Here is a 57671-nt window from a genome sequence, read left to right on the forward strand (position 1 = left end):
GCTCGGCCCTGATGGTGCCGCTACGCTTGATCGAAAAGATGCGCTACGGGCGCGCTGTGGCTCGGACGAAGATCGCGCATCCACCGATCTTTATCATTGGACATGCCCGCACGGGCACGACGCACTTGCACTATCTCCTGACACGCGATCCGCAGTTCGCAATCGTCTCGTTGTTCCAATCCATCGCCCCGACATTCTTTCTGATCAGCCGTGGTTGGATCAAGCGTTTCATGGCCAAACAGCTCAATCCAAAACGTCCGCAGGATAATGTCAAACTGGAGATGGACCTGCCCAATGAGGAGGAATTCGCGATTGCCAATTCCTCTGAGCTATCCAACGTTCACTTCCTTACATTCCCATCCAGGGCGACGGAATACTTTGAAAAATATATCTTCCTGAGGGGGCTGACTGAGCGGCAACAGGCGCGCTGGGATGCCGTCATCACGGACATCATTAAAAAAGCCACCCTTGCGGGCGGTGGAAAACAGTTGGTACTCAAAAGCCCCTCCAACACCGGCCGAATTCCCCACCTCCTGCGCCTTTTCCCCAATGCCAGGTTCATTCATATCGCAAGAAATCCCTGCGATGTCTATTACTCGACAAACCATACATTAAGAAAGATGTTTGAGTTGTTCCTGCTGGAGGAGCATCCGGGCGATTTTTCGGACTTCGTCATCACCGAGTACAAGGCTCTAATGGAACAATACCTGAAAGACAGAGCTTTGATCCCTGAAGGCAATCTGGCAGAAGTGAAGTATGAGGACCTCGTAGCTGATCCACTGCGCGAACTGGAACGCATCTACGCGACACTCGGATTGTCCGATTGGGAAAGCGGAGGAAAGCAGGCAGTGATCGAGTACCTGAGCACACTCTCGGACTACCAAAAAAATACATTCGAGCCGGACCCTGACGCTATGGCGCGCATTTCACGGACCTGGCGGTTTGCCTTTGAAGAATGGAATTATGAACTACCAGTAAAGCTATAGACCAGCCTCAATCTATGTGCCAGTTTTAGATGAATTACTCTAAAAATCCCTCGCATTAGCCTCCACCATCACCTCAATAGCTACCAAATGCGCTGCAACGCGCACATTCATCGGCTGTGCTGTCGGGCTTTCTGACGTCACCAGATGCCCTGTATGGCCTCTCTGATACAAAGCGATCGGTATGCCCTCCCCATATTTTCGCCTCGACACCTCCATATTGGGATGAATCACCCCATTGACCGCAATCTCGTCCTCAATCTCGGACTGTTTGTTAATCGGACACACCTGTGCCACCCGCGCCACCATCGCCCGCCCCAGGGATTCTCGGACCCCAAACATCTCGTACAAATAAAACCCCGGACTCTCCCAATCCTCGTGCAAATCGATCACACCTGCAAAAACCCGTCCTTCTACAAACCCCTTCAAAATCTCAATCTCGGGCACATCATCGCGCAAAAACGCCCAATTCACATCCACCTCCTGTGCATTGAGCCGCGCATTGTGAACATAGCTCCACGGGCACAAACACGGAATAACCTCAAAACGCACCCGATCAGCCCAGCGATCCCACTCCCCCTCTAAAAAAGCGAGCGCAGCCTCCACGCCAGCCGGTTCATCGCCGTGCGTCCCCCCATTGATATACACAACAGGCGCGTCTCCCTTGCCAGCAGACACGCGCAAAACCGGCAAACCATCAACCTCCCCCAATATCTGCACATCAACACCAGACACCGCTTCCACGCGCCTGACAACAGCATCGTAATCCCGTTGAACCATCACATATCCCGAAGCGCACCAATCACCCGCGCGTGAATCTCACGGGCACTCACCACCACCCCGCGATTGTCCTCCATCTGAGCAGCAGATACAAAATCCAGCGGCCTGCCAAACATATCGCTCACCTTCCCACCGGCTTCCTCAACAATAAGAGCACCCGCAGCGTGATCCCATATATTCTCGCGATAATCGGGATATTCTGGCGACGGCAGCCTCAAATACAACGCCGCATCGCCGCGTGCCACCGCACCGTATTTCACCTGACTATCCATCCTGAGCGAAGGAGAAACAATCCCAACCGCCCGAGCCACAGCTCCCTGTGCATCGAAATCGCCGTGTGACGACTCCACGCTCTCGGCAAACCGCCACGCAGGATCATCAATCCGAACATCAGCAACATCGCCACCCTCAAGAGACATCGCTCGTGTACCCTCTCCCCTAACAGCCACAAATAACACCCCGCAATCGCCCTCCATCTCCTCCATATCCACAGGCAGAGCCGGACACGCCAGCGCGGCAACCTTCACCTCACCGCAATCGACGAGCGCCAGCGCCACCGCGTATTGATCCCCGCGCAAAAAACCCTTTGTACCATCAATGGGATCGAGTGTCCAGAAACGCTCTGCAACATCCCCATTACCCGCATCAATCCAATCGCAAATTGTACCCTCATCCGCCTGTGCATACGCCCGAACAAACTCGCACACAGTCTTCCGCATCGCCGTTTGCTCTCCACCCCGAAGCACCGACGCATCTTCCTCCGCCACAATCGGATCATTGGGAAAAACCGACTTTAATCGTCTGCACACAAGTGCCTGCGAGCCAAAATCCGCAACCGTCACCGGACTGCGATCCTCCTTCTCCATCGCTCCAACAAGTGATTTTCGCACATCCACACAAAGCCGCGCAGCCTCGCGCACAGCCTCAACAGCGACCTCGCGCTCCCGATCATATCCCATAAACACCCCTATTTCTTTTGCACACCAAAATGATCCATCTCGCCGCGATCAATCCAACCCGGCAATCTAATCTTCTCCGACATCTTCCACGCCGTCAAATAAAGCGAAACCGTAAAGCGCGCAGCCCGCTTTGCTTGCTTCTCTGCAAAAGCGCGCACCGCAGGCTCATTCTTCCAATCCACATCTTTTGGAACGAGATACTGCTCCATAGACAACGCAGACTCAACCTCTCCGTAACTCTCGTGCATCTGTGCCACAATACCCGTCATCAAACTATCCACGGACGCGGCAGTCAAACCCTCGGCAATCTCTTCGGGTCTCAAATCCAAATTCTGAAGCAACCCATCAATCTTCTCGTGAATACGCGTCCTCGACGACTTGCCATCTACCACGCGACCATTCCAGTGAATCGTCAGATTCAGAGGTTGACAAACTTCCTGAGCAAAATGCGCCACATACCCGGCGTATATCAAACACTTATTCTGAATATGTGGATTATCGGGCCACTTGCGAAACTCTGCAAAAGATAGAGCGAGTTGCTCGGTATATTCCGCTGTTACGTAAGGCAACAAACCCACCTGCTCTGGCCTCTTCCCCAACTCTGCACATAGCCTTGCAAACGCGTACCGCGACGCGGGCAAATCCGCCACCTCAAACAACTCCATATTAAAATAATGAACCGGATGACCAGCCTTCTCCAGATGAAGCGTACCGCGATTCTTTGCAACATCCGGATCAACCGCCGCATGAGCCACCATACCTGCGCCAGCCCTGAGAAAAGCAGGCGCATCTGCCGGAAGCGCCTGAACAGCCGCCCGCGTCAAAATACCATGCCCTCGCGGCCACCAGCCCCAGGCGGACGACCCGAATACAAACAGTACCAATAAAACCATACCCAATCGACGCATCGATAATCTCCTTTCTTTTCTACTCCCCATCCCAAACCTCTCGCTTCACATAATCTGCAATCTCCAAACGCTCGGACAATCGCCAGGCAGTCAAATAAAGCCGCGCGGTAAACCGCGTTGCAGCGCGGGCGCGATCTTTTGCAAAGGCGACCACCTCGGCATTCGGTACCCAATTCTCCTCATCATATCTGGGAATATTCGGTCCCATTTCATAAACCCGATCAACCAGTGCAAACCCCTCTTCAAACTCCCGCATAATCTCAGACATCGTGTTTTCAAAAGGCGTCACATCCTGATCGCGCGACAAATCCCCTGGCTCCATCTTCAAAAACTGCACCAGGCCATCCACCTTCAGGTGAATACCCCTCTGCAACTTTTCGCCCCCCTCCTGCACGCGTCCATCATAGTGAATCGTCAAATGCAAAGGCTGGCACATATCCTCGGCATAGTGCGCGAGAAAACCCGCATAAATCAGGCACTTACTCTGAATATGCGGATTATCGGGCCACTTGCGAAACTCTGCAAAAGCCACCGCCAGCCGCTCTGTCCACTCATTCACCGCATAAGGCACAAAACCCATCTTCTCGGGCGACACCCCATGCTCATAACACAACTTCACAAACGCATAGCGACTCTCGGGCAACGCCTCCACATCGAGCATCTCGCGATCCAAAAAATGCTCGGGATACTCTGCGCCTCGCACCTGCGGCGTACCCCGGTTCTTACCCATATCGGGATCAATACTCAAATGCGCCACCGTCTTTGCCCCCTGCCTGAAAAACGCGGGAACCTCATCGGGCAAAGCCGCCACAGCGGACAAAGTCAGAATATGATGCCCCTCCAGCAACCAGCCTCGAGCAGGAGAACACACCCCTGCGAGGAGTAAAACGGCAATAGCAAATCGTTTGATCATCAATACCTCCTGGAGTCACACATAAAGAAAGACAGCGGAGAAACTCAGAAAGTTTCTCCGCTATCTAAAATGGCGGGAATGTGTGGGAATCGAACCCACCAAGCGTGGGGTTAGCACGCAACAACGGGTTTGAAGCCCGCGGGGGACACCAGTTCCCCATCCACTCCCAATCACGCTCGTACCTCAATCTCACCGGGATGTTCTGAAACCACCTCGCCAATATCTCGAGCCATCACACCACGCTCAATTAATGCCCCAAGAAAAGCATCAGCCACATCGGGCGCAAGTGCAATTAACAGGCCACCAGAAGTCTGCGGATCAAAAAACAAACGCCTCAAAGCCTCGTCAACATCATCGGCAAATCTCACCGCATGCCCTCGCGCCGCCCGATTGCGCCGCAAACCACCGCCCTCGCGCCCCTCTGCAATCTGCAAAGCCAGATCAAAACGCGGCACATCAGAAGCCCGAATGCAAAACCCGACGCCACTCGCCTGCGCCATCTCCAACCCGTGACCGAGCAACCCAAACCCCGTAATATCCGTACACCCATGCGCTTTATATGCAACCATCTCCTCGGCTGCAATGCGATTCAACTGCACCATAGAATCTACGGCAATCTGCAAAGCATCTTCATCGATCTCGCCATTTTGATAGGCATCCGACATCAAACCCGTACCCAGCGGCTTGGTCAAAATGAGACGATCGCCCTCCCGGGCACCTGCATTGGTCTTCACATCATCTGGATGCACAACCCCCGTCACAGACAACCCGAACTTGGGCTCCACATCCTCCACAGAATGTCCACCCACCAAAACCGCGCCAGACTCCGCCACCTTCTCCTGTGCCCCTCTTAAAACCTCGGCAATCACCTCTGGGGCGACATCATCACTCGGAAACCCGCAAATATTCAGCGCAGTAATCGGGCGCCCCCCCATCGCATACACATCGCTCAGCGAATTGGCTGCCGCAATCTGTCCATACGCATTCGGATCATCGACAATAGGCGTAAAAAAATCCACCGTCTGAATAAGCGCCACATCCTCAGAAATCCGAAACACCCCGGCATCATCAGCCGTATTCATCCCCACCATCAAATCGGGATGCGCCACAGGCGGCAACTTTTTTAAAATCACATCCAGCACCGCTGGATCGAGTTTCGATGCTCAACCACCGCAACTGACGAGCTGCGTCAATCTTCTACCGCGATACTTCATTTTTTCAACTCCTCATCTTCTCTCGCCATCTGTTCCTTTTGCCAGCGATAATCGACCTTGCCATCGTAAAACATCCCGGGATTCTCTATCGCCCACAACTGCTTTCGAATCAACCAATTCTTGGGATCCAGAACATACGCGCGCTTTAACTCTGCAATCGCGTCTTCCCGCTTCCCCTGTTTTAGCAACGCGATAGCGCGCTGAAATTTCGCATCGGCCTCCTGCTCATCCGCAGTCAGCGCGCGGGGTTTCGCACCCTTATCCCCATCGCGCCATGCGCCAGGAATAGCCCCTGTTGTTATCCACTCGACCAATTCTCCGCGCAGAGTTCCCTTGTCAATATTAACACTACCAACACTGCGGACAAGCCGTCCTTCTTCATCCACAAAAATCCCAACCGGCACGAATTTGACATTATACGCTTTGCCAATCGCATTGTGCTGATCCAGCAATGCGCGATATGTGCCACCGGCCTTTTCAACCCAGGGTTTGGCAACCTCGGCACCCTGGGCATCCTGAGCAATAACCACCACCTCAACCTGCTCACCGTACTCCTGATAAAACGCTTGCCATCCAGGCAACTGAGCGCGGCACCCTCACCAGGACGCCCACATAAAAAACGCCGTCTTCTTCCCGCGAAAATCACTCGAAGAAATCAGTTCCCCAGTGTACAAATCCGGCAGTGTAAACACAGGCGGCGCGTGCCCAATACCCAGACCCACAGCAGTGTCATTCGGCACTTCTTCACCAAACAGGGTATGAGCCGCCCCACTCATCACCAGGACCAATACAAATACTATTTTTTTCATCTCGTATCCAATCTAACAGAATTTGAACAATGTGCAACACGCAAGCCCGTATTCATCTCGTATCCGAACCCGTGAACATCAAACCGCTCGGCAATCATCTCACCGAGCGGCTTGAAATGCAACACGTATTGTATTCCACTAACCGTACAGATGCGCCACATAATCCCCATACCCATTGTACATTCGGGTCGGCACGCGATCCATCGTCCCGATCAACCGCTCCGTTGCCTGAGACCAGCGCGGGTGTGGCACATTGGGATTTACATTAGACCAAAAATCGTACTCAGCAGGCGCCACCTTGTTCCAGAACGTCGGAGGTTGCCGTTTGGTGAACTCGATCTTCACAATGGACTTAATACTCTTATATCCGTATTTCCACGGCGTAACCAACCGAATGGGTGCCCCGTGCTGTTTGGGCAACGCATGACCGTAAATACCCGTCGTGAGCAACGTCAGTTCATTCGTCGCCTCTTCCATTGTCAAGCCCTCAAAATAAGGCCACGGATACCAGGACTGCGTCTTGATGCCCGGTGCCTGATCCGGACGATTGAACGTCACCATCCGCACGTATTTTGCCGACGACGTGGGCTGTACATAATCGATCAACGCCTTCATTGGAAACCCCGTCCACGGCACCGTCATCGCCCATGCTTCCACGCACCGAAACCGATACACGCGCTCTTCCAGCGCGAACCGCTTGAGCAAATCATCCAGGTCATACGTCCCGGCCTTCTCCACATAACCCGAAATCTCAATCTCCCAGGGGCGCACCTCAAACTTATCCGTCAACTCGTGGACCTTGCCCTTATTCGTGGTAAACTCGTAAAAATTATTGTACCGCGCGGCAACCTTCTCCTCCGTCAATTCCCGCTCCACCGTGTACTTTTCATTGCGCTTTGCCGGATACAAACCCGGCAGCGACGGGGGAACTTCCACCTCAAACTCATCTTCTGCCATCGCGCAACCCGCACCAATCACCGCACTCGCGCCCGCAACACCTATAGCCTGCATAAAGCGCCGACGATTCAGGTAAATGTCTTCAGGCGTAACCTCACCTTCGGACAACTGCCAGCCTTTGGGAATATGGATAAAAGCCATCGCATGCCTCCATTTTTTTTTACGGAGAATTACCGCTGATCCATCGCCACATAATCGCGTTTATCTGATCCGGTATAAATCTGGCGCGGACGGGCGATCTTCTGTTCGCTATCCCCCAGCATCTCTTTCCACTGCGCCAGCCAGCCGCACGACCGTCCCACTGCAAATAACACCGTCATCATCCGCGTGGGCAATCCAATCGCCTGATAAATAATACCCGAATAAAAATCCACATTGGGATACAACTGACGCGAAATAAAATACTCCTCCTGCAGGGCAATCCGCTCCAACTCCAGCGCAATATCAATCAGGGGATTTTTACCCGTCACCTCAAACACACTATACGCGGTCTCTTTGACAATCGCCGCCCTGGGATCGTAATTCTTGTAAACCCGATGCCCAAACCCCTGCAACACCACCTCTTTGTTCTCCACCCGTTCGATATAAGCCGGCACCTTATCCACAGAGCCGATCTCATTGAGCATATTGAGCACGGCTTCATTCGCGCCCCCGTGTGCCGGACCGTAAAGCGCCGCTGCTGCACCGGCCATAGATGAATACGGATCTGCCCCTCCACTGGCAATACCCCGCATGATACTGGTAGATAAATTCTGACCGTGATCGGCGTGCAAAATGAGCAACACTTCCAGCGCGCGCTCGAGCACCGGATCAGCCCGGTACGCCTCCCCCTCTGCCCCAAACAACATATTCAAAAAATTGCCGTAAAACCCCAACCCGGGATCTGACGACACATAAGGCGAGCCAGCACTGCGGCGATGCACCGCAGCACCTATGGTCGCAACATTGCCGATCAACCGACAAATATGACGAATCTGTGCCTCTTCGGTTCCAAAATCTCCCTCATCGTCGTAAAAAACCGACAGTGCCCCCAGCGCACCCACCAGCATACCCATCGTATGAGACCCTTTGGGAAAACCATCGATAAAAGACAAAATATCGTCTGAAATCACCGTTTGAGAATTTACCTGCTCGGAAAATCCATCCAATTGATCGCGGCTGGGCAACTCGCCATAAACCAGCAAATAAGCCACTTCGAGATAAGAAGACGCCGCCACCAACTGCTCAATGGGATACCCGCGATAGCGCAAAATCCCCTTCGCCCCATCGATATACGTAACCGCACTGCTGCAAGACGCCGTATTGACATACGACGGGTCGTATCCCAACAGGCCAAAATCATTATCCGAACCCTTGATTTGGTTCAAATCTGCCGAACGCACATGGGCACCGTCCTCAGAATACGTGCCATAAGTAATAGGTAAATCATACTTTTTATCTGTCCGATTATCAATAACTTTAAGTGAATCCTTGCTCATCACAAGCCCCTTTCTCATAATCCACCCATTTGGAGGAGAATTGTTCTGCTATTGCGCTATAACCTGATAAACTCTACGCGAAATGCTCTCATCTGCAGGATCGGACGCCACAGAAACCGCATCAAAAACGCGCTGCAATGCCCGTTCATAAGATGCCCCACCCCCACAAATCGCAAGTGCCCCGCCCACCCGAAGTCGCATTTGCAACACGCGCAACATCGACAAACTGTAAGCCTGACGATTCCCTGCTCGCGCCACCTGATCTGGCCCAACATCAATATGCATCGCAATACCGTGATAATTGCGCGGAGAACCCTGCACATAAGAACAAAAATCGCCCACAATAAGCTCGACTCGTGCGTCATTCAGCAAATCGGCATTGGTCAAAAAGGTGCGATTCCATTCTACAATTTGCGGTTCAATTTCCACCACACAAACGGACTGCACAGCCCTGTGCTTCAGCACCTGCCGCAACGTCACGCCCAATCCAAGCCCACCGATCAACACATCGGCATATCTCTGACCTGGAGAAATGCCAGATAGCGCGAGATCGGCAAGTGCGATCTCCAAATTGGAACTGCTACTCGCAATCACACACCCATTTATAGAAAGCACATGATGCACCTGCTCGTCAACCGTCACCGCGTCAAGCCGAAAATTTCCATTTTGCGTCTGGACCGATGCCACATGACCTGACGTACTATCGCTCTGCATTCATCGCGCCTTTTTTTCTAAAAAACCAATTTGAGCCAGTGTTACAATATAACGGAGATTCCAAAATTTTCAAACACATTTGGTCGGAAAACGGGATCATTACCCACTTGATTTTTCAAACGCGAATCCCTTTATTGACGCACCGCCCAACAGGAATACATTTATGAGTCAACACATCGGCAACATTGAAATCATTGCAACACACATCCCCCGGGGGCATTATCGCTCAGTGCTCTTTGATTTTGACGGCACATTGTCGCTCATTCGCCAGGGCTGGCGCGAAATCATGATCCCCATGATGGTCGAAGTACTCTCCGAACTCAACACCGGCGAAACCGAAGCGGAACACCGCGTTCTGGTCACCGAATTTATCGACCGCCTCACCGGCAAACAAACCATCTACCAGATGATTCAGCTCTGTGAAGAAATCCAAAAACGCGGTGGCACACCAGACGATCCGCTCGCCTACAAACAGCGTTTTCACGACCTGCTCAACGCCCACATAGACCATCGCATTCGCGGCCTCGAAACCGGCGAAATTGATCCCAATGACCTCATGCTACCCCATACCCGCGCACTGCTCGACAATCTATCCAACCGCGGCCTGGTACTTTATTTAGCCAGCGGCACCGACCTCGTCTTTGTCCGCCGCGAAGTCGAATTACTGGGCCTTACGACCTACTTTGAAGACCGCGTCTTTGGCGCATTGGACCAGCACGAAAATTTTTCCAAAGCCATGGTCATTCAGAACATGCTCAAAACCCACGCCATAGACGGCTCCGAACTCCTCGGTTTTGGCGATGGATACGTCGAAATCGAAAACGTAAAAGCTGTGGGCGGCACCGCAGTCGGCGTTGCATCAGACGAAGTCAAACGCAAAGGCATCAACGCCTGGAAACGAAACCGCCTCATCGAAGTCGGTGCAGATATCATCATCCCGGAATACCGCGAGCAAAAAACCCTCATCGCGTATCTGTGTGATTAACCACCCTAAAGGAGTTAACATGAAAATCACCAAACTCGAAACCTTTCTCGTCAAACCGCGCTGGCTCTTTCTCAAAATGCACACAGACGAGGGCCTCATTGGCCTTGGCGAACCCATCCTCGAAGGACGCGCCCGTACCTGCGCTCAAGCCGTAGCAGAACTCGAACCCTATCTCATCGGCAAAGACCCCCGTCGCGTGGTGCATCACTGGCAGGCCATGTATCGCCATGCATTTTATCGCGGCGGACCCATTCTCACCAGCGCTCTATCGGGGGTCGAACAAGCACTTTGGGACCTCGCCGGAAAAGCCGCAGACATGCCCGTCTATGAAATGCTCGGCGGGCCCCTGCGCGACCGCATAAAAATGTACAAAGGCACGGGAGGAGGAGGCACACCCGAACAGGCTGCTGCCGCAGTAAAAGAACGCAAAAAGCAGGGATTTATCGCCATAAAGACCGGACCGGCCAAAATTCGCCCGGCGCGCATTGTCGAATCCCCGGCCTTTATCGATCACGCCGTCGAAACATTTGCCGCCATGCGCGAAGCGGGCGGGCCGGACTTTGACATCGCCATCGACTTTCACGGCGCCATATCACCGCAAACCGCCGCCATACTCATCAAAGCACTGGAACCCTATCAGCCGATGTTTGTCGAAGAACCCATCCAGTGTCAAGACATAGAAGGCATGGCAGAACTCGCACGCAAAACCCACTTGCCCATCGCAACAGGCGAACGCATCTTCACCAAATGGGGCTTCCGCGACCTCCTCGAAAAACGCGCCTGTTCCATCATACAGCCCGACCTGTCACACGCTGGCGGCATCTTCGAGACCCGTCTGATCGCAGGCATGGCAGAATCCTATTACGCAGCCGTTGCCCCGCACTGTCCGCTCGGCCCCATTTCATTAGCCGCCTGCATCCAGCTCGACGCCAGCATACCCAACTTTCTCGCGCAAGAACACACCATGTTTGGCGAAGACTATCTCAAAGAACCGTTCCAATTCAAAGACGGCTACGTCGAATTGCCCAAAGGTCCCGGCCTTGGCATTGAACTGGACGACGACAAAATGGAAGACAAAATTGGCCACGACTGGACCAATCAAAGATCCCTTCATCCCGATGACGGATCGGTCGTTGATTGGTAAAATAGTTTCTTAAGGAGACCGCATGTCACAACTCACCGGAAAAGTCGCGCTCGTCACCGGCAGTGGGCGGGGTATTGGTCGCGCTATTGCCATCGCCTTTGCCACAGAGGGAGCCGACCTCATACTCGCCGCACGCACCGCAGAACAACTCGACGCCGTTGCCGAAGAAATTCGCGCCCTCGGTCGCAAAGTTCTGTCCGTACCCACCGATGTCACCAACCGCCAGAGCGTAGATGCATTGGCAGAAAAAGTCCGCGGAAAATTTGACCGCCTGGACATCCTCGTCAACAACGCGGGCGGCGGCATAGAGCGCAACAGTATCCTCGACAGCAATCCCGATGTCTGGATCGAAGACGTCACGGTAAACTGCATCAGCGCCTACCTCGTCTCGCACGCCCTGCTACCCCTCATGATTGACTCCGGCGGTGGCAGAGTCATCAACGTGGGATCGGGCATGGGCCACCGCCCCACAGCGAGCAATTCTGCGTATCACGTTGGCAAAGCCGGCATGTGGATGTTCACCCAATGTCTATCAGAAGAAGTCTGGGAACACAATATCACAGTCAACGAACTCATCCCCGGGCCGGTAGCCACACATCTTACCGGCGGTCGCATGAGAGTGGGCGGTCCACCACCCTTCGCCCCCAGCGAAGTCGTCAAAGCACCCGAAGACGTCGTCCCACTCGCGCTCTTCTTAGCCACCCAACCCGACGGGGGACCGACCGCTCAAACCTTCAGCCTGACCCGTCGCCCGATTTAACCTCATCCCAAAAGGAACAACTATGTCAAAAAAAATCATCGCCTATGGCATGGACGGATTCATCACCCCCATGATGAAATACTTTGCCGACGAAGGCGTTATCCCAACTTTTAAACGCCTGCTCGACGAGGGCGCAGTCAACGAAACCTTCCCCTCCTTCCCGGTCTGGACACCCACCAACTGGGCAACCCTCTCCACTGGCGCGCACACCGGCACCCACAGCGTCACGCGCTGGCGCGTCGAAGTAGGTCCCGGCGAACGCATCAACTCTTTTCACGGCCGCGCCAACAATGCCCAGCGCCTGTGGAACGCCCTCGAACGCGAAGGCCTCAAAGGCGTTGCCCTGCACTATCCGGCAGCGCATCCATCAGGCGTGGAAAAAGGGTATGTAATCGACGGATTTGGTCACCCCGGACACGCCAGCACCGACTATGAAATCGCCGCCGCACAGGCTTATACCACCGCCGAGCACGTCGAAGAAATCGTACAAATGGACCACGACGGCACAGCCGTGCGCCGGAGACAGCGAAGCATAGAACCCATCCCCGCACTATCGCCTGCGGATGGCTGGACCAATCTTCCACAAAGCGCTGCCCCGCCCCTCGCTTCCACCATTGAAATCCACGCGCGCCTCGGTGGCGACATCAACCGCTTTCACCTGCTCGTCTTCGCCAGTGCCAACAGCGGATACGACACCCTGCGCGTCTGCCGATCCCAAAATGGCAGCGACCACATCGCCGAAACCAGCACGGGATCGTGGAGCAACTGGGCCATCGAACCCTTCTCCATAGAAGGCCGCGACCAACGCGCCTCTGTGCGCTTCAAACTTCTCGAACTCGAACCCGATGGCTCTCATCTCAAGCTCTACCGCTCTCAGATCACATATAGCGACGGCTTCACATATCCGGATGACCTCGCCGACGAACTCATCCAGCGATTTGGCCCCTATCAAGAACACGCCTCAATGACCCCTTACACATCTGGCATGACCGACTATGACACCGCCCTTGAAGAATGCGAATATCAGGGCCTCTGGTTTGCCGATGTCGCCAATTACATGCTCCACGAAAAAGATGCCAGTTTCTTTATCTGTCACTGGCACCTCTACGACTACATCAACCACATTCACCTCGACGGCGTCGATCCGGTTTGCCCGGCTTACGATCCCGACAAAGCCGACGACGTCATGCACCTCTTCCGCAAAGCCTATATCGTTGGCGACAAAATTTTAAAACGCATGTGGGATGCCGCCGATGACACCACATACGTCGGCGTGCTTTCCGATCACGGCGCATCGCCAGATGTGCGCATCGCCAATATCCGAAAATTCCTGCACGACACAGGATTCACCGTCCTGAAAGAAGACGCCAGCGACGGCGTCGAGCGCGATGAAGTCCTCGAAAGAGAAATCGACTTTGAAAAAACCCGCGCCTACCTCAAAGACGACAAGGGATTCGACATCTGGATCAACGCCGAACCCGGTCCCAAATTCGACGAAATCGAACGCGATGTCCTCCTCGCCCTTCGCACCTGGGTCGATGAAGAAATCGGCCGCAATGTCGTTGCCATCGCCCTGCCCAGACGCGACGCGTACATACTCGGGCAATGGGGCGACCAGTGCGGCGATGTCATTTTCGCATGGGATCACGGATTCGTCAGCGGCTACTACGGCCAGTGGAAAGGCATTGTGGGCGGCGGCTGCGTGGGCGCACCCGAAGTCTTCGGCGCACACCACGGCGGCTTCATCCCCACATGCAGCGACATCTCATCGAGCTTTGGTTCTTTTTTCCTATCGGGTCCCGGCATCAAAAAAGGCTACGAACGCCCCACCGACAAACTCGGCTACATCCACGCCGCAGACGTCGTCCCCACGCTTTGCCACATCTTCGGCATCGCCCCACCGGACCAGAGCCAGGGTGCGGTTGCCTACGATATTTTGGAAGGTCATGAGATGGTGCGGGAACGACCTGAATAAAGAGAACATGACACAACAATTTGCTCTTATTCTTTTCGCCTATCTGACGATTACATCCTGTACCTCCACGAAGGGTGCAACCGAGGCTGAGTTCAGCTTTACTTTTCAAAGTGATGCCGAAGGCTGGACAGCCGGATTTGCCGACCTTCCCGCCAACTTCGAGCCATCGATCTACGAACTCGACTCCGGTTATCGCCCTCTGCCACCAGGTCTCGAAGGCAATGGTCTCTACATACAGGGACACAATCGCAGCGACGACCTTTTCATGTTTTTCAAGAGGCGGATTGACAGGCTCAAGGCAGATGCGACCTACGCGGTATTCGCGTCCCTCGACCTGGCGACCAATGTTCCGCCCAACTTAGTTGGTATCGGTGGCTCTCCCGGCGAGAGCGTGTACGTAAAAGCGGGCGCATCTACCGTTGAACCCGTAGCAGAGGGGGCAAACCTCAGACTGAACATCGACAAGGGAAACCAGTCCAACGGCGGCGCGTCCATGGTCGTTCTGGGAAACGTCGCCCATCCCGAGGTTGTCGGCAGAGAGTTTCGGCTCAAGTCTCTTGACAATGCCGACAATCCAGTGCATGTCACCACTGATAGCAAGGGCGGGCTCTGGCTGATCGTCGGTACCGACTCTGGCTTTGAGGGACTGAGCACATTCTACTACGCCCGCATTGCTTACACACTCAAAATAATGGAATCCTCTAACTCGGGAGCTTCACTTCTCGGGCCGGGTAACGGGGGTATGGATTAGGTTTGCGCGGGCACTCAATACCGAATTATACATAATACCAACATCCTGGCAATAGGCGAAAAACTCGCCTCCTTCGACGAGAGAATGAAAACTATTTGACATTTTATCTTAAAGTGCACACATTATGTGTACACTTTAAGGAGGAATTATGAAAGCATCTATTCTCGACTTAAGACGACGCATGAAAGATGTCTTGCTCGCACTTGACCGCAACGAAACGGTCACCATTTTTTATCGAGGCAAGGAAAAAGCCATCCTGTCTCCCACCCGAAAGCAAACAAACAAATCTGTAAAAGACCATGAAGCTTTTGGGATGTGGCGAGACAGAAAAGATATGGCAGATGTCGATGCTTACGTCCGCAATATGAGAAAAGGCCGCTTGAATGATTTTTGATACCGATGTTGTGATATGGGTGTTCAGAGGCCATGAAGGGGCTGCAAAACTCGTTGAAAGTATCGATGATCGTCAGATATCAATTGTTACGTATATGGAATTTATCCAGGGTGCGAGAAATCGGCAGGAATTAAAAAAGATCAAGGATTTTCTCACTGATCACGCCTTTCAGACCCTACCTCTCACTGAAAATATCGGACATAGAGCATCTGTATATATGGAAGAATATACCCTTAAGACAGCACTGTATATGGCAGATGCGTTGATTGCAGCAACAGCTATTGAACACCATTTAACCCTTTGTACAGCCAATAGAAAACACTACCGCCAAATCAACGAACTCAATCTAAAAATATTTCGTCCTTGACCTCTGACGACCATCTTTAAACTGCTACCGACAACATCGGAACCCGATCCCCTTCCCCTGCCACCTGGGATTGAGACGTCCGCGCTCCTGCACCCGCACGGCTGGTGCGCCATTTACCCAACTGCCGCCGCGCATCACGCGCAAGCCCCCGCTCTCTGGTCCCTGGGGATTTTCCCGCGGACTATTGCGATAATAATCCACGCGGTGCCAATCCGCCACCCACTCCCACACATTACCCGACAAATCCGCCACCTCAAAAGGACTCACACCATTGGGAAAACTACCCACAGTCGAGGGCTTGCCCACATGCCCATTAAAATTCAACCGCGTCGGATCGGGATCCTCATTGCCCCAGGGATAAATACGTCCATCGCCACCCGCGGCCTTTTCCCACTCCGCCTCGGAACACAACCGCTTACCTGCCCACGCGCAAAAATCCTGTGCATCAAACCAGGTCACACCAACCACTGGTTGCCGCGCGGCATTAAACCCCACAGAATCGGCACACGCCGAAGGATCGCGTCCTGTCGTCGCAACGAATAATCTGTAATCCGCGTTCACCACCTCAAAGCGATCAATCCAGAAAGCATTCAGAAATACCACATGCTCGGGACCTTCATCCCGCCCAAACTCATTGGTACCCATCACAAATTCGCCCGCTGGAATTTCGACCATCTCCTCAACCAACTCGTCCTCAGATTCTGGCTGAACGGGATAATCATCGCCACAATTAGCTATCAGCCCCATCCCAATGAGCACGCACAAAAATTTCAAAACATCGCTCATCTCAGCCTCCTGATGAGACCGCTAAAACAGCGGCATCCGAAAGAGGTTGTTTGTTCTCAAAATCGCGTGTATTTTTGCGTCTGAAATCTGGATAAACAGTAGTCCATTGGAGAAAGCATGAACAAAGTCACCACATATTATCTCGAAATGAAATCGCCTTCATCGCTCAACGAAAAAACAGAATCGAACGGACTGCAAGTACATGAATGCGAAATCAAACAATATCAATTTAACAAATTTCTATATCAATTCATAGGCGGACCCTGGGATTGGACGAACAAACTCTCCTGGTCAGATGAACAATGGAAAGCGCACGTAGAAAACGACAACCTGAGAACATGGCTTGCCCAGTACAAAGGCGCGCCCGCAGGATACTATGAACTCCACAAGCAAGACGATGGCAACGTCGAAATCCTCTATTTTGGTCTGGCCACCAAATTCATCGGACAGGGCTTTGGAGGTTATCTCTTATCTCATGCAATAAAATCCGCCTGGAAATGGGGAAAAACAAAAAGAGTATGGGTGCATACCTGCACCCTTGACCATCCACATGCACTGCAAAATTACAAAACACGGGGCATGGAAGTCTATCACATAGAGACTGCTGACCATGAGTAGTGACACCAAAACCTTCTGGATCGCGGCTCAAAACCCTGCCGCGATGACAAACGGGAGCCTGTCCCGTAGTGCCTTTATACGGGAACCGTCCCCTACAACACGCGAACAAACCAAGGAGAACCCATGAGACTACAAAACAAAAACATCGTCGTAACGGGTGGTGCATCGGGCATAGGGCAGGCGGCAGCGCGATGCTGTGCCCGGGAAGGCGCGCGCGTAGCCGTCGTAGATCTGGACGGAGCGGGGGTGGACCGCACAGTTAGAGAAATCGAAAACGCGGGCGGGAATGCAGCGGGATATCACGCAGACATAAAAGAAGAAACTCAGGTACGCGCACTCTTTGAAAACATCGGCAATGCCCTTGGACACATCGACGGCTTAATCAACGCCGCTGGCATCCTCGAAGGCGCGCTCGTCCCGGTCGATGAATTTGATGAATTTACCTGGGACAGAGTCATAGACATCAATCTGAAAGGCAGCTTTCTCGCCTCAAAATACACCGTACCCTTAATGGAAAAAGCCAACAAAGGCGTCATCGTACTCATCGCCTCTGGCGCGGGCGTCAGAGGTGGCAGCTCATCCGTCGCCTATGGCTCCAGCAAAGGCGGTGTCCACGGCCTCTCCCTCGTATTGGCAACCCAACTTTCCAACCGCAACATCCGCGTCCACGGCGTATGCCCGGGCGGTATCGAAACACCACTCAAAATGCGCGTCGTACAAAAACAAGCCGACGCCGCGGGGCGCGACATCTCAAAAATGGCAGCCGGACTCGGCGACCCCGAAGGCGTGGGAAAAATATTGTCCTTCCTCGTATCTGACGAAGCCGATTATCTTCGCGGCAGCATCTTCACGCGATAGGAGACCAGACCATGCGCTTAGGTGTTGTTGGCCTCTTGCCCAGGGATTTTCGCACCCTGCAATCGCCACATCTTCAAACCATCCAAAACCTCGGATTCACCGGCGGAGCCTTTCACTTTCCCGCAGAACTCTGCGAAGAAATCACAACCGCCGACACAGACCGGTGCCGCGCACTTTTTGCCGAACACAACCTCGACCTCGCACAATTCTCCATCACATACCCCGAATGCCTCTTTGATCCCGATCCAGAAATCCGAAACGCAATCATCCACAAAATGAAAAAAGGCACAGAAATCGCCGCAGGCCTATCCGCACAAACCTATCTCCTGCGCCCGGGCAGCCGCAACCCCGCCGGAAGCTGGACGCCCCATCGCCAAAACCACACACCAGAAGCATGGGATCGCCTCATTGAAACCCTGCGAGAAATCGCCCCCACCCTCGAACAAAACGGCGTCACAGTCGTCATGGAAACCCACCTCGTCTCCATCCTCAAAAACCCGGAAACCTGCCGTAAAATGGTCAAAAACGTCGGATCGCCCAACCTGCGCCTGGTCATGGACTACGTCAACCACTTTGAAACCTTAAGCCAGGTCTATGCCAGCACTGACCGCCTGGACCACATCTTTTCCCAAATGGGCGCTTATTCCCCGGTCATGCACATCAAAGACATCGCCATCGGCAAGGGACTTGTGGTCCACCTCGACGAAACCGTACCTGGCAATGGCGAACTCGACCTCGCCCACTGCTTCCGGCATTTTCAGAACCACCACCCCAACAACTACGGCCTCATCGAACACCTCAAACCCGACCTCATACCCGAAGCCGCAGCCAACACCCGCGCCATCGCCACCCGTGCCGGTGTTCCGATAACATAAAAAACGGCGTCCAATCAAAAGATCGGACGCCGCAAAAACCATTCAATTCGGAGAAATCCAGCGTTTTTTCCACTCTCGCATCATGTGAAAATACTGTTGCACCTTATGATAACGGCGCAAAATCTCTATCACCTTCAACCGCAAAACATCTTTCTGTTCCATAACGCCTCCTCTCAAGTACTCCTATCTCCTTCCCGATACCGATCTAAAATCCCCAGCAATTCCTCTGCCACCTCCGACTCTTCACAGAATAAATTATACTGCTCCTCCGGATCGGATACCATATCGTAAAGCTGCATCGGCGGCGCATCTTCTGGCACATCTGCCTCCCGCAAACTCCAGCCCCCCGACCCGCGACAAGTCACCAGCTTCCATTGATCTTTGCGAATCGCAAACTCCCCGCTAATCGAATGATGCACCGTCGCCTCCCGAATCGTATCCTCCTGATCGCCTCGCATATACGGCAAAATATCATAACTATCCTCACCCGCATCCCCTGGCAACTCCACATCGCAAATGCCGGCAACAGTCGCCAGCAAATCCGTCAAACACACCGTCTTATCACAACGCGACCCCGGCTCAATCACCCCCGGCCACGAAGCGATAAACGGAATGCGATGCCCGCCATCCCACGCATCGGACTTCTGCCCCCGATAAATATAATTCCCCAAATGATCGTACTTCTCCTTCAACCCTATCGGCTCTTCGTGACAGCCATTGTCACTCGTCACAATAATCAGCGTATCATCTCCCAACCCACTGCGCTTCACCGCCGACAAAATGCGTCCAACACTCCAATCGTGCTCCGTCACATAATCCCCGTATTCCCCCGCCTGACTTCGCCCTGCAAATCGCCCCCGCGCAAAATGCGGCGTATGCGGCGAAGGCGCGGGAAAATACAAAAAGAACGGCTTATCCCCATTCTCCTTCGCGTGCTGATTGATAAACCCCTCGGCGCGAATCGTCAACTCCAGCAAACACGTATCATGCATAAACCCCGGCGCACACGCACCCCCGCGCCAAAATTCTGGCCTCGGCGAATCCGCAGTCTCCTCAACCGGCTGCTCCACCACCACCCCATCTTCAATATAACAATACGGAGCCATATCCAGCGACGCCGGAATAATAAACGAATAATCAAAACCCACCGTATGGGGTCCGTCCGTCAACGGCGCGGAAAAATCCACCGTCTCTCCATTCATCCTCTCCGCCCCATCTCGTACCTGCCAGCCCAACCCCAAATGCCACTTGCCCACACACGCCGTCGTATAACCCTCATCGCGCAACAGCGATGGCACAGTCATCCGCCCATCTTCAATCAACGGCTCGGAATACCCATTCAAAACCCCGCGCTTCAACCGCGACCGCCAGCAATAACGCCCCGTCATCACCCCGTAGCGCGTGGGCGTACACACCGCAGAATTGCTATGTGCATCCGCAAAAATCATCCCCTCAGACGCGAGTTGATCCGTATGCGGCGTTGGAATCTTCGAATCGGGATTCAAACAACTCACATCTCCATATCCCCAGTCATCTGCCAAAAGGTAGATAATATTTGGCTTGCGCATCATACAAACTCCCTTCATCATGTCTATTCAAAAGCCACAAAAATCATGATCACCATAATACACCCATCCACACCATGACACAACCTCATTTTCTCCAAACACTCCAGCGCCACACATCCAATCCACTGTTGACCATCGAAGACATCACCTGGGACTACAAAAAAAAGCGATCCATCATGTTTCCCAGCGTCATCGACATGAGCGACAAACTGGACAACTCCATTGATCGCTACTACATGTATCTCGCCTCACACGGCGGCAGAGAAATCGGCTTTGCAACCGCGCCAACGCTCGAAGGCCCCTGGACAATGCAAAAAGAAGCCGTCCTCCACATCGACAATTGCCCCGCCGTCAAGGGTCACCTCAGCTCGCCCGAAATCATTTATTACAACAACCGCTTCATCCTCTACTACCACGGCGGCTGTCCGCCAGAAGTCCTCGAAGAACAAAACCGCCGAATGCCCACCCACTATTATCGCCGCATTCAAAACTCAGGCGCCGCCACCTCAACCGACGGCATCCACTTCGACATACACCCCGACCCCCTCCTCCTCCCCATCACCACACCCGATCACTGGCGTGCGGCCACCAACATGTATCTGCGCGTCGTGCCCACAGAAAACGGATGCCACGGCTTCTTCATGACCATGAGCCGAGAAGAAGCGGATTACAATAATGAAACCAAAAAACTTCCCAAAGAACAACGGAGAGGTCGCCCCCATCCCACAAGCATCGGCCATGCCTATTCGCCCGACGGATTAGATTGGACCCTCGACGAAACCGGTGCCATCCTCACCGCCGAAGAAATATATGGGGAACACCAGCGCATTCGCCATATTGGATGCACGCTCATCGACGACACACACATCCTGGCGACCTATTCTTGCTTTGCCAACATCAATGCAACCTTTGAAAGCATCTTCGCTGCCACATTACAAATCAACGGCCAGGCAGTACGCCCTGTTCACAAACACGGCACAATCCTAACACCCCAGGGAGAATGGGAAAAGCAAAATGTGCGCGATCCTTTTCCCATATTTCACGATAAAAAACTCTATCTCTATTACGCCGGTGGCGGAGAAAAAGGCATTGGACTGGCAATCAGCGCGTGATTGTTTTCTGAACGCAAAAACATCATTTCTTTTATTGTGTATAATACGAGGTCTTCATGCCCAACAAACCAAACATCCTCTGGATCTGCACCGACCAGCAGCGCTTTGACACCCTCGGCTGTTATGGCAACCCCTATGTACATACCCCCAACCTGGACCGCCTCGCCGAACAAAGTGTCCTCTTCGAAACCGCCTTCTCGCAAAGTCCCGTCTGCACGCCCAGCCGATCCAGCTTTCTCACCGGACGCTACCCGCGCACCACGCGCTGCCGACAAAACGGCCAATCCATACCCGGCGACGAAATCCCCGTCACCAAACTACTCCACGACGCCGGATACGTATGTGGCCTATCCGGCAAACTCCACATCTCGGTCTGCAACCCCAGCGCGTGCCACGGCACAGAACGCCGCATAGACGACGGCTATGACCAGTTCTTCTGGTCGCACGACCCCGCCCCCAGATGGCCCACCAATGACTATCACCAGTGGTTGCACGACAAAGGTCTAAAACGCGATGTCCAACCCTTCCCCGACTCCCGATACGTACAGACACTCCCCTCTGAAGAACACAGCCAGACCACCTACTGCATCCAGCGCGCCATCACCTTCATCCGCCGATGCGCTGAAGAAGGCATGCCCTGGACCTTCTCCCTCAACCCCTTTGACCCGCATCACGCCTTTGATCCCCCGCGCGAAGACCTCGAACGCTACCGCGATATAATCGACGACATACCCCTGCCCAACTACACCGAAGGCGAACTCCACGACAAACCCATCTGGCAACGCATTGATCACGGCGGCTCTTACGGCGGCAAAGGCATGTATGCGTACGACCAAATGAACGACACCGATCACCGTTGGGTCACCGCGGCGTATTGGGCTATGGTCGATGTCATCGACCGGCAGATCGGACACCTGCTCGACTGCCTTGAAGAAACCGGTCAACGCGACAACACATACATCATCTTCACCTCTGACCACGGCGAAATGCTAGGCGACCACGGCATCTACCTCAAAGGTCCCTTCTTCTACGAACCCGCTGTGCGCGTCCCCCTCCTCATCTCAGGACCGGGCCTTCGCAACGACGGCTCGCGATCATCTGCACTCGTCGAACTCGTTGACCTCGCGCCCACCATCCTCGAATGGGTCGGCCTCGACCGCCATCCCGCCATGCAGGGCCGCACGCTCCAACCCATCCTGAAAGGTGACGCGCCCCTCAACCAGCACCGCGACGACATCTACTGCGAATATTACAACGCCATGCAGGGCCACAAAAATCCGCCAGCCCATGCCACCATGGTCCGCACCGACCGCTACAAACTCGTCGCCGCACACGGCACTGGCGGAGGCGAACTCTACGACCTCGAAACCGACCCCACTGAAACGCACAACCAGTGGAACAACCCCAACTACACCACCGTGCGCCTCGACCTCATGACCCGCCTTGCCGACCGCATGGCCTGGACCGTTGATCCCCTGCCCCCGAGAGAAGCGGGATTTTAATAAGGAGCATTGCATGTCCGAAACACAACCGCGCCCCGAACACCCCCGTCCGCAATTTCAGCGCAACACATGGTTGAACCTCAACGGCACCTGGAACTTCGCCATAGACTCTGGAAAATCCGGCGAAGCCAAAGGCTGGCCCCAAAATCCCGCTGAATTAGACCGCGCCATCACCGTCCCCTTCTGTCCTGAATCCAGCCTCTCGGGCATACAAAATACGGACTTCATGCCCTCGGTCTGGTATCACAGAACCCTCGACATCCCCGACGAATGGACGGACAAGCGCGTACTCCTGCACTTCGGCGCGGTCGATTACCACTGCAAAGCCTGGGTCAACGGTCGGCTCATCGGACAGCATTACGGCGGCAGTTCATCCTTCACATTTGACATCACAGACGCGCTCACGTCTGGCGCGAACAACCTCGTCGTCTGCGCCAATGACGACACGCGCTCTGGCGACCAGCCATCGGGCAAACAATGCCCCGACCTCTATTCCCGCGGCTGCCACTACACGCGCATCACGGGAATATGGCAAACCGTCTGGCTCGAAGCCGTACCCGAATCGCGCATCGAAACGGTACGCATCGTACCCGACCTCGACAGCAGCCGCTTTGTACTCACCCCCACATTCAAAAACGCGCATCGCGGACACAGCTTTCGCGCCGTCCTCCTCAACGGCAAAGAAGAAGTCGCGGTCTCCACCATGCCCGCCACGAGCGGCACTGCCATGTCCTTGCGCATCAAAAACCCGCAACCCTGGTCGCCAGACAACCCCCATCTCTACGACCTCCGCTTTGAACTCCGCGACGGCGACACCACCATCGACACAGCCAACAGCTATGCCGGCCTGCGAAAATTTCACATCGAAGGGCACAAATTCTACCTCAACAACACCCCCATCTTCCTGCGCCTTGTACTGGACCAGGGATTCTATCCCGACGGAATATGGACTGCCCCATCCGACGAAATGCTCAAAGGCGACATCGAAAAATCGCTCGCAGTAGGCTTCAACGGCGCGCGCCTGCACCAGAAAGTATTCGAAGAACGCTTTCACTACTGGGCCGACAAACTCGGATATCTCACCTGGGGCGAATACTGCGACTGGGGCATGAACTTCGGCTCACCCCAATCTATTCACAACCAGCAGCGCGAATGGCGAGAAATTGTCCAGCGAGACCTCAACCACCCCTCCATCCTCGCGTGGACCCCATACAACGAAACCCGGAGAGGCGCGACCAACCACTTTGAAGCGCATCGCCGGGCCGTACAGGAAACCTACGACCTCACCAGAGCACTCGATCCCTCACGCCCCTGCCACGACACCAGCGGCTACGTACACGTCTGCACAGACATCTACACCGTACACGACTACGAACAGGACCCCGTCAAATTCCAGGCAACTTATGCCGCTGTATCCCCTAACGACTGGAAAAACACACCCATCCGCTTCCCCGAATTGAATGTGCCCTATCAGGGACAACCCTATGTCGTCGATGAATACGGCGGCACATGGTGGGACCCCAATGCCGTCGAAACAGAACAGGACGCAGACCGCAAAAGCAGCTGGGGCTATGGCAAGCGCCCCACCGACATCGAAGAAGTGTATCACCGCATCGAAAAACTCACAGCCATACTCCTCAACCACCCCAACATCGCGGGGTATTGCTACACACAACTCACCGACATCGAACAAGAACAAAACGGCATCTACACCTATGACCGCCGGGAAAAATTCGACGCAAAACGCCTGAAAAAATACTTCGGCGCCCCCGCGGCGATAGAAGAGGAGTAATCCCCCATGGACCCCCGATGGCAAAACCTCCCGCACACCAACACCGAATTTACGCCCGCAACATATCCCGACCGCGAAACCTGGGAACGAGAAAAGGCGAGACTCAAAAAGCAAATCCTCTTTGCCGCTGGACTCTGGCCAATGCCCGAAAAACCCCCGCTCGACATCCACATCTACGACCGCATTGAAAGAGACGGGTACACCATCGAAAAAGCCTACTTTCAGAGCTTGCCCCACTTCTACGTAGGCGGCAGCCTCTTTCGCCCCCTCAACCCACAACCCAAAAGCCACCCCGGCGTCTTAAGTCCACATGGGCATGCACAACTGGGCCGCATACAACACGGCGACACATCCTATCCGGGCCGGGGCATCACCTTTGCCCGAATGGGCTGCACAACCTTCATGTGGGACATGGTCGATTACAACGACAGTGCCCGACACCTCTCCGGCGCATACCAGGAAGAAACCTACAGTGTTGTACACCGCGCACCCTGGCCCCACAAACAAGATGACCGCATGCTCTGGAACATCGGCATCCTGGGCTTTCAACTCTGGAACAGCATCCGCGCACTCGACTTCCTCTGCGAACTCCCCGAAGTCGATACCAACCGCCTGGGCTGCACGGGCGAATCGGGCGGAGGCACCCAAACCTATAACCTCTATGCCGTTGACGACCGCCTGCACGTCGCCGCACCCGTCTGCATGGTCTCCGCCTACATGCAAGGCGGCTGTGTCTGTGAAAACGCCCCCCTGTTGCGCATCGACACCAACAACGTCGATATCGGCGCCACCTTCGCGCCTAAACCCCTCATCCTCGTCAGTTCCTCACAGGACTGGACGCAACACACCCCCGACGTCGAATACCCCGCTATCAAACGCATATACGACCTCTACGACGCCGACGACCGCATCTCTCAAATCCAGATTGACGCGCCCCACGGCTACAACCTCGAAATGCGCGAAGCCGTGTACCGCTGGTTTGCCCGCTGGCTCGACCTGCCCTTTGGCGACGACTTTAGCGAACCCCCCTTTGAAGTTGAAGAACACAAAGACATGCTCGCCTTTTTCAATGGCCTGCCCGACGGCGCAATCACCCAACACGCAGACCTCATCCGCCAGTGCATCGCCGCATCCAAAACCGCACTGGAAACCTATCGCCCAAACACCCCCGACGCCCTCGCTGCAAATCGACGCACCCTGGGCGAAGCACTGCGCATAACCGTCGGCTACGACAACAGCACCGTCACATATCAACACAACACTCAAAAAGACGGCACACTCATCGGCAACCGCCGCAATGTGCGCGTCCCCATCCGCACCTTCACGCCCGAAACCCCGTCCGACACATCTACCCTCTTAATTCACCCGCACGGCATGGACGCCCTGTACGCACCCATCATCGAGGCTCTCCTCGACAAAAGTCACACCGTCTATGCCATAGACCCCTTCGGCACGGGCCAAAACATCGGAGAAGAAAACCCCGAAGAACCGCGCGGGGGCGGGAGATTCTTCAACACCTTTAACCGCACCGACGACGCCGAGCGCATATACGACATCGCACTCGCATTGCGCCACATCCCCGATGGCCCGGTAAACATCGTCGGCTTTGGCAATGCCGGACTCTGGGCCCTCATCGCAGGTGCAATCACAGAACGCACCGATCTACAAATCGCATCCGACATCAACGCATTCAACACCGCAACCGAAAACGACTACCTCAAACACCTGCCCATCCCCGGCATACTCAAAGCGGGAGGCTTGCCCAACGCCGCCTCGCTCATCGCCCCAAATAACTTGCTCTTACACAACACCGGCGATACCTTCGACGCCTCATGGGCAGAAGCGGCCTACGCCCTTCATCCCGAAGCAACGCTGACAATAAAAGATGACCTTGCAAAAAACGAGGACCTGATCAATTTTTTGTAAAAAACCTTCTGGATCGCGGCTCAAGCATGCCCCTGCATGATTTAAGCAGGGGACCATACCGCGATGACGGCTCTATAACGCCTGATTTGCTTACCACTTAACATAAAACAGGAAAACAACCATGAACGACCAAATGCAACACGCTCGCGACGTCGCACTCAACATCCTCAAACCGTCACAGCGCGACCTGGATCACGGCCTGGAACTCCACGAACACGCCCTCGTCATCGAATCCTACGGCCTGGGCCTGCGCTCACCCGTCGATCCCGACCCCGTCAACGCTGCCATAGCAGCAGGCGCGTCTGACCGCGAACTGCAAGACCTCACCGAAGACATGGGCATGACCCGCTGGGCACTCACACCCGAACTCCGTCGAGAATACCGGGAAATCTGGCAGGCCTCTGGCGTCACCTGCACCTTTCAAAACGCAGGCGAAGAATGCAACGACCCCCTGCGCATCATCAAACGCCTTGCCAGGCACACATACAACACCGACGCCATGCCCGACTTCCTCCAGCGCGTCACCACACCCGACGACATCGCGGCAGCCCACAAAGCGGGCAAACGCTGCACCTATCTCACCTGCAACGGCATCCCACTCGCCGGCGACCAAGCCAATCCGGACGAAGAACTGCGCTATATCCGCGTCTTTGCACAACTCGGCGCGCGCATGATGCACCTCACGTACAACCGCCGCAACCCCATTGGAGATGGCTGCGGCGAATCCAACGACGCGGGCTTAAGTGACTTTGGACACGCCACAGTCGCCGAAATGAACCGTCTCGGCATCATCATAGACCTCTCCCACACCGGCTGGCAAACCTGCCTCGACACAGCAAAAGCATCCACACAACCCGTCGTCGTCAGCCACTCCGTCGCCTGCACAGTCAATGAACACATCCGAAGCAAACCCGACAACATCATCCGCGCAGTACTCGACACCGGGGGCACCATGGGCATCACCAATGTACCCGCATTCCTCGGCGGCAGCGGCGACATCAGTGCCTTCCTCGACCACATCGACTACGTCGCCAAAACCTTTGGCACTGACGCCGTCACCATCGGCACGGATCGAGGCTACCCCTCAAAATACAGCGCCGAAGCCAACCGCAAACTCAACCCCCGTCCCAGACAGCGCAACCGCTGGGAGGCACTCTGGCCGCCCGGAGACCCGCTCCGTTCCCCCGAATGGCGACAACCCCACCAGGAACAAAGCCTCACCTGGACCAACTGGCCCCTCTTCACCGTCGGCCTTGTACAACGGGGCTACAGCGACGACGACATCGCAAAAATCATCGGCGGTAATATCCTTCGCGTAGCAAAAGACGTCTGGAAAGATTCGGCTTATGCCGTCTCAGCTGAAAATATCCAAAAGAGGCCGAAGTGATGCGTGGAGTTTCTGTTGACTGTAGGATTAAAAATTGATAAAATAGCGCGACAAAAATAAAAAGGTAGAAGATGCCAGAACGAATCGAATTAAATCCGCCATGGCCGTGGGCAAGCAAATTCCGGATTGCTCAGGGCGTGCAGGTTGGAAACAGAGTATATGTCTCGGGACAGGTCGCTTTTGACCCACGGGGCAACGTGGTTGGCCGGGACAATATGGGCGCACAGGCAAGTCAAGTGTTCGAGAATATCCGAGCGGTTCTCGCCGAAGCGGGTGCGACAATGGACGACGTGGTAAAAATTACGGCGTTCATCACCGACATGAGCCGGTACGCGGACTATACTGCGGCGCGTGCAGAGGCGTTTCCGAATAATATCCCTGCCAGTGCCACAGTCGCAACACCAACACTGGTAAGCCCCGATCTGCTCGTCGAGGTTGATGCGGTTGCGGAGATTGGTAGCGGAAAAAGAGCGTGATTGCAAACCGCTTTTCATTCCGCGGGCATCTTCATTGTGAAAGCATACTTTTAGGAGAAATCATGGGCATCGACAAAGCGCGTCAAATCTACGAAGACCTGGGCGTTGTTCCTGTAATCAACGCATCGGGATATCAAACAGTCATCGGCGGGTCGCGTGTGGGCACTGAAGTGCAAGCTGCAATGGACACAGCGAATCGCTACTTTGCGGACATGGACGAACTACTCAAAAAAACCGGTACACTCATCGCCGACACCCTCGGCGCAGAAGCGGCAATGGTCACACCCGGATGCGCGGCGGCATTAGCCCTCAGCTCAGCCGCCTGCATGTCGGGTAGCGACCCCGAAAAAATGGAACAACTACCCGATACCACGGGCATGAAACACCACATTTTGATACAAAAAAAACAGCGCTATCACTACGACCCGGTACTCACTGTTTTCGGCGCCAAACTCATAGAAGTCGGCGATGAAAACGGAACAACCGAAGCCCAACTCGAAGCCGCCATATCAGACCAGACCGCAGCCATCCACTATTTCGCCCCCGGAGGCCAGGAAGGCGTCCTATCCCCTGAAGACGTCGTCCGCATCGCCCACGCCAACGGGATACCCGTCATCGTCGATGCAGCGAGCCAGGTTTATCCCCTCGAAACCATGCTAAAATATCCCGACATGGGCGCAGACTTGATCGGCTACGGCGCCAAATACATTGGCTCGTGTCACTCCACAGGCATCTTGTGTGGACGCAAAGACCTGATCGACGCCGCCTTTCTCCACTCCTTCATCGGTTATGAAACCTCCCCCTACGACACCATAGGCCGCCCGCTAAAAGTGGATCGGCAAGAAGTCATCGCCGTCGTCGTTGCCCTGCGCGAATGGTTCAGCCTGGACCACGAAGCGCGCCTATCCGAATACAAACGCAAAGCCGAAGCACTACTCTCAAACCTGAAAGACATCCCCCACATCGCAGCCAAATTCTCGGCCGACTCACGAGGCCTGAGCGATGGCGTACACATCACCGTTGATGAAACCGCACTGGGCAAAACCGCAACGCAAATAATCGAAGAACTTCGACAGGGCAATCCAGCCGTATGGACACGCGGCAGTGCAAACACCTTCCGCGTCGCCGTAACCAACTTCATCGAAGACGACCAGGAAATCGTCACCGCACGCCTGCGCGAAGTATTAACCAGATAACCTCGCGATACAAATCCACACAAAAAAAACGCCATCAGCTATTTGCCGATGGCGTTTTTGCTTATAACCTCTCTCAAGCCCTGGCGAGATCGCGATATGCTCTGAACAGATCGGAATAATACGCCACAAACATCCACAGATCGCCCACTCCCTTATCGGGCCGTCGCTCTGTCTCGGCCGACATGTACCCCTCATATCCCTTCTCGTGCAACAGCCGGAACAACTCGCGATACGGGTAGCCCTGTCCTGCCAGATCGTGCATATGCACATGATCCAACCAGGGCCAAACCGTATCCAGCGCCTGTTTCACAGACCCATCAACCACATCTTGCGGCACCGAATTCCAGACCAACCCAAAATTCTCGTGATCCACCAGCTCAGCCACCGCCTTGCACGCCTGCCAATCGAACTCACCGTGCAACTCCAGACACGGCTTCACCCCCTTCTCAGCACCGTAATCACACAGCGGCTTCAGCGCCTCTGCCACCTGGGCAATCGTCTGTTCCCTGGGCACCTCTGCTGGAAAATTATTCCCAAACACGCGCACGCGAGGCGCGCCCAGATCCGATGCCAGATCCATCCGAACCATCGTCTGCTCAATATGATCTCGAAGCTCGTCCGGATCCTTATCGTGATACCGATTGCCCGTCGCAACACTCATAATATCGATCCCCATCGCCGCGCAATCTGCCACCACCTGCTCTCGCTCTGCTTCATCAATCGACGCCTCCACCCCGTGACCGTGCCCCGCATCCGTGCGAAACTCCACCCCTTCAAACCCGTGATCCTTCAACATCTGCAACAAATCCCGTCGGGAAAGCGCCTTCAAAACACCATAAGTCATCCACGAAAGTCTCATTCTGATTCTCCTATCTGGTCAAAACTAAAATTACAACCTATCCACCTGCATCTCTCCGCGCTTCAGCTCTTCCATAAGCTCATCGTATTGACCCCGATCAACCGGCATAGCGACCTCCTCTTTTCGCAGAGCCGAAAGCACAATCGCGTTAATCAGCTCCAGTGTTCGCCGCGCCGTCACACCATCCGTAATCGCCTCCCCCCCATCCAGAATCGCCGAAACAAAACTCTCCACCAGTGTTGGTCCCCCCTCATCGGACGGCACATCCTCCCAGCTAATGTTTGGCTGATGCCCCTTTGCCCCCTTTATAAACGCCCGCATAGGCGCCTCGTACCGCCCCAGCCGAAACACATCTGGCACCTTTGAATTGGCATTCTTCTCATCCCGAAACTCAATCGTACCCAGATCCCCTGAAATCTGCCTGTAATTCAACCGCCTATCGCACGTACTCAACTGCACATTCGCATGGGCACCACAGGCAAAACGGATATTGGCAACAACCGTATCCTCAATCTCCACACTGTGTCCCCAATTGCACATCATCGCAGAAACCGCAACCGGATCACCCACCATCCAGCACAGCAAATCCAGATCGTGGCTGGTCTGATTCATCAGCACCCCACCCCCTGCGTGCTCCCAGGTACACCGCCATACATCCCGGTCGTAATACACCTCTGGCCGCGTCTCAATCCACATCCACAGCACCCGGTAAATCTCTCCCAATGCCCCCTCATCAATCAGCCGCTTCAGCGCGCGATTGCCGGGAAACGTGCGATAATTGTGCCCCACAGCCAGCTTCAAATCCCGCGCCTGTGCCGCCTCGATCATCCTATCCGCTTCGGAAACCGTATTCGCAATGGGCTTCTCCACAAAAGTATGCAACCCCGCCTCCAAACAATCCAACCCCATCGGCGCGTGAAGATGGTGCGGCGTAGCAATCACCACCGCATCCAGATCCTCGGCCTCGATCATCTCCCGGTAATCGCCCCAGGCGCGCGCACCCCGTTCTTCTCCAACCTGCCGCGCATAATCCAGATCCAAATCCGCCACCGCCACCAACTCTGCCCGATCCAGCCCTGAAATCTCCCGCACATGCTGCCCGCCCATACCCTTCAAACCGACCACACCGAACCTGACCATAACGCTCTCCTTTTTACTTTCCTATATTGACAAACGACGTATCAATCCATAATATATTCAAAAAACCCCGGAGGACTTCCCATGTCCAAGACCTTCCAAAATCGCGCCGAAGCCTTTGCCTGGCTCAGCCAAAATGACCCCCGTGCGCCCAAAGCCGGAGATCCCGCGCCAGACTTTGAACTATCGGACATCAACGGCGAAAATCCCGTGCGCCTCTCGCACCTTTGCAAAGACAAACCCGTTGCACTCATCTTCGGCAGCTTCACCTGACCGCCCTTTGTCCGCGAGGCAGTTAGCCTCCGCAACCTCTATGCAACATATCACAAACAGATCCACTTTCTCGTAATCTACATCCGCGAAGCCCACCCAGAAGACGGCTGGAAACTCAAAGACACGGGCATCTACGACCCAAAAACCCTTGCAGAACGCCGAAAAGTTGCAAAAACATGCGAAGATGCCATGCAATACGGCATACGCACCTATGTTGACGACATGGACGACGCCGTCATGATCGACTATGTCGCCTGGCCCGAACGCCTCTACCTGATCGGCACGGACAACCGCATCGCCTACGCCGGCAAACACGGTCCCTATGGATTCAGCCCCAAAGAACTCAAAGCGGCAATAGATCACATCACCCGTTGAAATTTCTCAAACGCCTCCTCCCAGGCATCCGCATCCGTCGGGCTATACGTCTTAATCGCGGTAGAAGCGCGCACAACATCCCGGAGTTCATCCAGAGAACCAATCTGCCCCTTGCCCATCGCCTGCATCAAAAGATTGCCCATTGCAGTCGCCTCAGCCGGACCTGACAGCACCGCGCGCCCCGTCGCAGAAGCGATAAACTGGCACAAAAGCGTATTGTGTATGCCCCCGCCCACAATGTGAATATCCCCCAGCGTCTTGCCCAATACATCTTCGAGCTGACCCAGAACATAGCGACATTTGAGCGCCAGGCTCTCCAGCGCCGTGCGAATAATATCCCCTTCACTATCGGGTAGCAATTGACCGGTGCGCTTGCAAAAATCCCGAATGCGAGACGGCATATCCCCTGGCGTACCAAAATCGGCGTGATCCGGATCGATAAACGACGCGAGCCGATCCGACGCCATCGCCAGCCCCATCAACTCTTCCCACGAATAATCCTTCCCCGCCAAAGCCCACACGCGGCGGCACTCCTGCACAATCCACAGCCCCGAAATATTCTTCAAAAACCGAATCGTATGATCAACACCGCCTTCATTGGTAAAATTGTGCGCGAGCGCACGCTTATTAATCGCGGGTGCGGGCAATTCCGCCCCCATCAACGCCCAGGTGCCACAACTGATATAAACCGCATCGGGCGAAGAAAGAGGCACAGCCGCAACCGCCGACCCCGTATCGTGACAAGCCGGTGCAATCACATCAATCGGTGTAACACCCATCTCATCCGCAATGCTCCTGCGCATGGGACCGAGCACCGTACCCGGAGACACCACATCCGGAAGCATATCCGTGGGAATATTGAGCGCATTGAGCATTGATTTTGCCCAGGCATTCTCGCGCGGATTGAAGAACTGCGTGGTCGTCGCATTGGAATACTCACACACCTTTATACCCGTGAACCAGAAATTGAACAAATCGGGCATCGTGAGAAACGTACGCGCGATATCGAGCTGGGGCGATTGCGAGAGACGCTGCGCGAGCAACTGATACAGCGTGTTGAGCTCCATAAACTGAATACCCGTCTGCTCAAAAATCTCCTCGCGAGAAACGCGCTCAAACGCGACATCCATCATCCCCTGCGTGCGCGCATCGCGGTAACAAAAGGGATTGCCGAGCAAATTGTCCTGCGCATCGAGCAAGCCATAATCGACCCCCCACGTATCACAGCCCATGCCATTGAGCGGTTCCCCAGACCGAACAGCGAGACGCAACCCCGTACACATCTCGTCAAACAGCCGCAGCGCATCCCAATAATAATGATCGCCGATGGGTATCCCCTGATTGGGAAAACGGTGAATCTCTTCAATATCGAGACGCGCGCCATCAAAACGCCCCAAAACAGCCCGACCACTGGACGCACCCAAATCATAAGCGAGATAATTGGTCGTCGATGCCATAAAAAAACTCCATTTTTCGCATTGTGTTTATAAAATTCAGTGGCTATTATAGGACGCAGTTGGGAAGTGTCAAGTATTTCGTTATCAGGAGTGTGTATTATGAGCAAAAATTTGAAAGCAGTTTTTCATTTTTGGAAGCGTTTTGCGTGTCAAAATGGCCTGAATCGCCGCGATTTAATCAAAGGCGTCGCCGCCACAAGTCTCGGTCTCGCAGCCGGAACCTTCGGCGCGCCACAACTCTACGGAAATTCAAACGTAGCGAAATCAAAACGACGCAATCGTATCCAACTCGAAAACGCCGAGCGTGGAACGCGGGACTGGTTGCTCACTAAGACCGACATCAACGACATCGAACCGGTGGAGTTGTGGCGTTCCCCGCGAATCGAAGGCTACTGCTCCGAGACGAGCGTGAGCGCTGGCGACACGATCAAGATCATGGTGAGCACGAATCCAGTGTCCCAGTTTGATCTGGAGATCTTCCGCACAGGCTATTACGGCAGAACCGGCGGTCGTTTCATGAAGCGCTTTGATTCTATACAGGGCAAAACCCAGGCCGATCCGTCGATAGGCGAAAACCGTCTGCGCGAATGCAAGTGGGAACCTACCGTAGAATTCGAGATTCCAGACGATTGGCTGAGCGGCGTCTATCTGGGCAAACTCACCGCGAAAGAAGGGGGCGTGCAAAGCTACGTCATCTTTATTGTGCGCGATGATCGCCCCTGCGATTTGCTCTTCCAGTGCAGCGACATGACCTGGCAAGCCTACAACAGCTGGCCTACCAACGAGTGGTCTCTTTACCACAACGACAAAAATGGCTACACGGGACATAAGAAAAGGAAAAAGTGGAGCACCAACGCGAACGATACCGGGTGGGTGAGTTTTGACCGTCCCTACGCGCAGTTCTGCCAGGATCATCTTGTCAAGAATCCCAATTCCGTGGGCACGGGCGAATTTCTTCTTTGGGAATTCCCCCTCTCCTATTGGATAGAGCAGCAGGGCTACGATGTGTCGTATATCTCAAATGTGGATACGCACAGGCACGGTCCGAGATTACAACGCGCGAAAGGTTTCATTTCCGTGGGGCATGACGAATATTGGACGCGTAAGATGTACGACAACGCCATCGCGGCACGCGACACAGGTGTCAACTTCGCGTTCCTGAGTGGTAATTCGGTTTGGGGTGTGGTGCCTTTGCTGCCCTCTGCCGAGGGGCAGCTCCACCGGATCATGCGACGCGAAGATAAGTTCCTTGGCGAGGAACTCAGCAACATGTTGAACAAGCGACGCGGCACCCCCGCCAAGTATCCAGCGGGACCGGACGCGGCGTTGCTCATGGGCGGACGAACGGCCGGCGTTGGCGGAGGTGACTGGACCTGCACCCAACCCAATCACTGGATCTATGACAGCACTGGCATGCAAAAAGGTGACACCATCGGTGGACTAATAGGCTGGGAATGGCATGGATCGCCTGCTCTCGAACTGCCTAACTTTGAAGTTCTGGCCGAGGGACCGATGCTACCGAAGAGGTACAGTCCTCATGCCGCTACGATCTACGATGGGCCAAAGAATAATGTCGTATTCAACGCCGGGACGATCTGGTGGGCGCAAGGTTTGTCGTCGCCTCCCGGCCACGTATTGCCCGCACATAGGCATGCCAAACCGAAAGGTCCGGACCCGCGCGTGCAGCGTATGATGACCAATGTGTTCGATCTCTTTATCAAGTAAGGTCCAAGTGAGGAAATACATGAAACCTGTCGTCGCGCACAGTGCCAACCCTTATTTACCAGCCACAGCCACCTGGATATACGATCAAATTCGCGCACTGAAACGATATCGCCCCATCGTCCTCACACAAACGCGCCAGAACCTGGATCGCTTTCCCATAGAACCCGTCTTATCAGCCGAAGATATTCCCTCCATTCGCAGAACAACCCTCCGCCTCACTCGCAAAATGCGCGGCACGTACGCAGGCTATGAAAACTGGCTTTGCGAACACAACGCCGTCCTCCTTCACGCGCATTTTGGACAAGAAGGATACCGATGTCTCTCCGCAAAACAGCGCGCGGGCATCCCCCTGATCACCACCTTTTACGGCCTGGACGTATCGGCACTACCCCGGCAAAAAAAATGGCAAAAACGATACAAACGCCTCTTTGCCGAAGGCGATCTCTTCCTGGTTGAAGGACCCTTTATGGGCGAACAACTCATCGCACTGGGATGTCCGGCCAACCGGGTAATCGTACAACACCTGGGCGTAGATCTCGAAAAAATCCCCTTTAGAACAGACCACACACCCAAACAACCCATCGTATTGACATACAGCGTATTCCGAGAAAAAAAAGGATTGAAATACGCAATCCAGGCTTATGCAAAAATAGCGGAAAAATACCCGGACGCCCAACTGAGGATGATAGGCGACGGACCTTTGCGCCCGCAACTACAAGCCGAAATACGAAATCTACACCTTGAAAACCGCGTCAAAATGCTCGGCCTGCTCCCCCATCCCACCGCACTTCAAGAACTCAAACGCGCAACAATCCTCCTCTATCCCAGCGTCACAGCATCAGACGGCGACACTGAAGGCGGCGCACCCGTCGCCCTGATCGAAGCAATGGCAATGGGTGTCCCCATAGTATCGTCCCAACACGCCGACATCCCCGAAGTCGTCATCGACAAAACCTGTGGCCTATTATTCCCCGAACGAGATATTGCGGGCCTCGCTGAAGGATTGGACACCCTCCTCAGCTCCCCCGAACAATTTGGTCGTGCTGGCTGCGCCCATGTCGAAGATCAACACAACCTTCAAAAACAAGCCGAAAAATTAGAGGTGATTTATGATCGGGTCCTGAAAAAAACATAAAGAGCGGGACGGCACGGGGGCCGTCCCCTACAACAACACCTTCTGGATCGCGGCTCAACATCACGCCGCGATGACGGGTGGTAGAACGACACACGCGCCCCAACCCCCAAAGTATAATTCTTGACATCCGCGGCTATTGGCACAATTTATGGCAGTGTGTTCCCGCGCATTTAAAATGGAGACCAAGATGGCTAAACATCCCAACCTCGTATTTATATTCCCCGATGAATATCGCAAACAAGCCATGGGATTCATGAACGAAGATCCCGTAATAACCCCCAACATCGACCGATTTGCTTCTGAAAGCCTCGTATTAACCGACGCCGTAAGCACCAGACCCGTATGCAGCCCATATCGGGCAATGCTCTTCACCGGACAATATCCCCACGCCAATGGCGTACTCGGCAACGTCAACTCCACCACAGTACAATACGAAAACTACCTGCGAGAAAACGCACGGTGCTTCTCAGACGTATTACACGACGCTGGCTACAATCAGGCGTACCTGGGCAAACTACACCTCGATCCCCCCAATGAACAATATGAATACACAGAAGGACCGAGATCAAATGGCGTCATCTGGGACTCATATACCCCACCGGGACCGCGCAGACACGGATATGACTTCTGGTACTCCTATGGCTGTTGCGACTGGCACTTCAACCCCCATTATTGGACCGGCAATGACCCCATTGACAAACGCATCGACCCGAAAGAATGGTCTCCCAAACACGAAACCGACATCGCAATAAACTACATCCGCAACGAAGGTGGCAAATATCGAGATCCCGAAAAACCATTCTCACTCGTCATATCCCACAACCCACCGCACATGCCATTCAAACAAGTACCGGAAAAATACGTCGACCAATACGGCGACGCCACCCATGAAGACCTCTTAACGCGCCCCAACGTACCCACAGATGAACGCGGCGACAGCGCCCGAGAAAACGCGAAACACTACTTCGCCATGGTAACCGGCGTCGATGAAAACTTTGGACGCATACTGGACTGCTTAAAAACAGAGGGACTGGAAGAAGATACCATCGTAGTCTTCACCTCTGACCACGGTGAAATGATGGGCAGCCACGGCCGCATAGGCAAAACCGTACACTACGAAGAATCCTTTACCGTGCCATTTATCATCCGCTGGCCCGGAAAAATCACACCCGGCACAGATAATTTGTTAATTGGCACACCCGACTTGATGCCCACATTGCTCAACCTCATGGGTGTGGGACAGATCCCCGACAGCGTCCAGGGAACGGATTACTCCGACATCCTCCTCGGCAGAGAAGGCACGCGTCCCACCTCTGCGCTCTACCTCAATGTAAACCCCGACAACCCCGCTGGCGGATCGCGCGGCGTGCGCACACACCGACACACGTATGTCGTCACGCGAACGCCTGAAAGCGAAGAAATAATCCTCCACGACAACGTAGCAGACCCCTATCAACTCCAAAACAGCGCTGGCGATCACCCCGGCCTTGTAGCAGAACTTGAGAAAGAAATGAACAACTGGTTAGCAAAAACCGGCGACCCATGGTTACGCGAATAGACGAATAGACGAATAGACGAACCCCACCCAACCACCCAAAACCTCTGGATTGCGGCTAAAACAATGCCGCAATGACGGCTTTCATGTAATTACCTGATTCATTAGATTCGCTGATTCGCTGAAAGGAGCAATAAATGCCAGACACCCCAAATCTCCTCGTCATCCACACCGACGAACAAAGTTGCTGGACATTGAGCGCGTATGGCGGAACACTCGTCGAAACGCCCCACATCGACTCCCTGGCAAGCGAAGGCGCGATCTTGACCAACTTCATGGTCAACGTCGCCGTATGCACCCCATCCCGAGGCGTATTCCTCACCGGGCGCTACGAACATGTACACGGTGCATATCGCAACAACATCCCCCTCAACCGCGATGAAATCACATTTGCTCAGGCACTAAAAGATCGCGGATACGACACCGGATACGCGGGCAAATGGCATCTGGACGGACCCCCGCGCCCCGGCTGGGTACACCCCGAACGCACAATGGGCTTTGACGACGCCGAATACATGTTCAATCGCGGACACTGGAAAAAAATCGAAGATACCGACATGGGCGATGTGCAACCCACAGTGTTTAATTACAGAACCATGGGCGATGAAAAAACCTATCCAACGGACTGGCTAACCGAAAAAACCAACGAATTTATGACGCGAGATCGCGAAAATCCATTTTGTTTCATGCTCAGCATCCCCGATCCCCATCCCCCATTTACCGTGCGCCCACCCTACGACACCATGTACAACCCCGCAGACATGCCACTGCCCGACACGCGCAACGAAGAAAACCAGCCCAACTGGGTATCCAACAGACAGGCTCCAGAAGATGAAATCCTGCGCAAACACATGGCCCAATACTGCGGCATGGTCAAAGTCATCGACAACTGCGTGGGCAAAATGCTCGATGCACTGCGCGAAAAAGGCATCCTGGACAACACAATAGTCGTATTCACCTCCGACCACGGCGAATACCTCGGCGAACACGGACTCATGGGCAAAAATCAACTCTACGAAACCGCGTATCGCGTCCCCATGTTAATCCGCTGGCCCGAGAAAATCCCGGCTGGCACGCGAATAGATCGCCTGGTCGGCTCCGTCGATTTCATGCCCACCATCCTGACCCTCATGGGATTTGAACCCTGTGGCCGCGAACACGGGCGAGATGCATCTGCACTCTTACGCGGCGAAGAAATCGAATGGGACGACATCTGTTATATCCACCACGACCCGAACAGAGCCGGCGTATTCACCCCCAATTACGAACTCGCCTATGTAAAGGACCACGACGCCATCCTCTTTGATCGCCAAAACGATCCCGACCAGGTGAACAACCTGTTTGACGCCCCCGAACACCGGGAAATGATCGCAACCATGACCGCCGACCTCGCCGCACATCACGCATCGGTCAACTCGCCATCAGCAGAATGGTTGCGGGAGCTATAATAGGAGGATCTATGGCATTTGATTCACGGCTGCAACGAGATATAATGGGACGATTTGTAACCGGCGTAACCGTCGTCACCACGCGATACAAAAACGGCGACATAACCGGCATGACAGCCAATGCCGTCATGTCATTATCGCTGGACCCACCGCTCGTCGTGGTATCGGTCGATAAATCGGCAACCATGCACAGCGCCTTATCTGACGGACAGTGTTATGCAATCAACATCCTTACCCGGGAGCAAGAGCATCTGTCCAACCGATTTGCCATGCCGGGACCAAAGGACTTTTCCGATCTGACATTGCGCGAAAGCAAAACAGGTGCGCCGATCCTGGAGGGAACACTGGGATATCTCGACTGCAAGATAGTGAACATCTTGCCAGCAGGCGATCACGACATGTTTGTAGGAGAAATACTGGCGGGAGAATTGGGAGAGGGGAACCCGTTGCTCTATTATGGAGGGAAGTATCGAAGTATGGCAGAAAAATAAGCTCAGGTATGAACATACATATCCAAAAACCGCTTTTCCCCTTCTGAACTGCCAATAAGGAGAATTTCCGCTGCTCCTGGTAGCGGTTCATTGGGATCGGGATTGAGCTGCATTTCCTGGTTATTATTAACTGCGATAACCGTACAGTCCGTATTCCTGCGAATATGTGAATTTGCAATCGTTCTTCCAACAAGTGAAGAGGGTATCTTCATCCTGAACACGCTGATATCTTCACTAAACACACTCAGGCTCTCTGCCACCATCAGAGTATCACTGCGTTTTAAGAAATTGAAAATCGCATCTGCGCCCATCGACGCATAAGACATGACAAAATCCGCGCCTGCGCGATGCAGAGTCGCAATATTTCTCTCTTGCGTAACGCGGCTGATAATCTGAATTTCCGGATTTAATCGCCGGCAATAAACCGTGAGATAAACATTGATATCATCGTCGTGTGTCGTAATAATAACCGTCAACGCATTCATAATCTCGGCTCTTTTTAAAACCTCAAAATCCGCGGCATTGCCCACAATGCAATTATCGAGCCTCTGAGCCTGGATAACATCTTTTTCCACAATCCGATAGTCGAGCCCCTGTTCCACAAGCGTGCGCGCAGCCTCCATGCCAACGCCGCCGCCCCCAATGACGACAACGGGAGCATTTGAAACCTTGTAAATACAGAACAACTCGTTAAATTTATCCAACTGACTCTGCGTCCCCGTCATTACCAGCACAGTGTGGGGACCAATACGGGTATCGGGCAATGCCGGCTGAAAAATACCGCGTTCCCAAACGCCGACCGCCGTCAGACCCAGTTCTCTACGCAGACCAATCTCCTCAAGAGTTTGGCCCACAAGGGGCGTATGGGCCGCCGTGGTCTCGGCAATGAACAAATCGTCGTACTGGCCAATCACATGCGCTGCGGTCTCCCCACTCTGGGTGCGCCGCGCAAGAGATGCACCGAGCATTTTTTCGAGTTGAAGCACATGGTCGCATCCCGCTAATTCGAGAATATCCACGGAATCGGGGTCATCCACCTTGGCAATAATCGGCACAGTCGGATTGAGGTCGCGCACAGTAAATGCAATATGGGTATTAATTGGATCGGTATCTGTTGTCGCAACAAGAGCCGCTTGTTCAATCTGCATTTTTTTGTACGTTTCAGGATTGTCTAAATCCCCAACCACAACATTGATACCCTGATCGTATAGTTGCTGCGCATGCGCCAAATCTGGCGTAATGAGATAGTAGGAATATTGGTAGCGATCCAGCTTATTGATAAGCGCTTGTGCAATGGGGTCATAGTGGGTCAACAAAACATGGTCTCTCGTACTGCGGGGCAACTGACGCGGCGCGCGGGCTTCGGATTGGGCTTGAATCCACGGCGCGTAAAAAAACTGAATAAAAGTAAACGGCAGAACAATAAGCAAAAAAACCATACCAGTCAGCAAAACGATCATAGAGAATAAACGCCCCAAATCCCCCTGGAAAGTAATATCGCCAAAACCCAATGTTGACATAACCGTAAGCGTCCAATAAAAACCTGTAAACCAGCTAAACTCCTGGCCCTCTCTCAGCATAATCAGATGAAAAAGAACGCTAAAAATTGTAACAATCACAGAAAAGGCCAGCAACAATTTGAACAAAGTTCCGAGATTTCGCCGAGTTGTGCGCCTTCGCAATAAAAAGGCGAATTGTGGGGCAAGACCCTTGATCATATCGGTTATTCCTCAACAGGTAAACGGAGAACGAGGATTACAAAGATAGAGTATCACAACAGTTGTGTCAATTTGGTTCTCAAAAAAGAAAGGAACCCGAAATGTCATCCAGATACAACATCCTGCTCATAATCTCAGAAGACAACGGGCAACATATCGGTTGTTATGGCGACCCCTATGCACAAACGCCGCACATAGATAAACTCGCCTCTGAAGGCGTGCGATTTGAAAACATGTATGCGACGCAGGCCGTGTGCAGTCCTGGCCGGGCGAGTATTCTAACCGGATTATATCCACACCAGAATGGTCAGTTCGGATTGGCAACCCACAAATACGCCCTGTACGATACATTTCCCAACATGCCCCGCCTGTTAAAAAACGAAGGATACAGAACCGGACTAATCGGCAAATTGCACATCAACCCCGAAGACGCCTTTCCCTACGACCTGCGGTGGAATCCGAAAGAATTTATCAGCTTTGCCAACCGCGACGTACGCAAAATGGCCGAAGTAGCGGGCGAATTTATGAAACCATCAGACGAGCCATTCTTTCTACAAATCAGTTTTCCCGACGCGCACCTGCCCTTCCACCGTCAACAATTCGGCGTACCAGAACAACCACAGGAAGGCAAAGACGTCGAGACGCTTCCATTTATCGGCATTGATACCCCTCGTCTCCGAGAGGAAACAGCAGACTATTACAACTGCATGTCCAGATTGGACACCGGCATAGGACTGGTCTTAGAACAACTGAATGCCCTGGGAAAAGCCGAAAATACACTCGTAATTTTTACGACCGATCACGGTGCCCAGTTTTCCCGGGGAAAAACATCGATCTACGAGGGCGGATTGCGCATACCACTAATCGTGCGATGCCCCGGCATCAGCCTTAAAGGTCACACACGCGATGAATTGGTATCACAAATCGACATCTTGCCAACCGTGACAGATATCCTGGGAATAGCGTGTCCCACAGGTGTGGCAGGCGCATCCTTTGCCCCCCTGTTAAAAGGACAAAAAATTGAATGGCGCACCCATCTATACGCCGAGTGGGGAAGCGGTGGCGTCGTCACGTACTTCCCTCAGCGCTCCGTGCGAAATGACCGATACAAACTCATCGCCAATCTCCTCCAGGACCGCCCAAGCCCGAGCGCACTGGGATATTCGGACAGAAACCAAAAATGGACATCCGGCGCAACACAAGAGGAAATTGCCGGTTCAGATAAGCGCATTCGGGCAGCTTATGAACTCTATGAACAACCGCCAAAATACGAAGTCTATGACCTGCAAAACGACCCATGGGAATTTGAAAATCTATCCCATAATCCGGCATACCGCGACATATTACAAGAATTAAAAAAACGCCTTGAGACCTGGCAGAAAGAAACCAACGACGCCCTGAGACACCCCGAAAACCTGCATCGCCTCACCCGAAAACACGACGAAATCCAGGAAAGGTACTACGCGGAAAGCGTATGGGGAAGTTCCCGAAATTACGAGTGGGATTACACCGAATACCTCTACGACCATTAAGGAAAAAACATGGCAAAAACACACCTGACAATTGAAGGCGAAAAATTTCTGATAAACGAGAAAATGACGTATTCAGACATTGATAGAACGAGACCCGGTGCCCATGGCCTGCTCATGAACGCCCGATTTATACAGGGCATTTTTGACGACGCGATGGCACCCGACCGCTTTGCGCGCTGGGGACACGGCGAATGGGATCCCTTGGCCAATACCGAGCGCCTCATAGCTGCATTGCCCGAATGGTACCGCTATGGACTGCGCGCATTCACAACCGGATTCCAGGGCGGAGGCCCGTGTTTCACAGTGCCAAATCACACCATCCAGAACAACCCCTTTGGCACAGACGGCCTGAACCTCGACGCCAACTACGCCGAGCGGATGGACAAATTGATCCGGGGAGCAGATGCGGTTGGGATGGTCGTCATCGTCAGCTTCTTTTACGGCTCGCAAACCCGCTGGTTAAAAGATGAAAAGGCCATCCGCAACGCCGTAACAACCGCCTCGCGTTTTGTAAAAGAATATCCCAACGTCATCATCGAAGTCGCAAACGAGATGAATATTGGATCCTTTGCAAATCATCCCATCATACAAGAACCCGAAGGAATGGTAACACTATTGAATCTGGCGCGAAAAGAATCGGGCGGCTTGCCCTGTGGGTGCAGTGGCGGGGGTGGATATCGCAATCGAGAAGTCGCCGAAGCCAGCGATGTCATACTCATACACGGAAACGGCTGCACGCGGCAGCGATATCACAACATGATACGAGAAGTGCAAAGTTGGAACCTGAACCGCCCCATCGTTTGCAACGAAGATTCCCAGGCCATCGGTCAACTCCAGGTCGCCTATAAAACGCAGACCTCGTGGGGATATTACAACAACATGACCAAACAGGAACCACCAGCCGATTGGGGAATCACCACCGGAGAAGACACCTTTTTTGCACACCGGATGGCAGACGGCATAGGAATCGACACAGATGCGATTGACGACCAGTACTACCTCCAGGGCCTGGAACCCAATTGGACATATCAGGGCCAGCGCTGGCTTCGACTGGCCAGCTTATATCCCGAAACAATCAGCTATGTCGATTTTTATCGGAATGACAAATACTACGACACCGCGTATGACGAACCCTTTTCCCTGCATTTTCAGACCAACTGGCAGCAAGGCGGCATAGACGTTCGGGACGATGACCGGGAATGGAAAGCCGTTATCCACTGTGGTGACGGTCAGGTAATCGAAAAAATTGTTCAATGTTGAAAAAGCGCGAATAGACGAATAGACGGAGCGATGTACAACTGGCTGTTTCTCAGGCCAGTTCATAGACGAACCCCGCCCAACCACCCAAAACCTCTGGATTGCGACTAAAACCATGCCGCAATGACGGCTTTCATGTACATTACCTGTTTCATTGATTCGTTGATGAACTGCTGGCGCAGTTGTACCCCGTTCCGATGATTCGTTAATTCGTTAATTCGCATTTAAAAACTCATCCAGCGCATTTACCGCCTCATCAATATGTTCTTTCTCAATCACCAGCGGCGGCAAAAAGCGCACCACATCTGGCCCTGCGACACATACCAGAATATCGTTATTTTCCCGAATCGCATTCATCGCATCCGCCGCTGGTATCTCCTTCAGTACTGCGCCCGCGATCAACCCGCTGCCGCGAATCTCCGTCACCTCCTCGGCGTGTTTGTCTTTCAGTGCACTCAGCTTCCCAAACAAATACGCACTCTTCTCCTGGATACCCGCAATAAATTCGGAATCAGATATCGTCTTAAACACCTCAATCGCCACTGCACACGACACGGGATGCGCTCCAAATGTCGCGGCGTGATCCCCCGGCTCCACTGCATCGGCCACATCCTGCGTCACAAGCGTTGCTCCAATCGGCAACCCACCCGCTAAGGGCTTGGCAAGCGTCATAATATCTGGCGCCACGCCATACTGCTCATAGCAAAACAACGAACCAGCCCGCCCCAAACCGCACTGAATCTCATCGAAAATCAACAACATCTTCATCTCATCGCACAGGGCGCGCACACCCTCCAAAAATTCCGGATCTGCCGAATGAATACCCCCTTCTGCCTGTAGCGGCTCCAGCAACACAGCCACCGTCTGCCCATCTGCTATCTTCTCCACCGACTCCAAATCGTTCAAATCGGCAAATTCAATACCCGGCAGCATCGGCCCAAATCCCTGGTGATATCTGGGCTGACCCGTTGCAGAAATCCCGCCATAGGTTCGCCCGTGAAAAGAATTATTCATCGCGATAATTTTATTCTTGGGTGCATCTTCAAAATTCTTATACCCCCACTTGCGCGCAAACTTCAGCGCGGCCTCGATGGACTCTGTTCCGCTATTGCAAAAAAACACGCGATCGGCAAACGAATGCTCGCACAACAACTGCGCCAGCTGAGGCGCCGGAATCGTATGATACAAATTTGAAACATGGATCAACTTGCCCAACTGCGCGTTGGCAGCCTCTTGAATCACCGAATTATTATATCCCAGGGCATTGACAGACAAGCCACTTACAAAGTCGAGATAGTGCTTCCCGTCCGTATCCACAATATGGACCCCATCGCCCTTTTCCAGCACAAACTCGGGCCGTCCGTAGGTCTGCAAGATATACTTCTGTTCTAAGTCAATAATTTCTCGAGTCGTCATGCTAAATCCTTATGGTTAAAAATTTACTGCACAATTTGCGTGCCAATACCCTCGCGGGTAAAAATCTCCAGCAAAAGCGCGTGCGGAACACTGCCATCAATAATATGCGTCTTGTGAACACCGCCCTTCACAGAACGCTCACACGCACGCAACTTGGGAATCATCCCCCCGCTGGCAATACCTCTCTCAATCAACATCTCCACATCATTGACATGCAGTGTTGAAATCTGCGAATCCGGATCATCTGGAAACCGTCGGATACCATTCACATCCGTCAAAAACACCAGCTTCTCCGCTTGCAGTGCCCGCGCAATCTCACCTGCTGCCGTATCGGCATTCACATTATAACTCTCGCCCTCTGGCCCCAAACCAACCGGCGAAATAACGGGAATCATACCTTCTTCACAAGCCAGACGGACGGGTTCGGGATCAATTCGGGCGACATCGCCAACATAGCCGATATCGACCTCTTTGGTCTTCCCGCCTTCCTCCTCTACCGTCGCAAAATGCTGCGTCACATACATCACCCCCGCGTCTTTGGCCGACATACCGCGCGCGCGACCATCGAGTATTTCCAGACCATCGACAATACGCCGGTTCACCTCGCCAAACAACGTATCTTCCACCACCTGCATCGACGCCTTATCGGTCACGCGCAAGCCATTGACCCATTCAGATTCAATACCCGATGCCTCCAGACGCCTGCTAATATCCTTCCCCCCACCGTGTACAACCACGGGACGCATACCCACGGTCTCCATAAACACCAGATCGGCCATGATCGTAGGAGACCCTCCCTCTTCAGGCTGTGTGCTACCGCCGTATTTCACCACAATAATTTTGTTGCGAAATGCGCGAATATACGGAAATGCCTCAATCAAAATTTCAGCCTTTTCAATTATTTTTTGATCCAAGATTTTCTCCATCACGTTTTGGTAATTCCACAAAGACGCGGTAAGCCCTGCATCAAATTCATATTTTCCACAGCCTGGGTAGCCGCGCCTTTTTGCAAATTATCTTCCAGAGCATTGATATAGGCAAAACCGTTATCAACGCCCAATTTGATAATCAGTTTATGCGTATCTACCACATCGCGCGTACCCCACCAATGCGCGTCGGAATCTTCAACCACCTGCACCAGATCGTCAGCGTCATAAGCACTTGCAATCGCCTCGCGCAACTGCGCTGCAGCATCTTCATTTGCCAGCGCTTTCAAATCATCAGCCAATTCAACTCGAATATTTGCATTAATACCCGCAAATACCGACCGCAGCACAACAGGCGTAAAATTCACTTCAAAACCCGAATACAAAACCATTTCGGGCACGTGTTTGTGTCGCTTGCCATAGCTATATGCAATCTCATTTGACACATCCTCCACCTCGGCTCGCGCACCCGAATTGCCCGAAGTCGCCACAATCGTCGCTTCCCCCTGCACGAGTGCTTTGAGGGGATACAAAGCCAAAATAACACTCGTGGGATAACACCCCGGATTGCCCACCAGACGCGCCACAGCAATCTCTTTGGCAAACAAAGCCGGCATGCCATAAACCGCTTCTTTGAGCAACTCAGGCGCCGTATGCACCAGACCATAACCCCTTTCAAACGCCTCTCTCGGCAGCCGAAAAGCACCGCTCATATCAATAACCTTCGCACCTGCGGCCAGTGCCTCGGGCGCAAACTTCATCGACTCGGGATCCTTCGTCGCCAAAAACACCACATCGCAATCGACCAAATTGCCATCCCGGCGCCTTGAATTTTGTCGAAACGCGATAGTTGCCCGATCGTGGTGTTTTAACACCTTTTGGATCTCCTGCCCCACCATCCCCGTATCGCCGTAAATGCCTATTTTGATCACAGTCAGGTCCTTCCTGTATTCCCTATTTGCCCCTGAATGTCGCGCTCGAGATTCATCCGCGCTTCGGGAGACCGACACAAAATAAAAATCGTATTCTCCCCCGCAAGAGTACCCACAACCTCGGGCCACGACATCTGATCGATGGACTCACAAACCCCCTGCGCGTGACCCGTTATCGTCTTTACAACCAGCGTATGGTCAACCCCATCCACACCCACGACAAAATCCTGCAATTCGCGCCGAAGCAAATTTTCGCCCTGTAAAACCAGCCGATCTGTCCCGATAAACGCACCGGGGACCTGATAGCGAAACCCACCTTCGCCATCGGGCACTTTAACCACGCCCAACTCCTTAATATCTTTGGACAAAGTCGATTGCGTGGTCGAAATCCCAACATCCACCAACGCGGTGCTGAGTTCCTCTTGCCGAGCAATGGGCTGATGTGCAATCAGCTCTAAAATTTTTTGCTGGCGTTCTTGTTTCGCGCTCATAGGACCTTAAAAATACGTGAAAACTCGTCCAAGTCAAGAATAAAAATTCAAAAAAATGAATTTTTATTCCTTTTTGGCATACTTATCCAACCACTCTGACATCTCCCACAAAACGTGCATAACCGACTCTCGCGCCCGATAGCCGTGGCTCTCGTGCGGCAACATCACCAATCGGCAGATCGCGCCGTGTCCCTTGAGCGCGTTGTAAAATCGCTCGCTCTGCATGGGAAACGTACCCGAATTATTATCTACCTCACCGTGAATGAGCAGCAAAGGCGCCTTAATTTTAGGCACATGATTAAAAGGAGACATCGTCGCATAAATATCTGCTGCTTGCCAGAATGTGCGCTCTTCTGCCTGAAAACCAAAAGGCGTCAACGTGCGATTATACGCGCCACTGCGCGCAATACCACAGCAAAACAACTCGGTATGCGCCAGCAAATTCGCCGTCATAAAACCGCCGTAAGAATGTCCCCCCACCGCCACTTTTTCTGGATCCGCCACGCCCAGGCGCACCAGTTCATCAACCGCGGCCCTTGCACTATCGGCAAGCTGCTCGACATAAGTATCATTCGCCTCGCGATCTCCCTCCCCCACAATCGGCATCGCCGGACCATCCAGCACAGCATAACCACGCGCCAAAAAAGGCAACGCACCGTGCGAACTGATACGCACAAATCGAAAAGGAGAATCCTTCACCTGACCCGCGGCATCTGCACTCTTAAATTCGCGGGGATAAGCCCACATCAGCACAGGTAGCGGACCATCGTCTCTTTTATATCCGGGCGGCAAATACAACGTCCCATTCAACTGCACCCCATCTTTGCGCTGGTACTGAACCAGCGACTTCTCCACCGCCTTCAACCGCGGCAGCGGATGAACAAAATGCGTGAGCTGCCGCATATCATTGCGCACCAAATCTCGCACATAATAATTGGTCGGCTCATCAACACTCTCCCGGCTCATCAACACCGTATTGGCATCTATCATCGTCGTTGGCCGCTCGTAAAACGGCCCCTGGGAATGCATGAGACGTTCCGCCTTACCCGTCTCCAGATCATAGCGATCCAAAAATGGGCGATCGCCTTTGGGCGACGCACCATCGCCTGCAAAAAACATATAGCGTTGCGACGCATCCGTCATCAACACAGACCGCCCATTGGGCAACCGCGTAAACACAGGCGCGCCCGGCGCGCCATAGCGATCTTCCCACGACCGATCAAACAACACCTGCGGTTCAAAATCCGAATCATCCGGGCGAATGCGCCACGTACGCACGCGCCGCGTCTTCCACCAGCGCTCTGAAACCAACGCGAGATCACCCGTCCCCCACGAACACCCACCATAGCGCATCGCCAGCGACATAAGCGCGCGCCCATCACCCTCATAAGGCGCGTCGAGCGCATATACAACATCGCGCACCGCCACATCCACCTCGGGATCGCCGCTATCCTGTGCCACAACCCACGTCACGGTCGCAGGCGTGTCTGCCCGCCACCCAAACGAACGCGCACCTTCGGGCACGGCATCATACGCAATCGGAATAGACTCGGCCAATGGCAAATCCACCAGTTCGCGCACCTCGCGCCCGTCCATATCCCAAATCACCACCTTTGTCGGAAAACGATACGAAGGCACCAGATACGAAAACGGTCGGTGATAAGTCAACACCATCACATAGCGACCATCTGGCGACGGATCAGCGCGACAGATCAGCCCCGAAGAACCCAGAGGTCTCACATCGCCATTCAGATGCACAAGCACAATCTGCGAAGTGGCATAATATTCAAATAGCAACTCATCGTGTGCATTCTTCAACAAATCTTGATACGTGCGCGATGGTGCTGCCCGTTCGCCCACATTTTCCTGAATCACCGGGCCTTTGGGCACGCGGGGCTCCTCGGGGGGCCCACCCCGACCATCACACACCGCGCGCACCAACAGCCCCGAACCATCCGGCAACCAGACCATAGCCCCACCAAACACCTGATTCAATTTCACATCGCCAACTGGACGCGCTCTGCCCGTCTTCGCACTGCCAACCCACAGATCAATCCCATTATCACCCGTCAACGAAAAAGCAAACCACTGTCCATCGGGCGCCCAATAAGCCCGTCCAATTCTCGCATCCTTCGGCAACCCCGTCACAGGTATCTCACGACCATCGGCAATCCACTTGAGCGTCAGCCCATTGTAAAATCCCACGCGACTTTGCCCGTTCACATCCGGATCCAGACGCAAACCCGCCAGACGCAACTCGGACCGCGACACCTCTTCAATAGACGGTGCGCCCGGACGGTGCATCATCAACAGCACTGTCCTCGTCGGATCAATACTAAACGAAGGCGTCAAAGGCGCATCAACAATCGCGGCGAGTTCCTCGGGTGGCATCTCGTAAGGCATGATTTTCCCTCTCCCCTAAAACCATCTCTTATAGTAAAATGGACTACTCTCGTCTTCATTCAACTGCTTCACCACCTCATAAAACCACATATCCAGCGGCATCTCGTGCGCATCCAATCGCGGAAAAGGATTAAAATCATCGGTCGCCAGCGTCTTGCCAATCGTATCCAGCATCCCCAAACCCAACTCCGGCACATCCACGCGCCGGATACCCGCTCTCTCCATCAATTTATCATACACATAAGACATCGTCGTACCGCCCGGAATAAACGGCAAAGCGCGCGTCCGCATCACCGGAAAGAACACATCTATCACCTTCCGGTCTGTACCATAAGCCGCAGAAGTTGCCGCATGAAGCGCGTCCTTAGGCAAATACAAACTCGTCGAATACGCGCCATTGCGACCGTATTCCACCGCATCTGGATCGCGGCTCGGCTTGTCCAAACTGCCGCGCCAATCGCAAAAAGCCGTCACAGCCACGGAAATTCCCGAATCCATCAGCGCATCTGTAAACTGCACAGCCATATCGCCCATCAAAAATTTGGTCGCCTCAACAGCACGCTCACTCAAAGGCGTCAACTGCCACTGGAACAAACCCTCTGCATCGACATCCTTCACAAATGTCGGAGGATAGCCCGGCAACATCCCCGAACTCGCTGCTGCCATTGAATTGATATAAATCACATCCTTCGCATCGGCTGCTTTGAGCGCATCTACAATTTTATCCAACGCCCTTCCCTCCAATGCGTACCCATCATTAATCCAGTGAAAACGGTCGCCCAAATTAGTTGCGCGCATCTGCATCTCTTCGCCCGTCGCATATCCCAGCGACCTCGACAAATCGCGTGCCACCACCGTCAGACTTCCACTTTCGGCAACCAGATCGAGCAAAGCCACTGCCACCGAACAGCCAATGCCTAGCCCCGTCCCCCCAACAATCACAAAATGTCGTCCTTTTACCCAATCAAGCGCGTACCGATCCAAAGCGACATGCTGTGCCGAACGCCGCTGATCCAGCAATTTCACAGCCTCTGCCGGAAACGCCTCAACCTCTTCTTTGCTCGGCCGCGAAAGTGCTGGCGCGCCTTCCACGACACGCACACCCGGCATCGGATTGGCAAATGGACTTGGAAAATCACTCATATTATTTCTCCTGAAAAACGTGAAAAGCACCTACCCCCAGCCCCTTCCTGAGAGGAAGGGGAGAAAATCGGATATACATGATGTCCACTCTGATCGGGCCACACTCCCCTTTCCTTGCAGGAGAGGGGGTCGGGGGGAGAGGTCATTAGCCCCTCACCGATTATCCCACTCAATTGTAAAACCCGTACACTCTTCAAATTCTGTCGCGCGTGCACCTGCATCCTCTGGCACCATCGCCACCGGCACCACCACGCGATTTTCATTCAGATAAATTTTCGCCGCACCGCGCACGACGCATTCTTCCGGTGTCATTGCCCGCGCTTCTCGGGCAACCTCATCTTGATTGGCTGACGGACGCACCCGAATCTCCCATCCAATCCTCTCGCCCACCGCGTCTAACAACCCGCGATAGCGATTGCCCACCTGAGAGGAAATAAAAGCCACCTCAATATACGAACCACTCTTCAGGCCCATTTTTGATGGCGCATGGGGTTGATCCCCAAACACCTTTCGGATCTCGCTATATGCTTTATTAATCTCCCATGCATCCTCCCTCTTCACTGCGACTTCTGTCTTTACACCCCCTGGCCAATCCAGTATCAAATCAAAACCCGTCTTTGCCTTAAAACCCGCTGCTGCGTCACCGCTTACCCGCTCCCAATCATCCACCTCACCCACATCAACAGCCAACACCACCGCCTTTTGATCCAGATGCAGCGCAGGCGCTTTCAAAACCCTTGCACCTGCGGGCACAGCATCTCGCGCCTCTTCAAAAAGCCGTCCCTGATGCGGCGTCTCCCGCAGCCTGAGAGACCAACCCGTCTCATCCTCCAACCTGAGAAGCGTCTCGCCATACTGCTCTTGAACCACATCGGGAAAATAAAAAGCCAGTTCATACACGCCGTCATCTACATACGCGCTGCACTTAAACAACCCCGCCTCGGGCGGAAAAATCGACATAATATGCGTGCGGGCTTCATTCATCTCCATCGGCCCGGCTTCTGACACTTCTTTTGGATGGAACAAATAAGCGCGCCGATAATCCGGCTCAAAAAATCCCCGCGAACCCGACAACAACAACCGAAAAGCCTCCACCTCTGACGGCGTCGTCATCTCCGTACCAAACCACATCTCCGCCAATTCCTGTGCGCGGAACGGCCCCTGTGCGCCCGTTTCCAACACATAATTGTGTACCTCCTCAAGCGTGTCATCGCTCAGCGCTCTTCCGCCTGCAATACCCGCCCGTGAAACGCGCCGACCATAGCCGCGTTGTCGCATCGTCCGCATTGCCTCCACGGAATATGCACCGCCATTTTCTGGCAACTGCACGCCCTCTGGCAAATATACATCCACCATCGAAGACAGTGCGCTGCGCGCCTCTGCATCGCCGTGAACGAGAAAACAGGTACGCGGTTTCAACCTCTGAACCAACCCCGTCAGTTCACCCCCATCTGCATGCGCCGAAAGCGAATAGGGTTCCACCTGACACGCCACCCGCACCCGCTGACCATTCAGCATCAACACGCGCTCTTCGGAGTCCCGTGCCTGCATCAAATTCAACAACGCACGCCCGGGAGACTCCTCATCCTGATACCCCGTTATCGCAATCAAATTCGCCGCATCGCCAGCCAAACGCTCGGCATAAAAACTCGACGCACCTCCGATCAACATCCCCGAAGACGCCACAATACAACACGGCGGCCCCGACAAAACCCGGCGGCGATCAGCCGGTGACGACACCGCCCCCACAGCATCCGAATAAAAAACATCCTCACCGCGCTCTGCCCTGCGCCGCACCGCTGGCGCGAGATCATCTCCAAACGCCGAATACACCGCATTGACCGACCGCACCATCCCATCGACAAACACGGGAAACTCCGGAATCTGCTTGCGCCGCATCGCCCGCGCCAAAATCAGAATAACCTCCTGTGCACGCCCCACGGCAAAAGCGGGAACCAGCACCTTGCCCCCCGCTTCAATCACCTCGGCCACGCGCAATGCAAGCGCGGCCTCTTGCTGGGCGCGATCCGCGTGCTGGCGATTGCCATACGTCGATTCCATCACCATCACATCGGGTCGGCACTGCGGCACCACCATGCCCGGAATAGTCAGTTGATTGGCAACCGACACATCGCCCGTCATCAAAACACTTTCTCGCACACCCTCAATATAGATCAACGCCGCACCCAGAATATGCCCGGCGGGAATCCATGTCGCGGTCAACGCGCCATCGCAAATCGGCACCGTCGCAAGCCACGGCACATCCACCATGCGCCCCAATGCCGCATCGGCCGCCTCCGGCGGATAAAGCGGCAACTCGCCATCCCGGTCTTGCGCCATCAGTTTCACAGCATCTGACAACAACACCCGTGTAATCGCCTGTGTTGCAGGCGTAGAATACACCTTCACATCCGCCGGAAGACTATTCACCAACACCGGCAACGCACCTGTATGATCGGTATGCGCGTGTGTAATCAGCACTTCATCGGGTAGCCCCACATCGTCCAGCACCGAAAAATTGGGCAACTGCGATCCCTGTGCAGCCCCCATACGAATACCCGCATCCACCAGAATGCGCCGACCTTCAATCTCAATTAATGTGCAGGAAGCACCGACCTCGTCGGCACCGCCTAAAAAGTGGAGTTTCATAAATAGTTGTCCCAAAAATCAAAATACGCTATTTTTTATTTACGAGACAGGAGGTGATGGCTTTGATCGACATTCAAGTCCAAAAAGAGAAAAAGCTTCCCGAAAAAATCCTTTCGATTGAGCAATTCCTGGAATGGTGTGAAGAAGACATTCAGGCTGAATGGGTGGATGGAAAGATTATAATTATGTCGCCAGCATCGCGTAAACACCAGCAAATTGCAGATTTTTTATCCGCCATTCTTCGGATCTTTTCAGAAACCAAAAACCTGGGTCTCGCCATCAGTGCGCCCTTCTCCATGCGCCTCGATACGACTCCCGCAATTCGAGAACCCGACCTGCTATTCATCAGCACAGCAAATTTGCACCGTCTCAAAGAAACTTATCTCGATGGCCCGGCAGATATTGCAATCGAAATCGTCTCTCCTGAAAGCATTGAACGCGACCGAGAAGACAAATTTGCCGAATATGAACAGGCAGGTATCTCAGAATACTGGCTCATCGATCCCATTCTTGAACAAGCCGAATTTTATATCCTGAAACAGGGAAGATATCATCTCGCTGACATCTCCGACGGCATCTTCCGATCCCACATCTTACCCGGGTTCGACCTGCAAATCGCATGGCTCTGGCAAAACCCCCTGCCCAACACATTGCGCGTCTTGCGCGAAATCGGCATTTTGTAATATCTTTGATCTATGCTCAAATCATTCGCCTTCATACACCGTTTCACACTTCACACTTCTTTTATCTTTGAGTCTCCGTGTCTCCGTGTGAGGCCCTCTCGCATCTTATTGCTCCTCTCTGCTATCCTGCTCTTCGGCTGTACTGAACGCCAGGTCCGCATCCACTTTGAACAGGCAGAAAAATATCGCCACGAAGGCAAAATCGACCTTGCAATCGAAGAATACAAAGCCATCCTCGGGCTTCGTCCCGATGCGATTGACGCCCTCAACAACCTCGGTTATCTCTACGTTGGAAAAGGCCAGTATGCCAATGCCATTGCACAATATCAAAAAGCCATCGCCGTCAAACCCGACTTTGCCGAAGCCCACTTCAACCTGGGCGTCGCCTATGTCGCGCATAGCCAACTCGACAGCGCCATAGCCGCGTACCAGCGCGCCCTCCAATACGACCCCGAAAACCACGAAATCCACAACAACCTGGGCGCTGCCTACACCATGGCGGGCAATCACCGGGAAGCCGAAGCAAGCTACCAGCAGGCACTCAAACTCAAACCCGACTACGCCGACGTGTACCACAACCTCGGACTACTCTACACTTATGCAGGCAGATACCGGGACGCCATCCCACAATACGAAAAAGCCATCCGCTACAAACCCAATTTTGCCGACGCGTACAATAACATGGGCAGTGCGCACCTCGAATTGGGCCAATATGAAGACGCCATCCAGCACTTTCAAACCGCCGTCCGTCTCCAGCCCAATCACGCACTCGCCCAGGAAAACCTTCGAGAAACCAAAACGCGCATGGACGCGCTCCAAAGAGCACGCGAAGCCGGAGAAATGCGCGCCCAACACATCCTCGTCAAAACCGAAGCCGACGCCCAGCTTGTGCTCGACCAACTCGACTCAGGCGCAAAATTTGAAGCGCTTGCACAACTCTATTCCACCGACACGGCATCGGGGCGACAGGGCGGCGACCTCGGCGCATTTCTGCCCGGCACCCTCTTGCCCAAATTTGAACAAGCCGTAAAGAAAATCGAACCCGGTCAGATCGGCGGACCCGTCAAAACCCCGGCCGGTTATCACATCATCAAACGCATCTATTAACCCCTCAATCACCCAGCAAAAACTGCGCCTGCTTGCTCACGCTGGGCGTATTCGGTCTGTTCAAATCCGTCACCACCACCTCAATCTCCAACTGCTCTTTGCTATTCTCGGGCACATCCAGCGCAATATAAAGCGGTTCCGATATCGCAGTACCCATATGCTCATATGAAATCTGCACCCCATCTGTATGCGGAGTCTGGCTCAACAGCCGTCCCAATCCCCGAATCAGCCCCGTACCCTGTACCCCCTTAAGCCTGTACTCCACGCGGTACCGGGTTTGCCCAAACGCATCCCGGCTCAAATTATAAACCTCGTAATAGAGATACACCGGTTGCCCCTTCGCAAAAATCTTAGACGGCAAAGGCACCACCCGCAAAGCCCCCTTTTGGAACTTCCCCACCTGCTCTCCCACCTCGACAATCTGCCCCGCCAGTTCCAGATCGCTCAGCGCCAGAGCTTCACCGCGGAAAGATGAAACCGCGACATAAGTCTTATGCACCTGAATTTTTCGGCTTATTGGATCACGCACCTGAGTACCCAATAAATACTGTCCCGGAGACAGCGCTGCACGCACCTGATCCACCATCAGCGTCCCCTTCTCTGCCTGCCCACTTATCGCTTCAGCCACCCGCACGCTATCCCGAAAAACCGGCCTCAGCGAACGATCATAGACCACCACGTCTCGATCCAGCATCACCTGTGAATTTCCCGACGGCGTCAAAGCGGCCATTGGCACACCCATATACGTCTCCATAGCTGTCTCGCGCTCAGA

General features: G+C 53.7%; 53 protein-coding genes and 1 tRNA gene (1 of these 54 running past the window's edge). 29 read left to right on the forward strand and 25 right to left on the reverse strand.

The genetic code is table 11. The features are described from left to right. A partial coding sequence (locus tag F4Y39_14915) for a sulfotransferase (protein MYC15010.1) occupies nucleotides 1-986 on the forward strand: 986 nt, incomplete at its 5' end. A 39-nt stretch (nucleotides 987-1025) separates the two neighbouring features. Here F4Y39_14915 and F4Y39_14920 read toward each other — a convergent pair. From F4Y39_14920 to F4Y39_14970, 11 genes are all read right to left on the reverse strand, one after another. After that, nucleotides 1026-1763 (reverse strand): M14 family metallocarboxypeptidase, encoded by a 738-nt coding sequence (locus F4Y39_14920; protein ID MYC15011.1) that lies wholly within the window; start codon nucleotides 1761-1763, stop codon nucleotides 1026-1028. Further along, nucleotides 1763-2722 carry a 3'(2'),5'-bisphosphate nucleotidase gene (locus tag F4Y39_14925; GenBank protein ID MYC15012.1) on the reverse strand — a complete coding sequence of 320 codons (960 nt, stop codon included), beginning with the start codon at nucleotides 2720-2722 and terminating at the stop codon, nucleotides 1763-1765. The genes F4Y39_14920 and F4Y39_14925 overlap by 1 nt, the downstream gene beginning before the upstream one ends. Before the next feature lie 8 nt (nucleotides 2723-2730). Then, nucleotides 2731-3630: a hypothetical protein gene (locus F4Y39_14930; protein ID MYC15013.1), complete on the reverse strand. Its 900-nt coding sequence runs from the start codon at nucleotides 3628-3630 to the stop codon at nucleotides 2731-2733. 19 nt (nucleotides 3631-3649) lie between these two features. Further along, nucleotides 3650-4543, reverse strand: coding sequence for a hypothetical protein (locus tag F4Y39_14935; GenBank protein MYC15014.1), 894 nt, complete (start codon nucleotides 4541-4543; stop codon nucleotides 3650-3652). 70 nt (nucleotides 4544-4613) lie between these two features. Beyond that, nucleotides 4614-4711: transfer RNA gene (locus F4Y39_14940), tRNA-Sec, on the reverse strand. Between the two features lie 2 nt (nucleotides 4712-4713). Next, the gene (gene selD / locus F4Y39_14945) at nucleotides 4714-5685 is read right to left on the reverse strand and encodes a selenide, water dikinase SelD (GenBank protein ID MYC15015.1); all 972 of its coding nucleotides are present in this window, start codon (nucleotides 5683-5685) and stop codon (nucleotides 4714-4716) included. 68 nt (nucleotides 5686-5753) lie between these two features. After that, nucleotides 5754-6338 (reverse strand): redoxin domain-containing protein, encoded by a 585-nt coding sequence (locus tag F4Y39_14950; GenBank protein MYC15016.1) that lies wholly within the window; start codon nucleotides 6336-6338, stop codon nucleotides 5754-5756. Between the two features lie 15 nt (nucleotides 6339-6353). Then, nucleotides 6354-6566, reverse strand: coding sequence for a hypothetical protein (locus F4Y39_14955; GenBank protein ID MYC15017.1), 213 nt, complete (start codon nucleotides 6564-6566; stop codon nucleotides 6354-6356). Between the two features lie 138 nt (nucleotides 6567-6704). Further along, complete coding sequence (msrP, locus tag F4Y39_14960) at nucleotides 6705-7664, reverse strand: protein-methionine-sulfoxide reductase catalytic subunit MsrP (protein ID MYC15018.1); 960 nt, start codon at nucleotides 7662-7664, stop codon at nucleotides 6705-6707. A gap of 29 nt (nucleotides 7665-7693) precedes the next feature. Further along, on the reverse strand, nucleotides 7694-9001 hold the full coding sequence (locus F4Y39_14965) for a citrate synthase (GenBank protein MYC15019.1): 1308 nt from the start codon (nucleotides 8999-9001) through the stop codon (nucleotides 7694-7696). Between the two features lie 48 nt (nucleotides 9002-9049). Further along, the gene (locus F4Y39_14970; protein ID MYC15020.1) at nucleotides 9050-9715 is read right to left on the reverse strand and encodes a hypothetical protein; all 666 of its coding nucleotides are present in this window, start codon (nucleotides 9713-9715) and stop codon (nucleotides 9050-9052) included. A 163-nt stretch (nucleotides 9716-9878) separates the two neighbouring features. Here F4Y39_14970 and F4Y39_14975 point away from each other — a divergent pair, with 163 nt between their 5' ends. From F4Y39_14975 to F4Y39_15005, 7 genes are all read left to right on the forward strand, one after another. Then, nucleotides 9879-10700: an HAD family hydrolase gene (locus F4Y39_14975; GenBank protein MYC15021.1), complete on the forward strand. Its 822-nt coding sequence runs from the start codon at nucleotides 9879-9881 to the stop codon at nucleotides 10698-10700. 19 nt (nucleotides 10701-10719) lie between these two features. After that, nucleotides 10720-11844, forward strand: a complete 1125-nt coding sequence (dgoD, locus tag F4Y39_14980; protein MYC15022.1) for a galactonate dehydratase — start codon at nucleotides 10720-10722, stop codon at nucleotides 11842-11844. 22 nt (nucleotides 11845-11866) lie between these two features. Next, nucleotides 11867-12604, forward strand: coding sequence for an SDR family oxidoreductase (locus F4Y39_14985; protein ID MYC15023.1), 738 nt, complete (start codon nucleotides 11867-11869; stop codon nucleotides 12602-12604). 22 nt (nucleotides 12605-12626) lie between these two features. Then, complete coding sequence (locus F4Y39_14990; GenBank protein MYC15024.1) at nucleotides 12627-14579, forward strand: hypothetical protein; 1953 nt, start codon at nucleotides 12627-12629, stop codon at nucleotides 14577-14579. Between the two features lie 7 nt (nucleotides 14580-14586). Further along, nucleotides 14587-15330 (forward strand): PEP-CTERM sorting domain-containing protein, encoded by a 744-nt coding sequence (locus F4Y39_14995; GenBank protein MYC15025.1) that lies wholly within the window; start codon nucleotides 14587-14589, stop codon nucleotides 15328-15330. A 148-nt stretch (nucleotides 15331-15478) separates the two neighbouring features. Beyond that, complete coding sequence (locus F4Y39_15000; GenBank protein MYC15026.1) at nucleotides 15479-15724, forward strand: type II toxin-antitoxin system Phd/YefM family antitoxin; 246 nt, start codon at nucleotides 15479-15481, stop codon at nucleotides 15722-15724. Beyond that, the gene (locus F4Y39_15005) at nucleotides 15714-16091 is read left to right on the forward strand and encodes a type II toxin-antitoxin system VapC family toxin (GenBank protein ID MYC15027.1); all 378 of its coding nucleotides are present in this window, start codon (nucleotides 15714-15716) and stop codon (nucleotides 16089-16091) included. The genes F4Y39_15000 and F4Y39_15005 overlap by 11 nt, the downstream gene beginning before the upstream one ends. 24 nt (nucleotides 16092-16115) lie before the next feature. On the opposite strand, the gene F4Y39_15010 is transcribed toward F4Y39_15005, so the two are convergent. Then, entirely contained in the window at nucleotides 16116-16877 is a 762-nt protein-coding gene (locus F4Y39_15010) for a formylglycine-generating enzyme family protein (GenBank protein MYC15028.1), read from the reverse strand. Between the two features lie 117 nt (nucleotides 16878-16994). Here F4Y39_15010 and F4Y39_15015 point away from each other — a divergent pair, with 117 nt between their 5' ends. The 3 genes from F4Y39_15015 to F4Y39_15025 all read left to right on the forward strand — a co-directional run bounded on the left by F4Y39_15015 (nucleotide 16995) and on the right by F4Y39_15025 (nucleotide 19228). Beyond that, on the forward strand, nucleotides 16995-17495 hold the full coding sequence (locus F4Y39_15015; GenBank protein MYC15029.1) for a GNAT family N-acetyltransferase: 501 nt from the start codon (nucleotides 16995-16997) through the stop codon (nucleotides 17493-17495). Nucleotides 17496-17618: 123 nt separating this feature from the next. Beyond that, on the forward strand, nucleotides 17619-18353 hold the full coding sequence (locus tag F4Y39_15020; GenBank protein ID MYC15030.1) for an SDR family oxidoreductase: 735 nt from the start codon (nucleotides 17619-17621) through the stop codon (nucleotides 18351-18353). An 11-nt stretch (nucleotides 18354-18364) separates the two neighbouring features. After that, nucleotides 18365-19228 carry a sugar phosphate isomerase/epimerase gene (locus F4Y39_15025; GenBank protein MYC15031.1) on the forward strand — a complete coding sequence of 288 codons (864 nt, stop codon included), beginning with the start codon at nucleotides 18365-18367 and terminating at the stop codon, nucleotides 19226-19228. Between the two features lie 173 nt (nucleotides 19229-19401). Here F4Y39_15025 and F4Y39_15030 read toward each other — a convergent pair whose 3' ends face one another. Next, a complete protein-coding gene (locus tag F4Y39_15030) occupies nucleotides 19402-20817 on the reverse strand; it encodes an arylsulfatase (protein MYC15032.1) in 1416 nt (471 codons plus the stop codon). Nucleotides 20818-20870: 53 nt separating this feature from the next. Here F4Y39_15030 and F4Y39_15035 point away from each other — a divergent pair, with 53 nt between their 5' ends. From F4Y39_15035 to F4Y39_15065, 7 genes are all read left to right on the forward strand, one after another. Then, complete coding sequence (locus F4Y39_15035) at nucleotides 20871-21908, forward strand: hypothetical protein (protein ID MYC15033.1); 1038 nt, start codon at nucleotides 20871-20873, stop codon at nucleotides 21906-21908. Between the two features lie 56 nt (nucleotides 21909-21964). Continuing rightward, nucleotides 21965-23410: a sulfatase-like hydrolase/transferase gene (locus F4Y39_15040; protein MYC15034.1), complete on the forward strand. Its 1446-nt coding sequence runs from the start codon at nucleotides 21965-21967 to the stop codon at nucleotides 23408-23410. Nucleotides 23411-23423: 13 nt separating this feature from the next. Further along, a complete protein-coding gene (locus F4Y39_15045) occupies nucleotides 23424-25202 on the forward strand; it encodes a beta-glucuronidase (GenBank protein MYC15035.1) in 1779 nt (592 codons plus the stop codon). Between the two features lie 6 nt (nucleotides 25203-25208). Then, nucleotides 25209-27128, forward strand: a complete 1920-nt coding sequence (locus F4Y39_15050) for an alpha/beta hydrolase (GenBank protein MYC15036.1) — start codon at nucleotides 25209-25211, stop codon at nucleotides 27126-27128. A gap of 121 nt (nucleotides 27129-27249) precedes the next feature. Then, nucleotides 27250-28515, forward strand: coding sequence for a dipeptidase (locus F4Y39_15055; GenBank protein ID MYC15037.1), 1266 nt, complete (start codon nucleotides 27250-27252; stop codon nucleotides 28513-28515). Between the two features lie 71 nt (nucleotides 28516-28586). Continuing rightward, nucleotides 28587-28991 carry a RidA family protein gene (locus F4Y39_15060; GenBank protein ID MYC15038.1) on the forward strand — a complete coding sequence of 135 codons (405 nt, stop codon included), beginning with the start codon at nucleotides 28587-28589 and terminating at the stop codon, nucleotides 28989-28991. A 62-nt stretch (nucleotides 28992-29053) separates the two neighbouring features. Further along, nucleotides 29054-30187 (forward strand): aminotransferase class V-fold PLP-dependent enzyme, encoded by a 1134-nt coding sequence (locus F4Y39_15065; protein MYC15039.1) that lies wholly within the window; start codon nucleotides 29054-29056, stop codon nucleotides 30185-30187. Between the two features lie 73 nt (nucleotides 30188-30260). Here F4Y39_15065 and F4Y39_15070 read toward each other — a convergent pair whose 3' ends face one another. Beyond that, nucleotides 30261-31046, reverse strand: a complete 786-nt coding sequence (locus F4Y39_15070; protein MYC15040.1) for a sugar phosphate isomerase/epimerase — start codon at nucleotides 31044-31046, stop codon at nucleotides 30261-30263. Between the two features lie 30 nt (nucleotides 31047-31076). Beyond that, nucleotides 31077-32186, reverse strand: a complete 1110-nt coding sequence (locus F4Y39_15075) for a Gfo/Idh/MocA family oxidoreductase (GenBank protein ID MYC15041.1) — start codon at nucleotides 32184-32186, stop codon at nucleotides 31077-31079. Between the two features lie 81 nt (nucleotides 32187-32267). On the opposite strand from F4Y39_15075, the gene F4Y39_15080 reads away from it, so the two are divergent. Together F4Y39_15080 and F4Y39_15085 are read left to right on the forward strand one after the other, a co-directional pair. Next, nucleotides 32268-32456 (forward strand): hypothetical protein, encoded by a 189-nt coding sequence (locus tag F4Y39_15080; GenBank protein ID MYC15042.1) that lies wholly within the window; start codon nucleotides 32268-32270, stop codon nucleotides 32454-32456. Nucleotides 32457-32645: 189 nt separating this feature from the next. Next, nucleotides 32646-32831 (forward strand): hypothetical protein, encoded by a 186-nt coding sequence (locus tag F4Y39_15085; GenBank protein MYC15043.1) that lies wholly within the window; start codon nucleotides 32646-32648, stop codon nucleotides 32829-32831. Here F4Y39_15085 and F4Y39_15090 read toward each other — a convergent pair. Then, entirely contained in the window at nucleotides 32816-34288 is a 1473-nt protein-coding gene (locus F4Y39_15090) for a rhamnulokinase (GenBank protein ID MYC15044.1), read from the reverse strand. The genes F4Y39_15085 and F4Y39_15090 overlap by 16 nt on opposite strands. Nucleotides 34289-34387: 99 nt before the next feature. Between F4Y39_15090 and F4Y39_15095 the strand changes: the two genes are divergently transcribed. From F4Y39_15095 to F4Y39_15115, 5 genes are all read left to right on the forward strand, one after another. Then, nucleotides 34388-36013 carry a hypothetical protein gene (locus F4Y39_15095; protein MYC15045.1) on the forward strand — a complete coding sequence of 542 codons (1626 nt, stop codon included), beginning with the start codon at nucleotides 34388-34390 and terminating at the stop codon, nucleotides 36011-36013. After that, nucleotides 35988-37148 (forward strand): glycosyltransferase, encoded by a 1161-nt coding sequence (locus tag F4Y39_15100; GenBank protein MYC15046.1) that lies wholly within the window; start codon nucleotides 35988-35990, stop codon nucleotides 37146-37148. Before F4Y39_15095 ends, F4Y39_15100 begins: the two co-directional genes overlap by 26 nt. Nucleotides 37149-37296: 148 nt before the next feature. Continuing rightward, complete coding sequence (locus F4Y39_15105) at nucleotides 37297-38706, forward strand: sulfatase (protein MYC15047.1); 1410 nt, start codon at nucleotides 37297-37299, stop codon at nucleotides 38704-38706. Nucleotides 38707-38840: 134 nt separating this feature from the next. Continuing rightward, nucleotides 38841-40151, forward strand: coding sequence for a sulfatase-like hydrolase/transferase (locus F4Y39_15110; protein MYC15048.1), 1311 nt, complete (start codon nucleotides 38841-38843; stop codon nucleotides 40149-40151). Next, a complete protein-coding gene (locus tag F4Y39_15115; GenBank protein ID MYC15049.1) occupies nucleotides 40133-40642 on the forward strand; it encodes a flavin reductase in 510 nt (169 codons plus the stop codon). The genes F4Y39_15110 and F4Y39_15115 overlap by 19 nt, the downstream gene beginning before the upstream one ends. Nucleotides 40643-40644: 2 nt before the next feature. Here F4Y39_15115 and F4Y39_15120 read toward each other — a convergent pair whose 3' ends face one another. After that, nucleotides 40645-42360: a potassium channel protein gene (locus F4Y39_15120; GenBank protein MYC15050.1), complete on the reverse strand. Its 1716-nt coding sequence runs from the start codon at nucleotides 42358-42360 to the stop codon at nucleotides 40645-40647. Nucleotides 42361-42461: 101 nt separating this feature from the next. On the opposite strand from F4Y39_15120, the gene F4Y39_15125 reads away from it, so the two are divergent. Further along, entirely contained in the window at nucleotides 42462-43892 is a 1431-nt protein-coding gene (locus F4Y39_15125; protein MYC15051.1) for a sulfatase, read from the forward strand. A 9-nt stretch (nucleotides 43893-43901) separates the two neighbouring features. Next, on the forward strand, nucleotides 43902-45152 hold the full coding sequence (locus F4Y39_15130; GenBank protein MYC15052.1) for a glycoside hydrolase family 5 protein: 1251 nt from the start codon (nucleotides 43902-43904) through the stop codon (nucleotides 45150-45152). Nucleotides 45153-45362: 210 nt separating this feature from the next. On the opposite strand, the gene F4Y39_15135 is transcribed toward F4Y39_15130, so the two are convergent. The 7 genes from F4Y39_15135 to F4Y39_15165 all read right to left on the reverse strand — a co-directional run bounded on the left by F4Y39_15135 (nucleotide 45363) and on the right by F4Y39_15165 (nucleotide 55109). Next, complete coding sequence (locus F4Y39_15135; GenBank protein MYC15053.1) at nucleotides 45363-46565, reverse strand: aspartate aminotransferase family protein; 1203 nt, start codon at nucleotides 46563-46565, stop codon at nucleotides 45363-45365. 23 nt (nucleotides 46566-46588) lie between these two features. Then, on the reverse strand, nucleotides 46589-47491 hold the full coding sequence (gene argB, locus F4Y39_15140; protein MYC15054.1) for an acetylglutamate kinase: 903 nt from the start codon (nucleotides 47489-47491) through the stop codon (nucleotides 46589-46591). Next, the gene (locus F4Y39_15145) at nucleotides 47491-48423 is read right to left on the reverse strand and encodes a hypothetical protein (protein ID MYC15055.1); all 933 of its coding nucleotides are present in this window, start codon (nucleotides 48421-48423) and stop codon (nucleotides 47491-47493) included. Before F4Y39_15145 ends, argB begins: the two co-directional genes overlap by 1 nt. Before the next feature lie 2 nt (nucleotides 48424-48425). After that, nucleotides 48426-48914: an arginine repressor gene (locus F4Y39_15150; GenBank protein MYC15056.1), complete on the reverse strand. Its 489-nt coding sequence runs from the start codon at nucleotides 48912-48914 to the stop codon at nucleotides 48426-48428. A gap of 63 nt (nucleotides 48915-48977) precedes the next feature. Further along, nucleotides 48978-51317: a S9 family peptidase gene (locus tag F4Y39_15155; protein MYC15057.1), complete on the reverse strand. Its 2340-nt coding sequence runs from the start codon at nucleotides 51315-51317 to the stop codon at nucleotides 48978-48980. A gap of 15 nt (nucleotides 51318-51332) precedes the next feature. Beyond that, nucleotides 51333-52460 (reverse strand): hypothetical protein, encoded by a 1128-nt coding sequence (locus F4Y39_15160; GenBank protein MYC15058.1) that lies wholly within the window; start codon nucleotides 52458-52460, stop codon nucleotides 51333-51335. 153 nt (nucleotides 52461-52613) lie between these two features. Beyond that, entirely contained in the window at nucleotides 52614-55109 is a 2496-nt protein-coding gene (locus tag F4Y39_15165) for an MBL fold metallo-hydrolase (GenBank protein MYC15059.1), read from the reverse strand. A gap of 56 nt (nucleotides 55110-55165) precedes the next feature. Between F4Y39_15165 and F4Y39_15170 the strand changes: the two genes are divergently transcribed. Continuing rightward, the gene (locus F4Y39_15170; protein MYC15060.1) at nucleotides 55166-55792 is read left to right on the forward strand and encodes a Uma2 family endonuclease; all 627 of its coding nucleotides are present in this window, start codon (nucleotides 55166-55168) and stop codon (nucleotides 55790-55792) included. A gap of 12 nt (nucleotides 55793-55804) precedes the next feature. Then, nucleotides 55805-56899 (forward strand): tetratricopeptide repeat protein, encoded by a 1095-nt coding sequence (locus F4Y39_15175; GenBank protein ID MYC15061.1) that lies wholly within the window; start codon nucleotides 55805-55807, stop codon nucleotides 56897-56899. Nucleotides 56900-56903: 4 nt separating this feature from the next. Here F4Y39_15175 and F4Y39_15180 read toward each other — a convergent pair whose 3' ends face one another. Next, nucleotides 56904-57671, reverse strand: the 3' end of a protein-coding gene (locus F4Y39_15180; protein MYC15062.1) for a GWxTD domain-containing protein. 2103 nt of this gene lie beyond the right edge of the window; the window shows 768 of its 2871 coding nt (coding positions 2104-2871); the start codon falls outside the window, past its right edge; it ends in the stop codon at nucleotides 56904-56906.

The organism is Gemmatimonadota bacterium (assembly GCA_009838845.1).
Taxonomy (GTDB): domain Bacteria; phylum Latescibacterota; class UBA2968; order UBA2968; family UBA2968; genus VXRD01.

What these genes read in the sequence shown, in the direction of transcription:
- F4Y39_14920 (MYC15011.1), bottom strand. Translation starts at nt 1,763, where the DNA reads ATGGTTCAACGGGATTACGATGCTGTTGTCAGGCGCGTGGAAGCGGTG.
- F4Y39_14925 (MYC15012.1), bottom strand. Translation starts at nt 2,722, where the DNA reads ATGGGATATGATCGGGAGCGCGAGGTCGCTGTTGAGGCTGTGCGCGAG.
- F4Y39_14930 (MYC15013.1), bottom strand. Translation starts at nt 3,630, where the DNA reads ATGCGTCGATTGGGTATGGTTTTATTGGTACTGTTTGTATTCGGGTCG.
- F4Y39_14935 (MYC15014.1), bottom strand. Translation starts at nt 4,543, where the DNA reads ATGATCAAACGATTTGCTATTGCCGTTTTACTCCTCGCAGGGGTGTGT.
- F4Y39_14955 (MYC15017.1), bottom strand. Translation starts at nt 6,566, where the DNA reads ATGAAAAAAATAGTATTTGTATTGGTCCTGGTGATGAGTGGGGCGGCT.
- msrP (MYC15018.1), bottom strand. Translation starts at nt 7,664, where the DNA reads ATGGCTTTTATCCATATTCCCAAAGGCTGGCAGTTGTCCGAAGGTGAG.
- F4Y39_14965 (MYC15019.1), bottom strand. Translation starts at nt 9,001, where the DNA reads ATGAGCAAGGATTCACTTAAAGTTATTGATAATCGGACAGATAAAAAG.
- F4Y39_14970 (MYC15020.1), bottom strand. Translation starts at nt 9,715, where the DNA reads ATGCAGAGCGATAGTACGTCAGGTCATGTGGCATCGGTCCAGACGCAA.
- F4Y39_14975 (MYC15021.1), top strand. Translation starts at nt 9,879, where the DNA reads ATGAGTCAACACATCGGCAACATTGAAATCATTGCAACACACATCCCC.
- dgoD (MYC15022.1), top strand. Translation starts at nt 10,720, where the DNA reads ATGAAAATCACCAAACTCGAAACCTTTCTCGTCAAACCGCGCTGGCTC.
- F4Y39_14985 (MYC15023.1), top strand. Translation starts at nt 11,867, where the DNA reads ATGTCACAACTCACCGGAAAAGTCGCGCTCGTCACCGGCAGTGGGCGG.
- F4Y39_14990 (MYC15024.1), top strand. Translation starts at nt 12,627, where the DNA reads ATGTCAAAAAAAATCATCGCCTATGGCATGGACGGATTCATCACCCCC.
- F4Y39_14995 (MYC15025.1), top strand. Translation starts at nt 14,587, where the DNA reads ATGACACAACAATTTGCTCTTATTCTTTTCGCCTATCTGACGATTACA.
- F4Y39_15000 (MYC15026.1), top strand. Translation starts at nt 15,479, where the DNA reads ATGAAAGCATCTATTCTCGACTTAAGACGACGCATGAAAGATGTCTTG.
- F4Y39_15005 (MYC15027.1), top strand. Translation starts at nt 15,714, where the DNA reads ATGATTTTTGATACCGATGTTGTGATATGGGTGTTCAGAGGCCATGAA.
- F4Y39_15010 (MYC15028.1), bottom strand. Translation starts at nt 16,877, where the DNA reads ATGAGCGATGTTTTGAAATTTTTGTGCGTGCTCATTGGGATGGGGCTG.
- F4Y39_15015 (MYC15029.1), top strand. Translation starts at nt 16,995, where the DNA reads ATGAACAAAGTCACCACATATTATCTCGAAATGAAATCGCCTTCATCG.
- F4Y39_15020 (MYC15030.1), top strand. Translation starts at nt 17,619, where the DNA reads ATGAGACTACAAAACAAAAACATCGTCGTAACGGGTGGTGCATCGGGC.
- F4Y39_15025 (MYC15031.1), top strand. Translation starts at nt 18,365, where the DNA reads ATGCGCTTAGGTGTTGTTGGCCTCTTGCCCAGGGATTTTCGCACCCTG.
- F4Y39_15030 (MYC15032.1), bottom strand. Translation starts at nt 20,817, where the DNA reads ATGATGAAGGGAGTTTGTATGATGCGCAAGCCAAATATTATCTACCTT.
- F4Y39_15035 (MYC15033.1), top strand. Translation starts at nt 20,871, where the DNA reads ATGACACAACCTCATTTTCTCCAAACACTCCAGCGCCACACATCCAAT.
- F4Y39_15040 (MYC15034.1), top strand. Translation starts at nt 21,965, where the DNA reads ATGCCCAACAAACCAAACATCCTCTGGATCTGCACCGACCAGCAGCGC.
- F4Y39_15045 (MYC15035.1), top strand. Translation starts at nt 23,424, where the DNA reads ATGTCCGAAACACAACCGCGCCCCGAACACCCCCGTCCGCAATTTCAG.
- F4Y39_15050 (MYC15036.1), top strand. Translation starts at nt 25,209, where the DNA reads ATGGACCCCCGATGGCAAAACCTCCCGCACACCAACACCGAATTTACG.
- F4Y39_15055 (MYC15037.1), top strand. Translation starts at nt 27,250, where the DNA reads ATGAACGACCAAATGCAACACGCTCGCGACGTCGCACTCAACATCCTC.
- F4Y39_15060 (MYC15038.1), top strand. Translation starts at nt 28,587, where the DNA reads ATGCCAGAACGAATCGAATTAAATCCGCCATGGCCGTGGGCAAGCAAA.
- F4Y39_15065 (MYC15039.1), top strand. Translation starts at nt 29,054, where the DNA reads ATGGGCATCGACAAAGCGCGTCAAATCTACGAAGACCTGGGCGTTGTT.
- F4Y39_15070 (MYC15040.1), bottom strand. Translation starts at nt 31,046, where the DNA reads ATGAGACTTTCGTGGATGACTTATGGTGTTTTGAAGGCGCTTTCCCGA.
- F4Y39_15075 (MYC15041.1), bottom strand. Translation starts at nt 32,186, where the DNA reads ATGGTCAGGTTCGGTGTGGTCGGTTTGAAGGGTATGGGCGGGCAGCAT.
- F4Y39_15080 (MYC15042.1), top strand. Translation starts at nt 32,268, where the DNA reads ATGTCCAAGACCTTCCAAAATCGCGCCGAAGCCTTTGCCTGGCTCAGC.
- F4Y39_15085 (MYC15043.1), top strand. Translation starts at nt 32,646, where the DNA reads ATGCAATACGGCATACGCACCTATGTTGACGACATGGACGACGCCGTC.
- F4Y39_15090 (MYC15044.1), bottom strand. Translation starts at nt 34,288, where the DNA reads ATGGCATCGACGACCAATTATCTCGCTTATGATTTGGGTGCGTCCAGT.
- F4Y39_15095 (MYC15045.1), top strand. Translation starts at nt 34,388, where the DNA reads ATGAGCAAAAATTTGAAAGCAGTTTTTCATTTTTGGAAGCGTTTTGCG.
- F4Y39_15100 (MYC15046.1), top strand. Translation starts at nt 35,988, where the DNA reads ATGTGTTCGATCTCTTTATCAAGTAAGGTCCAAGTGAGGAAATACATG.
- F4Y39_15105 (MYC15047.1), top strand. Translation starts at nt 37,297, where the DNA reads ATGGCAGTGTGTTCCCGCGCATTTAAAATGGAGACCAAGATGGCTAAA.
- F4Y39_15110 (MYC15048.1), top strand. Translation starts at nt 38,841, where the DNA reads ATGCCAGACACCCCAAATCTCCTCGTCATCCACACCGACGAACAAAGT.
- F4Y39_15115 (MYC15049.1), top strand. Translation starts at nt 40,133, where the DNA reads ATGGTTGCGGGAGCTATAATAGGAGGATCTATGGCATTTGATTCACGG.
- F4Y39_15120 (MYC15050.1), bottom strand. Translation starts at nt 42,360, where the DNA reads ATGATCAAGGGTCTTGCCCCACAATTCGCCTTTTTATTGCGAAGGCGC.
- F4Y39_15125 (MYC15051.1), top strand. Translation starts at nt 42,462, where the DNA reads ATGTCATCCAGATACAACATCCTGCTCATAATCTCAGAAGACAACGGG.
- F4Y39_15130 (MYC15052.1), top strand. Translation starts at nt 43,902, where the DNA reads ATGGCAAAAACACACCTGACAATTGAAGGCGAAAAATTTCTGATAAAC.
- F4Y39_15135 (MYC15053.1), bottom strand. Translation starts at nt 46,565, where the DNA reads ATGACGACTCGAGAAATTATTGACTTAGAACAGAAGTATATCTTGCAG.
- argB (MYC15054.1), bottom strand. Translation starts at nt 47,491, where the DNA reads ATGGAGAAAATCTTGGATCAAAAAATAATTGAAAAGGCTGAAATTTTG.
- F4Y39_15150 (MYC15056.1), bottom strand. Translation starts at nt 48,914, where the DNA reads ATGAGCGCGAAACAAGAACGCCAGCAAAAAATTTTAGAGCTGATTGCA.
- F4Y39_15155 (MYC15057.1), bottom strand. Translation starts at nt 51,317, where the DNA reads ATGCCTTACGAGATGCCACCCGAGGAACTCGCCGCGATTGTTGATGCG.
- F4Y39_15160 (MYC15058.1), bottom strand. Translation starts at nt 52,460, where the DNA reads ATGAGTGATTTTCCAAGTCCATTTGCCAATCCGATGCCGGGTGTGCGT.
- F4Y39_15165 (MYC15059.1), bottom strand. Translation starts at nt 55,109, where the DNA reads ATGAAACTCCACTTTTTAGGCGGTGCCGACGAGGTCGGTGCTTCCTGC.
- F4Y39_15170 (MYC15060.1), top strand. Translation starts at nt 55,166, where the DNA reads ATGGCTTTGATCGACATTCAAGTCCAAAAAGAGAAAAAGCTTCCCGAA.
- F4Y39_15175 (MYC15061.1), top strand. Translation starts at nt 55,805, where the DNA reads ATGCTCAAATCATTCGCCTTCATACACCGTTTCACACTTCACACTTCT.